Raw genomic sequence first — 57,671 nt, 5'->3', positions numbered from 1 at the left:
CCTAATGAATCTCTGAAAATTTCTACGATTCGGATTTCGATGTCGTGCATGACTTCGTCTGCCTCAGTTGCATCAAGAGAGCTTCTTAATGCCGCGAGATAGTCGCTGAGCTTTATATATGCGTGCTCCTCAATAACAAATGAGAAACCGGCTAATCCTATTGAGAGTGTTTTATTCATTGTTAATCTTTTGTAAGAACAGTCGTTTTACGGAGTCTGTTGGTTATTATTTTTAGTAATTTGGTTTACGGATTCTGTCAAATCTTGCCATGTATTCTGCAATTCTGCGAGAAACATTCTACCTTTTTCTGTTATTTGATAGTACTTTCTAGGTGGTCCACTTGTGCTTTCTTCCCATCGATAGGTGAGAAACTCACCATTTTTTAGTCGGGTAAGAAGGGGATAAAGTGTTCCCTCTACCACATCTAGTTTTCCTTTCTTAAGTTCGTCCATCAGGTCAGAAACATACATTTCCTTTTCGTGGATTAAACTAAGGATACAGAATTCTAGAATTCCCTTTCGCATTTGCGCTTTCGTATTCTCTGTATTCATTGATATTAAAGAACTTTTTGGTTATTTATTAATCGCGATAAAAGTTATACCTTCAACTTTATATGACAAAGATATATATTTTAATTGGTATTATGCAATACAAAGTAGTAAAATAATTTTAATTTAATTTATAACTAACTGATTTTCAATAATAAAAATTTTTAATGATTTTTTTTGATGTTTTAAAGTGTAACAAAAATTGGTTTCTATTACTTACTTAGTATACATTCAAAAAAAAATAAAAATCATGAATAGATTTACGTCTACATTGACCAAATTTGCTTCGCTAGTTCTTGTATTAATCGCGGTTTTAGGCTTTTCACAAAACCAAAATTCACTTCTTTGGAAGGTGAGCGGGAACGGATTGAAGAATCCTTCTTATGTTTTCGGAACCTATCATATGTTATGCTCAAAGGATTTTCAGATAAAAGATAAAGTGAAAAACGCCCTTAATTCTTCCGAACAATTTATGATGGAAGTAAATTTTTCCGATCCTGAAACGATGACCGTTATGCAATCTGCAATGATGGCAAAACAAAAGCTGAGCGACGTTCTTTCACCAAAAGAAGTGGAAGTGATGAAAGCAAATATCTCGAAGTTTGGTTATAGATTTGAAGATGTTGAAGGCATGTCCCCAATGGTAATCAACTCTTTGTTAATGGTGAAATATTTTGATTGTGCACCAACAGAATTGAAAATGATTGACCTTGAATTAATGAATCTAGCCGCTTCTGGTGACAAAATTATCGGTGGATTAGAATCTGCAAAAGAGCAAATGGAAATATTAGGAAAATTCCTGACACCAAGTGATTTGGTAAAAACGGTTTCAAAATTCGAAGAAGGAAAGGAGATGATGGTTAAACTTAAAAAAGCATATTTGGATGAAGATTTGGCTACGCTAGATGTATTAATGAAGGATCGTAAAGAGATGACACAAGAGCAAGAAGATCTTTTACTGAATAATCGAAATAAAAATTGGGCGAAAATGATGCCAGAACTAATGACTGATAATTCGACATTTTTTGCTGTGGGAGCGGGTCATTTACTAGGAAAAGAAGGGGTAATTATGCTTTTACAAAAGCAAGGATATACGGTAACTCCAGTTAATTAAATAGACTTTTAGATATAAAATTGAATAGGCGGCCTTTCGAAGAAAGGCCGCCTATTTTTTATTTTTTCGAATTGCAAAGCTGCATTTCTTGGTAAACAAATTCCGGATTTCTAAAGATGCTTCTTCTTTTAACTTCGTGGGTTTTAAAGAAGTTTTTACCTGCAATTTCGTTTATTTTACTCTCAAAACTACTGTGCGTCACAAAGAAACACATCGCCGAGTAATCTTGTTTTTCTTTACGGATTTCCATTTCTTTCATTCGAGCCAATTTAAACCATTGGTTGCGCTCTTCATTCCGCACTTGATCCCAAAATAGTAAATCTTTATGCTTATTAATATATGCAGTTGGGAAAATAACTTTCATGGGACTTTGAGCGATGCATTCACTAATCCACCGACTTGCAAAAAATCGAGGGTCAATTTTCGGATAGAACATAAGAACGCGAACTTTCGGACTAGCAACGCCCAAATAGGCTTTCAAACCAGCCATAGCCGCACTTCCCGTTGAAAGAATACGAACTTCTTCGTCTTGATACCCTTCTTTCTTCAAAACATCTTCAAGAAAATGTTGAGAAACCAATTGATTTTTCGGGTTTAAAATACTGTCTTTTGCGGGAAATAAAATTCGAGTTTTCCCAAATCCAACACGGTCTAAGGCAATAATTCGAAAGTTTTTATTGAAATCCTGATTTTTGAAATAGCGTAAAAAATGTCCCGAATTTTTTCCACTGTCATGAAGAAGAATCAGAAACGGCTTTTTGGCTTCATTTTGTACCTTCTTTTTGTTCGATAAATAGTAAATCTGATAACCATCCGAATTTACTGAATCGTATTCTGGTGGTGTCAAAGATTCTTCCGCAAAGATGCTGTTGATCTCGGGTTGCGAATACACTTTGTTGAAGAACGTATATTTTATCCACAGAAAAGCGAGCCATCCTACAAAGAAAATGAGAGTCCACACAAGTATCCGTTTCAGCATAATTAATTTTTAATAAAGATATAAAATTGGTTTCAATGAATTTCGGCTTTGAAATGATTTATTTCATTGAAATTTTTCTTTTAGTTGGTGGTTTTTAGTGAATTGAATTTTAAATTCGTTCCAATTGATCGGCGTCAATCGTTGTTTTGAAATTTCCATAATTCACAATCACTTTATTTTTTTTCACTTCTTCAATCGTCCCAACGCTGCTTCCGCCCGCAATTCTCACGCGTTGACCAGGTTTCAGCCAAAGTGTGCGTTCTTCTTGACGTTTGGTTTCTATTTTTTCGTTCGTTTCTGCAATCTTTTCTTGGATATTTTCCTTTTTCAATTGTTGCGTAATCTTTCGTTTGATAACTTGCAAACGCTTACTTTCGTCTTTGTCGGTATCCAATTTTCGGAATTTTTCTTGCTCCAAAATTTTTATAAAATCACGGACAACATCTTTCCGAGATTTTCCTTTAACATAACTGTCGATAAAGGCTTCAATCTTATTTCCGAATTGCAATTTACGATGCTCTTCTTCATACAGTTTTTGAAAGTTGAAAAGCTTTTGCTCTAATTGTTGATTCAATTTTTGAAGATTATCACGCTTATCTTCCACCGATTCTTTGGTTTCGGCAAGATTGGTTTTCAATTTTTCAACTTCAAATTTTTCTTGCTGAAGTTTAACAATCGTTTTATCCAAATTCACAACATCTTTTTCTACTTTTTGCTTCGCCGATTTAATGATGAATCTTGGAATTTTATTTTTCTCGGCAACTTCAAATGTAAATGAACTTCCAGCTTGCCCAACTTCTAATTTGTATAAAGGCTCCAAGGATTCTTCGTCGAACAACATCGCTGCATTCTCTGCTGCGGGAAGCTGTTCCACCACCAATTTAATATTAGTATAATGCGTTGTGATAATCGCAAAACTCTTTTTTCCGTAGAAAAATTCTAAGAAACTCTCAGCGAGCGCGCCACCTAATTCCGGATCCGATCCGGTTCCAAATTCATCAATTAACAAAAGGGTATTTTCGTTGGATTGACGAATGATACTGGACATTTTCTTCAATCGAGAAGAGTAGGTGGAAAGATGATTTTCAATGGATTGATTATCACCAATATCGGTCATGATTTGATCAAAGAAAAACATTTCCGATTTTGGATGGACAGGAACCAAAATTCCACTCTGAATCATCAATTGAAGCAATCCAACTGTTTTTAAAGTAATGGATTTTCCACCTGCATTCGGTCCCGAAATACAAATAATTCGGTTATGTTCGTTCAGCGAAAGCGTTTGCGAATAAATGGGTTTGTTCGCGGCTTTATTTTTCAACCAAAGCAATGGATGATACGCTTCTCGTAATCGTAAGGTTTGATGCTTATTTAATTTGGGTAAAATAGCATTGATTTTCTCCGAAAACTTGGCTTTCGCACGAACCAAATCCAAATCGAAAATATACGTTTGATAATCCGTTAATTCTGGTTGGAATTCTGAAATTTCAGCGGTTAATTTTCGTAGAATTCGATCGATTTCTTTCTTTTCTTCCTCCTGACTTTCGCGAAGTTTAAAATAATGTTTTACCACCGAATCTGGCTGAATGTACGTAATGGAACCTGTTTTCGAAATTCCTAAAACACGTCCTGAAACTCGCTTTTTAAAACCTGATTTTACAGCGAGAACACGTTGATCTTCAACAATACTTTCACGAATATCTTCAAGGAATTCAGAATAGGTGGTCAAAGATCGATTGAAATTCTCATCAATGGCTTTTCGCGCATGTTGAATTTCCGTTCGTAGAACTTTTAATTCTGGGGATGCATCGCTTTTAACTTCTTCAAAACGATTGAAAACACGATCAATCTTGTCTATGATTTCCTTTTTGTAAACCAAGTTTTTAACTTCAGAACTTAGCGTAGGAAAGGTTTCGTCTAAAGCAGGTAAAAATTTTTGCAACTTGCCGATTTGCTCGGTAAGACTTTTAATTTTGATGAACGCTTTATTTTCTAATCGAAAATTTTCGATGAGCATCAACTTCAATTCCTCTTCAATATCTTCATATTCATGGAAGGGAATCGCGTTCGAACTTTCAAAACTTGTCAGAAATTCCGACGTTTTTTTCAAGGTATATTCTGCGTCCTCAAAAGGCATGGGACGTAAATTCATAATTTGCTCTTCCGTTTTTGGCGAAAAAGCGTAGGGAGCAATTTCGGAAAGAAGTTCCGGAAATTCTAATTCAACAAAATCTGTTTTATCAATGTTCACAGCGCAAATGTACTGAGATAATTTTAAAAATCTAAGGCTTTTTCTGAATGCGAATTCTTACTTTTGGACGGAATTTATTTGATTGCATTTATGAATTGGAATGATGTTTTGGCTCCGATTAAGAACTCGGACTATTTTGAAAAGCTTTTGCAAAAAGTAAAAATTGAGTATACTACAACAAAGTGTTTTCCACCTAAAAATCAAATATTTAGAGCTTTAGAGTTGACGCCTTTCGAAGATGTTCAAGTTGTCATTATTGGTCAAGATCCGTATCATAATGATTTTCAAGCAAATGGTTTGTGTTTCTCGGTTTCGGACGCAGTGAAAGCACCGCCATCGTTGAAAAATATTTTTACCGAACTGAAAGAAGATCTCAATATCGATCGTAAAAGCAATGAACTGGATGATTGGGCGAAACAAGGCGTTTTGATGTTGAATGCAACATTAACGGTGAAAGCTCACGAACCGAATTCTCATAAAGATTTAGGCTGGGAAACGTTTACTGATTTCATTATTAAAGAGCTTTCGGCAAAAAAGGAAAATGTCGTTTTTGTTCTTTGGGGCGCTTTTGCACAGAAAAAAGAAGCGTTAATTGATCCGGAAAAACATTTCATCATTAAATCTGCGCATCCGTCGCCATTTTCTGTTTATCGTGGTTTTTACGGAAGCAAACCGTTTTCTAAAATTAACACGTATTTAAAATCAATCGGGAAAAAAGAAATTATTTGGTAGGATGAATGTCAGGCTTATTTCCGTTTTTTTCTAGTTTTAAACCAATTGTATAGCCTGATTTTGTAGTAGATTTATTAGATTTTTCGGGAAGAACTTGTTCCAAACTTATTGTATAGCCTTGATATTCATACGATTTTTGATATCCTTTACTTGGTAGATTTATAGACGCTAAATTTGCTTTTCGCGGTCGTGCAATAAAACCTGTAAATTCTAAATCAGCCACAGCAACGCCACTCCAAATACAATTAACTTCTTTCGGACAACGGCTATCTTCCGAAATCTGATGAAACGTAATATTCATTTTTTCATTCGGTAAGGAGAAGGTTTGTCCTTCTTTCAGTATGTACAATCCATCTTTTTTGACAATGGGAGAGTTTCCCACGGAGACTTCCGTATTAGTTGTTTCTATTTTATTTGGGTCTTTTGAATCTTCAACTTTTTGACTTTTACATGAAATGCCCAAAGTGAAAAGACTTAACGCTAGTATTGTTTGAATTTTCATTACCAAAGTGAATTAAAGGAATGAACAAGTACAACCAAAAACATAGCCAAACCTACCATAAAATTAAATCCAGTTCCGTAAATAAATCCAACAAATGCCCCTTTCATTGAGTTGAAAGCCTTTTTCTTATCTTTCATATCGTGCAATAATTCTCCAATGAAAACGCCTACAAGCATCCCGATAAGGAAGCCAAAAGGAATTGGAATAAAGAATAATCCAGCAAACGTTCCAACCACAGAGCCAATGCTTCCCCAACGAGTTCCGCCGAATTTTTTATTGGTTTTGGCTGGGATTACGTAATTGAGAACAACCGAAAGGAGCGTGAGCAATCCAAAAAGGATAATATAAACCATACTGAGATCCGAATCGGTCCCGAATTTGTAAATTAACAAGCCGCAGAAACTTAGCAATAAGCCTGGTAAAACGGGAAGTATGGTGCCAATCATGCCTAGAATTAATAAAACTAAGCTAATAAGTGTAATTAAAGTGTAATCCATAAAGTGGGTTTCTGGGATAAAAATAAAAATATATAATACTATACCAAAGCATTTTCTTAATTTTGTAACAATGAAGGAAGAACTGAAAGATACCAAGGATTTCTTGATGGACATTAGTGATGCAATTAATGATTTCTATGCATTGTATTTTAATGGAAGTACAGCATGGATTTTTCAAGTTGCTACCAAAATAATTGTCCTAATCGCTTTGTTTTTTCTGATTGATTTTTCGTTAAAATTTCTAGCCACTTTATTTTCGAAAACCTTTATTCGAAAAGCAAAAAGACCCTTTATTTATTCGCTTTTTGAGTCAAAATTTGTCAATTCTTTAATTCATATTGCAGCGTTATCTATTTGTAGTTTTGCCTTAGATTCTTTGTTTTATGAGGGAATGCACAAGATTACCAAAGGTGTTTTAGACAAAATTGTTGATATCGCTCAAGTGGTCGTGATTTTTGGTGCGGCTTTGCGTTTGTACCGAGCTTTGGAACTCTATTTCGTGAATATTGGCGACAATTACAAACTCATTGCTTTTCGTGCTATTTCTCAAACGTTGAAAATCTTTGGATTCGTGATTTTCTTTTTTATCGCGATCAAGATTATTTTCAGTATCAATGCAACAACTATTTTAGGGAGTTTAGGGGCGATAACGGCGGTTTTGGTTTTGGTCTTCCGAGATACGATTTTAGGATTTGTAACGGGAATTCATGTGGCGACTTCAAAAAACATGAAGGTAGGCGATTGGATCGGAATTCCAAAATACAATATCGAAGGAAATATTGCAAACATCGACCTTTTAACGACGAAAATTATCAATTTCGATAAAACGGTTTCTACGATTCCAACCTACGATTTGATGTCCACCGAAATCCGAAATTACCAAGTGATGACGGAAGGAAATCTTCGTAGAATTAAGCGTTCTATGATTTTCAATATTAAATCGTTTCACTTTTTAACGGACGAAGATATTCACAAATTGAAACGAATTAATTTGATTTCTGAGTATTTGGATACCAAAGAAAAAGAAATTAATGAAACGCGTGAATCTTTAGAAAATGCTGATTTGGTGCTTAATGGACAGCAATTAACCAATATCGGAGTTTTCAGAAAATACGTTGAAAATTATTTAAAACACAACCCGAATATCGAACAAAAGGAAATTATTTTGGTGCGTCAATTAGAAATTACAACGCAAGGAATGCCATTAGAAATCTATTGTTTTACCATTTTTTCGGGCTTGGCAGATTATGAGAGAGTTCAATCGGATATTTTCGACCATCTTTTGGTGGCAGCGCAAAACTTCGGATTGGAAATTATGCAAATTAATAAAATGTAAACATGACAAAGTTAAGTGTCAATATCAATAAAATAGCGACTTTACGTAATGCCCGAGGTGGCGATATGCCTAGTGTAACGCAAGTTGCAATCGATGCGCAGCGTTTTGGAGCGCAAGGAATTACCATTCATCCACGTTCTGATGAGCGTCATATTACGCGTAAGGATGTGTATGAGTTAAAACCTTTAGTAACAACGGAATACAATATTGAAGGAAATCCGTATCCTGATTTTATTGAAATGGTTTTGGATGTGAAACCGGAACAAGTGACGTTGGTTCCCGATGCTGAAGATGCCATTACATCAAACGCTGGCTGGGATTGTAAAACACATTTGGATAAGTTAACCGAGATTGTTTCGACTTTTAAAAATGCGGGAATTAGAACTTCTATTTTTCTTGATCCAAATCCTGAAATGGTGGAATGGGCAGCGAAAACAGGGACGGATCGTATTGAATTATACACGGAAGCTTTCGCAAAAGAATATCCAAACAATCCAGAAGCGGCGATTAAAGATTATTACGATACTGCCGTTAAGGCAACAGAATTTGGTTTAGGAATTAATGCTGGACACGATTTAAGTTTAGATAATTTAAAATATTTCGCAGATACCATTCCAAATCTTTTGGAAGTTTCAATTGGTCATGCTTTGATATCGGAAGCTTTGTACTTGGGGTTAGAAAATACCATTCAAGCATATCTGAAGCGATTGGCGAAGTGGTAATCGAAATTTAATTTAAAATCTAAAATTCAAAATTTACAATTGAATTAATAAAAATGGAAATTTTACATTCAAAAATATACGGTCAAGAAAGTTCGGGAACTCCATTGTTAGTATTTCACGGCTTGTTTGGGATGCTCGATAATTGGGGAAGTTTTGGGAAAGAAATGGGCGAGTTGTATCCTGTTCATTTGTTGGACTTGCGTAATCATGGTAAGAGTTTTCACTCGGATGTGATGTCGCATGATGCTTTAGCAGAGGATATTTTCAACTATATGGAATTTTACCAAATGGAAAAAGCTAATATTCTTGGGCATTCTTTGGGTGGAAAAGCGGTGATGCAATTTGCAATTTTACATCCTGAAAAAGTTGAAAAATTAATTGTGGTTGATATTTCCCCTAAAGCGTATCCACCGCATCATCAAGGGATAATTAAAGCTTTGGAAAGTGTTGATTTTTCTCAAATGAAATCACGCTCGGATGTGGAGGCGGTTTTAGAGCAATATATTCACGAAAAACCAGTAATTCAGTTCCTTGCAAAAAATTTGTATTGGACGGAAGACAAAACGTTGAACTGGAGATTTAATCTTCCAGTATTAAGCGAGCATTATTCAGAATTTGTAGCAAATGCAATTAAATTTGGTGTGTTTTCGGGACCAACCTTATTTGTTTCGGGTGCCAATTCCAATTATATTTTAACTCAAGATGAGTTTCAAATAAAGCAGCAATTTCCAAATTCGAAAATTGTGAAAATTTCAGGAGCTGGACATTGGGTTCAAGCCGATAATCCGGTCGATTTTGCTACTGTAGTCAAAGAATTTTTAGCGTAAATCAATTTTATCAAAAATTAGATTACGATTTGCTGATGAAATTCAGCGTTAAAGTTTCAAAAAGCCTTTCTTTAAGTTCGTTAAAGAAAGGTTTTTCGTTATATTTGCATCTATGATTTTAGTAACCGGAGCAACGGGAATCTTGGGGCGAGTACTTGCACTTTACTTGCTCAAAAATGGAAAAAATGTTAGGGGAACGAAGCGACCTTCAAGCAATCTTGAAGAAGTTCGTCATTCCTTTTCGTTTTATACCGACGATGCCGACGTTTGGTTTTCTAAAATAGAATGGGTGAATATCGATTTTGACGATCAATTTTCGATTCAAAATGCGCTTAAAGACGTTTCCGAGGTTTATCATTGTGCAGCGAAGGTCAGTTTCAATCCTTCGGACAGCAAAGATTTGTATCATACCAATATTTATGGAACAAAAAATCTGTTGTACGCTTGCGAAAACTCGTCTGTGACTAAGTTTTTGCATGTAAGTTCTATTGCGGTTTTGGATAATTTCAACGATCAAGGTTTTTTAGACGAGGATTCAGAATACAATTCCAAAATAGATCATTCGGCGTATGCGACGTCCAAACATTTTTCCGAAATGGAAGTGTGGCGCGCGAGTGCAGAAGGTTTGTCTACCATTATTATCAATCCTGGAATGATTATCGGAAGTGGAAATTGGAAGCAAAGCAGCGGCGAATTAATCGGCTCTTTTGTGAATACCAATTACACGTTTTCGGGTGGGACATCGTATGTTGATGTTCGCGATGTTGCGAAAATTGCAATTGAATTGATGGAGCAAAATGCGTTTGGAGAACGATTTATTTTAATCGCTGAAGCGAAACCGTATCGCGAAGTGGGAAATCAAATCAGAGCACTTTTGAAAAAGAAACCTTTGAAAGTGATTTCCGATTCTTTGTTGAATATTGCTTTGATTTTAAATCCTTTAGGAATTCTAATTCCAAAACTGAAAATGATTAATAAAGTCAATATCCAAGCGATAACCACCAATTCTAAAATCTCAAATTCAAAAATTAAAGAAAAATTAGACTATGATTTTATTTCGGTAAAAAACAGTTTGGCTTTTCATGTTGAAAATTATAAAAAGGACCATAAATAATCCTCCTAATGAATATTACTTCGTTTGTACCAACTAATGCGGCTAAGTTTCCGCTAAATCACGCTTTAGGATTCAAAAAAAAGGACGAGTGGAAGGCGATTAGCTGGAAATTGTTGAAAACGTTGGTTTTCAAAACGGCCAACGCACTTCAAAAAGCGGGAATTAAAAAAGACGATCGAGTAGCGATATATTCGGATAATTCTGCGGAATGGATTACGTTCGACCTCGCTATTATGGCTTTGGGAGCAATTACAGTTCCTATTTATTCCACCAATTCGAAAGAGCAAACTGATTATATATTACGCGATTCCGAAGCGAAAATTATCTTAACCGGAAATCAAGAAAACTACGATATTTCGTATGAATTAATTCAAGATTCACCTTTTTTATCCAAGATTATCGTTGCTAAAAAAGCGGTTTGGATTAAAAAAGATCGTTCGGAATATTTAGAAGATTTTATTGCGAAGGAAAAAGAAGATTTTACCATTCAAGAAGTAGATGATGAGCATCTTGCAACGTTGATTTATACTTCGGGAACCACGGGAATTCCGAAAGGCGTGATGATTACGCACGGGAATTTTTCTAAAGTTTTCCAAGCGCATTACGATTTTTTCAAATTTAAAAACCCGCAAGGAGAACATTCCTTAGCTTTTTTACCACTAACACACGTTTTTGAGCGTAGTTGGACGCTTTTGGCGCTGAATATGGGAACGAAAGTTTCGTTTTTAGAAAATCCAAAACTGATAGCAAACGCTTTGGTAGAAGTGAAACCAACGATGATGTGTACCGTTCCTCGTTTTTATCAGAAAATATACAACGGAATTCATGATTTGGTGAAAAACGGATCTTCTACGAAGCAAAAGATTTTCAATTGGGCGTTGGAAACCGGAACCGAAGTTGCGAATTATACCCGCGAAGGAAGATCCGTTCCTTTCGGATTGTCTTTCAAAATGGGAATCGCCAACAAATTGGTTTTCAATAAAATTAAAAATAAATTGGGCGGAAAACTTTGGTTTTCACCTTGTGGAGGCGCTTCATTGTCCGAAAATATTTCAAAATTTTTCGATGCGATGGGCTTACATATTACGGTTGGCTATGGTTTAACAGAAACGACGGCTACGGTAACGTGTTTTCCTTTAACGAATTACAATTATGCAAGTGCGGGGCAACCAATCGGTGATACGCAAGTGCAAATTGGTGAGAACGACGAGATTTTGGTGAAGGGAAGTGGCGTTATGAAAGGCTACTATAATAAACCAGAAGAAACGGTGAAGGTTTTTACAGAAGATGGTTGGTTCAAAACGGGTGATGCGGGTAGAATTGATGAGCAAGGGAATTTGTATATTGTAGATCGTATCAAGGATTTGATGAAAACGTCCAATGGAAAATACATCGCTCCACAACCGATTGAGAACCTTTTTGCAAATTTGAATTTGATTGATCAAATCATGTTGGTTGCCGAAGGAAGACCTTTTGTTTCAGCCGTTATTGCGCCGAATTTTGAAGCGTTGGAAGAAACTTTGAAGAAGAATTCAATTCCAGTTGGGACGAATGAAGAAATGGTGCAAAACCCAGCAGTGAAAGAATTGTTTACAAATGCAATTAATGAATTGCAGAAAGACTTACCAGGATTTGAGAAAGTGAAGAAATTTGTTTTGCTTCCAAATCCATTTGATGTTCAAACGGGTGAGATTACGCCTAGTTTAAAGGTGAAACGAAATATTGTATCAGCAAAATACGCTGATGTTATCGAAGAAATGTACGCCCAAAAAGGCCAAGATTAAATATAAAACCGAATTTTAATACCGATGGAAACTCAGTTTTTAGGAAACACAATATATCAAACGTCTAATCAAGAAGTTCAGGCTTCGTGTCCTTCCAATATTGCATTAATCAAGTATTGGGGGAAATACGAAAACCAAATTCCTGCAAATCCAAGTATCAGTTATACGTTGGATCATTGCCGTACGAATACGACGATGCAATTTGTCGCGGGGGAAACTTTTGGTGTCAAAACATTTCTTGCGGGCAATGAAGAAGTGAAATTTGCTGAAAAAATTGAGCAATATTTCCGGAAAATTGAGCAGTATTTGCCTTGGATTTTACAAGGAAAATACAAAATTCATACTGAAAATACGTTTCCGCATAGTTCGGGAATTGCAAGTTCGGCGTCAGGTTTTGGAGCAATTGCTAAATGTTTGATGACGCTAGATCAATTTTTTTCTGAAGAGAAAGATGCTGATTTTATTGTTAAAAAGGAGAGTTTTTTAGCACGTTTGGGAAGCGGTTCAGCTTGCCGAAGTTTGTATCCAGGCTTGGTGGTTTGGGGAAAAACGGATGTGGTTGCGGATAGTTCAGATTTGTATGCGGTTCCATATTCTAACGACGAAATTCATCCCGTTTTTAAGAACTTCAACGATTGGGTTTTGTTGATTCATGAAGGACAAAAGTCGGTTTCGTCAACTGTTGGTCATGGTTTGATGAATACCAATCCGTATGCAGAAAGGCGTTTTCAAGAAGCGCATGAGAATTTTGTGATTCTAAAAGAAATTCTGAAAACGGGTGATATGAAAGGCTTTATCAAGTTGGTAGAGCACGAAGCATTGACTTTGCACGCGATGATGATGATGAGTGATCCTGCTTTTATTTTGATGAAAACGGGAACGTTAGAAGTCATCAATAAAATCTGGGAATTCCGTAGAGTAACAGATTTGCCATTGTTTTTTACGTTGGATGCCGGTGCAAACGTTCATTTGTTATTTCCAAACGATCTCGAAACGGATAAAATCAAAAACTTTATCACAACCGATTTGGTACCACTTACTCAAAAAGGTGGTGTGGTAAAGGATGTTATGCGTTTCTAAACGATGAAAATGAAAATCCATCATATTGCGATTATTTGCTCTGATTATGAGGCTTCGAAGCATTTTTATACCCAAATTTTAGGTTTGAAAATACTTCGAGAAGTGTATCGAGAAGAACGACAATCGTATAAATTGGATTTAGGAATTGACGATTCGTATGTTATTGAATTGTTTTCTTTTCCAAATCCACCAAAACGCCCGTCACAACCTGAATCATGTGGTTTGCGACACTTGGCTTTTGCTGTTGAAAATGTGGAAACCAAGCGAAATGAATTGATTGAAAAAGGCTTGATTTGTGAAGAAATTCGAATTGATGAGTTTACGGATAGAAAGTTCTTTTTCACGCAAGATCCCGATCATTTGCCGCTGGAATTCTACGAAGCTGAATTTTAGTCGAAATCTTTAATTTTGTAAAAATCACCATCATGAAAAAACTCGTTTTCCTTTTTGTTTTGATTTCAGGTTTTGCTTTTGCGCAAAAATCGGCTGAAGATGCAGTTAAATCAACGATTAATCGTTTTTTTGATGCGATGCGAAATTCCAATTCAGCTGAACTTCAATCAACTCTTTCCAAAACGGCGGTTTTGCAAACCATTAACAAAAATGGAGAAGGCATTTCGGAAGATATTCAAGCGTTTGCACAATCTCTTTCGAAAGCTCAGAAAGGAGATTTAGACGAGAAAATCGAGTTTAAATCCATTCAAATAGATCAAAATTTGGCCTCGGTTTGGACGCCTTATCAATTCTTTTATAAAGGAAAATTTTCCCATTGCGGTGTGAATAGTTTCCAACTCGTCAAGGAAAATGACGAATGGAAAATTCAATACATTATTGATACAAGAAGAAAAGAGAATTGCGGTGAAGTGAAGCCTGCAAAGTAAAAAGTAAAATCGAATAAATAAAAAGTAAAAATGAAAATAGGAATTCTTGGAGGCGGCCAATTGGGGCGAATGTTTATTCAGGAAGCATTGAAATACGATGACGAGTTTCATGTTTTAGATCCCAATCCAGAATGTTCTTGTGCGCACATTTCGCATTACGTTCAGGGAGATTTCAATAATTATGATGATGTTTTGGCTTTTGGAAAAGACAAAGATGTCGTGACGATTGAGATTGAACACGTCAATGTGAAAGCCCTTGAAGAACTCGAAAAAGAAGGCGTAAAAGTGGTTCCGAATTCTCAAATTATTAAAATCATTCAGCAGAAAATTTTGCAGAAAGAGTTTTATAAATTCAATGCGATTCCGTCGCCATTTTTTGAAGTAATGTGGGATGCGAATGAGCCGGTGATGTTTCCAATTCCGTTTGTTCAGAAGATGAATACGGGCGGTTACGATGGGAAAGGTGTTCAAGTAATTAAATCGGAACACGATTATGCGAATCTTTGGAAACAAGCTTCGGTTTTAGAAGAGTTGGTGGAGATTGATAAGGAACTTTCTGTTATTGTTGCACTGAATGAAAGAGGCGAAAGCCGGACATTTCCGATTACGGAAATGGTTGCCGATCCAAAATTGAATTTATTGGATTTTAATATTTGTCCAGCCGATATTTCTCAAGATACAATCAACCAAGTAGAAGCGATTACGCAAACTTTTGTTGAAAATGTAAATTCGCCAGGCTTATTTGCAATCGAACTTTTCTTAGATAAAAATGAAAAAGTTTGGGTGAACGAAACGGCGCCAAGATTACATAATTCAGGGCATCAAAGCCAAGAAGGAAACTCAAATTCTCAGTTTGAACAATTTTATCGTGTCGTTTGCAACTTGCCGTTGGCGGATACCGAAGCGTGTGGATTTTCTGGTATGTTGAATTTGGTTGGGGAAGATGGTTTTTCAGGCGATGTTCACTACGAAGGATTAGAAGAAGTGATGCAACTTCCGCAAACGTATGTGCATTTATACGGAAAAAAAGATACCAAACCAGGGCGTAAAATGGGACACATTAATGTTTTGGCCGATTCTCGCGAAGCCTTGATGGAAAAGCTGATTATGATTAAAAATATAGTTCGAGTAATCTCGAAATAAACAAATAAAAATGACCAAGCAAAGCTTGGTCATTTCTTTTATCAAATAGCAAAAGCTTATTTTACTTTCGCTTTTTCTAAAGTTTTGTTGTATGCATCTTTAGCGTCTTCAGTCGCCTTTTTCGTTGCATCTTTAGCATCTGCAGCTGTTTTGTCAATAGCTTCTTTTGCATCAGCACCTGCTTTTTTCAAGTCTTGTTTTGCATCAGCAGCTGTCGCGTTGATTGCTTCTTTAGCATCACCAGCAGCTGTAGTAACTGCAGCTTTTGCACTGTTCCATGCTGTATTTGCATCATCTAAAGCCTTTTGAGCAGCAGCTTGAGCTTCTTTGTCACCACTTTTAATAGCAGCATCTAATTTAGCTTGAGCTTCGTCAACTTTTGCCTTAGCATCTACTTCAGAAAGTGTTGTTGTTTCAGTTGTTGTTGTCGTTACTGTTCCGATAGAATCTCCATCTACCAATTCAGAACTTACTGTTGTTGTTTCTTTTTTACAAGATACAACTAGAAGAGCGGCTGCAGCAGCCATTACAAAAATTTTTTTCATTGTTTTTTAATTTGTTTTGAGATTTTAATAACGCAAATTTAGCGCATTTCATATATCGAAGGTACAGATTTTTTCGAATTCTGTTACATAATATTAACGTTTCAGCATCCCTTTTCGATAATTCATGATGAAAACACCAGAAATAATTAAAATAGTTGCCACGACGAATTTGATGCTAATTTCTTCATCTAAGATCAGCCAACCTAAGAAAATAGCGATAATGGTATTCACATATGAAAGCATAGAAACCTGCGTTGGCATTAGCTTTTGAAGGATATAGTGATACGCAAAAAACGTTGTAACCGAACCAAAAACAGCGAGGTAAAGAACAGCTCCCATACTTTTGAAACTCCACGTTTGAACGTCAATTGATTTTGAGAAAGCAAATGCAAAGATTAACTGAACAACGCCTGCGAGTGCAAATTGATAGAAAAGATTTAATATTAGATTTTGGCCACTTTTCGAACTTACTTTTTTCGCAAAAACGGTTCCGATAGCCCAACTTAAAATCGCGAGAAAAAGAATGATAATTCCTTGTAAATATTGAGGTTCTAGCAAATCTTCCAAGCCATCCCAGAAGATAAAAGCAACGCCCGAAAAACCTAATAGAATTCCAACAAAAGCTTTGAAAGAAAATTTTTGCAAGCCAACGACTAAACTCACAATGAAAATCATCACCGGAGATAAAGCCGAAATTAAGGATGTTAAACTTGACGATAGATTTTGCTCCGCAACGGTGGTTAAACCATTAGCACCAACGAGCATCAACAAAGATAAAGTAGCTTGAATTCTAAAGTTTTTCCAACCAATCCAAGCGAATTCTTTTCTGAAAAGTAGGATAGGGAGAACGATTAACGCGGCTAAAAACTGACGAAGTCCAGCGACGAACCAAGGTGGGATGGTTTCAACCCCAATTTTGATTCCTAAAAAAGTAGTGCCCCAGACCAAAGCCACGCACAAAATGGCGAGAACCAGTTTTGTATTCAACCTCCAAACATTTAAGGTGCAAAGATACCTCAAAATTCGGTTGATTTCGCCTTTTATTTTTATCTTTGATGGCATCTAATTTTACGAATTTATGGTAGGAATTATTATGGGAAGCCAAAGCGATTTGGCGATCATGCAACAAGCAGCCGATTTTTTAAAGAGTTTAGAAATTCCGTACGAATTGACGGTGGTTTCGGCGCATAGAACTCCAGAAAGAATGTTTGATTACGCTCAAAAAGCGAAATCTCGCGGCCTAAAAGTGATTATTGCTGGGGCAGGAGGCGCAGCTCATCTTCCTGGAATGGTGGCAAGTTGTACAACGTTACCTGTAATTGGTGTTCCTATTTTGTCCAGTAATTCCATCGATGGTTGGGATTCGGTATTGTCTATTTTGCAAATGCCTTCTGGGATTCCCGTTGCTACAGTTGCTTTGAATGGTGCAACCAATGCTGGAATTTTAGCAGCGAAAATTTTAGGTACTGGTGATGAAGCGATTTCTACAAAATTAGATGCGTATCAAAATTCATTGAAAGATAAAGTTTTGGGAACGGTTGATAATATTAAGAAAATCCATCCGAACCAATACGATTAAGATAGTTGGATTGTCCAAAAACAAAAAGAATCAACGAAAGTTGATTCTTTTTTTATTTTAAATTAGTGAAAAAGCCAAAGCAAAGCATCGGGGAGTTGTTGCGCCCAAAAACCTTCGGAATGGGTTCCTTTTTCATCGATCTTTACATTTAGATTTTGGTTTGAAAGTCCTTTGGCTTTTAGAATTTCCACAATTTCGTTGATGTCGTTCACCATTTCTTTGGATTCGTTTTGTCCGGCTACGAAATATATTTTGGTGTTCTTCAAACTTGAAGAGTTCTTTTGAACATACGTTTTTAAGTCGGCTTCTGAAAACCACAATGCTGGACTGAAAACGCCAAGTTTTCCAAATTTTTCTGGATATTTTACGCCAGTATAAAGTGAAATTAAACCTCCCATTGAACTTCCAATCAAAGCGGTGTTTTGGGCGCCATTTTTTGTTTTGAAATACGTGTCAATATAAGGTTTCAGGGTTTGCGCAAGGAAATCAGCAAAAGCATCGCCGTGTCCGCCGCCGTATTGCTCATTTTTCCAAGGCGAATATTCATTCAGGCGCTCGCTACCACCGTTATCAATTCCAACGACAATCGCATTGATTTTATTCAATGTTTTTAGAGAATCCATCGTTTCATCTACTCTCCATTCACCTGAATACGACGTTGCTTCATCAAATAAATTCTGTCCATCGGCCATGAAAATCACGGGATATCGAGCTTCGGACGTGTGATATTCTTCTGGAAGGTAAATCCAAACTTTACGAGTGGTTTTAAGCTGAGGAATGTCAAAACTTTCACTTAAGATTTTAACATTCTTCGATGTTGTACTTTTCTTGATGATCTTTTTCTGCCACGATTCAACTACAATCTCTAAACTTTTTGGAGTCGCTGAATTGATTTCTATTTTCCGATTTCCGATAGAATTTCCATTTGGATCCCCTTCCGCAACATCCCAACTTCCTTGGGTTATTTTATATTCCACAGTCGATTCTTTTGGCGAAATTGCAAGTGTGAAACTTCCATCTCTTTGCTTCTTGAAAGCGTAATTTTCGTCTTTAGGATTCCAACCATTTAGATTAGAAGCCATATATAAAGTAGCGTCAAGCGGAGTGTCTTGAGGTGTATTGGATACACGAATGGTGATTTGCGCAAATGTAAAACTCATGGCAAAAAATAAGATTAAGTAGCTGATTTTTCTGAAAAACATAAACAAAAATAGCGAAAACTCCTTTGCTTTTACATTCAAAATATGAGAAATAAACAAAAGCATTTTCTTTCGCTATTTTCCATTTAAAATTTGATGCAGAAAGGCGTATCTTTGCCCAGCAAATTAAGTATAAGAATGAATCCATTTATTGAAGAACTAAAATGGCGCGGGTTATTCGCCGATATGATGCCAGGAACAGACGAACTTTTGAATAAAGAAATGACAACAGCGTATATTGGTTTCGACCCAACGGCTGATTCTTTACACATCGGAAGTTTGATTCCTATTAAGATTTTGGCTCATTTCCAAATGCACGGACACAAGCCAATGGCTTTGGTGGGCGGTGCAACTGGATTTATCGGTGATCCTTCAGGAAAATCTTCAGAACGTAATTTGTTGAATGAAGAAACGCTAAATCATTATGTGAATTGTCTTCAAAACCAATTGGCTCGTTTCTTAGATTTTGAAGGTGAAGGCCCTAACAAAGCCGAATTGGTGAATAATTACGATTGGATGAAAGATGTTTCTTTCTTAGATTTCGCAAGAAATGTTGGGAAATACATCACCGTAAATTATATGATGGCGAAAGACTCCGTTAAGAAGCGTTTTTCGGGTGAAGATGGAGTTGATGGAATGAGCTTTACCGAATTTACGTATCAACTTTTGCAAGGTTATGACTACGCACATTTGTATAAAACACGTAATGTGAAGTTGCAAATGGGAGGTTCGGATCAATGGGGAAATATCACCACAGGTACGGAATTGATTAGAAAAACCGTTCAAGGTGAAGCATTTGCATTAACGGTTCCTTTGATTACAAAAGCGGATGGTTCCAAATTCGGGAAGTCGGAAAGTGGTGAAAATTATTGGTTAGATGCGAAAAGAACATCCCCGTACAAATTCTATCAATTTTGGTTGAACTCTACGGACGCTGATGCAGAGCGATTCATTAAATTCTACACATTCTTGTCGAAAGAAGATATTGAACAACGTGTTGCCGAGCATCAATTGGCGCCTCATGAACGTACTCTTCAGAAGAAATTAGCAGAAGAAGTAACGGTTTGGGTTCACGGTCGTGAAGAATATGAAAAAGCGGTAAAAGCTTCTGAAATCTTGTTCGGAAAGTCAACAGCAGAAGATTTAGTGTCTTTGGATGAAGAGCTTTTCTTAGAAATTTTTGATGGCGTTCCACAAAAAGAAGTTGCTAAAGCGGATCTTTTAAATTCAGGAATTGTTGATTTGTTATCTGAGAAATCAGGTTTCTTGAAATCCAAATCAGAAGCAACTCGAGAATTGAAAGGAAATGCAATTTCAGTCAATAAAGAAAAAGTAACGGAAGCCTATGAAGTTGCTGAAAAAGACCTAATTGACGGAAAATTCTTGTTGCTACAAAAAGGTAAAAAATCGTATTTCATCGTAAAAGCAATTTAGTTTTTAGAAAATTCGATTCTAATATAATCTAAGCTTCTCATTTTGGGAAGCTTTTTTCATGAAAAAAAGTATCTTCGCTCGATAAACACAAGTATGCATCCATTTTCTATAGAATTTCATTTTAGCGACCTACTTATTTTCAAGATACTAGCGGCAATTTTGGCTTTGTTCGTCGTGGCTGCGTGGTTTTATTACAACAAACATGTGCAAATTATAAAGCGCATTATCGTTGGGATTATCGGCGGTGTCGCTTCGTATTTCGTTGTGATGCTGTTTTTTGGCGTAATACAATCGTTTTACACAACCGTTTCGGATAACCTTAGTTCAGACGTAACTCGAGCAACCATTGAAAAATACGATGTATCGACAAGTTCGTATCGCAGTTCAAAATCAAGGATGGGGAGTTCCAAAAAGCTTCGTAATACCTTCTATAAACCACTTTTAAAAGTGGAAGTAAATGGAAAAGTAGAGCGGGGATTTGGTGATGTTTCCTTTAGTAAAAACAATTTGCTTCCCGTAGGAACTCAAGTTGATATTATTAAAGACGGCAAAGAATTTAGAATGATTTCACCTTTAAAAACATTCGCTTTTGTCATGAATGTCGTGGTACTTATTTTTCTATTGATGTTCTATTTTTTGTTTTTCACCTATGCAAAATACGGCAGTTTTGAAGGCGTATTTCCAATTCTGGGATTGGTTTTTATTTTTGCACTCTTTCCGATTGCGTTTTGTGTTCTGATTTTTATTTTCCTCAGTTTCGGATACGAATATTTTATACTTCATGAACGAAATATAAGTCTAAAAGCCGCTATTTTTTTTACGGCAATGGGCGTTTTCTTACTTTTATGTTTGTACGGTTACATCAAACATTTCTTTGAAGATGATAAAAAAGGAAAGAAAAAGAGAATGAGAAATCGAACGAAGAAAGTCAAGAAATTTAAAACAGATTCTTGAGTTTTTGTTGAATTTCAACTTTAAATTTAGTTGAATTCTAATTTTCCGAAACGCTTTTTTTGATTCGATACTAACTAAAAAAGTATCTTTGTGGTATGGATTTACAATACCTTGTTCGCGAGCCGGAAACAATTACATCCGATACCCGCATTTTATTTTTACTTCACGGTTTTGGCAGCAACGAAGAAGATTTGTTTTCGTTTGTTCCCACTTTGCCCGAAGATTGGATTGTAGTGAGTTTTCGTGCACCTCGAAAGTCCGATTACGAAGGCTATGCGTGGTATGATATCGACTTTATGAACGAAGAAAAATTCGTTGATGTTCCGCAAGCAGTAGAATCGTTAAATGGGATTTTGAAGTCCATTCAAGAGGTAAAAGCTCGTTACGGATTAAATGAGTCCAAAGTCCATTTGGGTGGATTTAGTCAAGGTGGCGTTTTGTCGTATGCTTTGGCGCTTACGTATCCCGAATTGTTTGATAAAGTCGCTTGTATGAGCGCTTATCCCGAGAAAAAGCTTTTGGTGAATATGGTTCAGGATAATAAAAAATTGCATCATCTTCGCTTTTTTATTTCGCATGGAACAGAAGACGCTGTGGTTCCTCTAGATTGGGGTAGAAAAGCGGCTGAATTGCTTTATGATTTAGGATGTTTTTTCTCGTTTAGAGAATACATGAATGGTCATGGTGTCAACCAGAAAAATTACATCGATTTAATGGAATTTTACAAAAGCTAAGTCAATTTTTCACATTTGCACAGTCTTTGCTCACTAGATTTCATCGATTTTCTATGAATACCAATCAACTTCAAAACCTGATACAAGCGGCTCTTGATAAAGATCAGAAAGCCCAAACGCAATTGATTAACCTCTTTTGGGTGGATATTTTTTCCTTTGTGATGAAAAAAGTGGAGGATAAGAATGAGGCCGATGAAATTACAGTCGTTGTTTTTTCCAAAGTTTTATCCAAACTCGATTTATACGATCCCAATCAGTCGTTTCGAAATTGGATTTTAGCCATTGCGCAAAATACCATTATTGATGCGTGGCGTAAGAAATCGCGTGATCAAGAAGATGCTGATGATTTGGAAGATTTTGAAGGTCAATTTGCTATGTCGCCCGAAGAATTATTGATTTCTGTGGAAGAGCAAAAGCAACTCAACGCTATTGTTGAATCCATGGACGAGAATTATAAAGAGATTATTCGACTTCGTTTTTTTGATGAATTAAGTATTAAAGAAATTTCAGAAAAGCTTCAATTGTCCGAGTCTAACACGAAAGTGCGTATCATGAGAGCGAAAAAAGTATTGGCTCAATTGCTTCGAGACCATCAGTTTACAATCGAATAACGAAATCGATTTTGTAGATCGGTTTCATAGCCGATATTTTGTGAAATAATACGTAATTTTACAGGAATTAAGTTTGAGAGAACATGGATAGCTCAGTACAAGAAAATTTAGGACAAGATACCATCACGAACAAACCAAAATGGATTCGCGTAAAACTTCCTACAGGAAAGAATTATCGTGAACTTCGTTCGTTGGTAGATAAATATAAACTCAACACCATTTGTCAGAGTGGAAGTTGCCCAAATATGGGTGAATGTTGGGGCGAAGGGACGGCAACGTTCATGATTTTAGGAAACATCTGTACACGTAGTTGTGGTTTTTGTGGCGTAAAAACAGGAAAACCTTTGGATGTAAACTGGGATGAGCCCGAAAAAGTGGCACGTTCAATTAAATTAATGAAAATCAAACATGCGGTGCTTACTTCGGTAGATCGTGATGATTTGAAAGATATGGGTTCAATTCTTTGGGCAGAGACGGTGAATGCTGTTCGTCGTATTTCCCCAGGAACAACGATGGAAACGTTGATTCCAGATTTTCAAGGAATTACAAAACATATCGATCGTTTGGTTGAAGTAGCTCCAGAAGTGATTTCGCATAATATGGAAACCGTAAAACGATTAACTCGTGAAGTTCGTATTCAAGCGAAATACGAGCGTAGTTTGGAAGTTCTTCGTTATTTGAAAGAAGCGGGACAAATACGTACGAAAACAGGTTTAATGCTTGGTTTGGGCGAAGAAAGAGACGAAATTTTCGAAACGATTCAAGATATCAGCAATGCGAATGTGGATGTAATTACAATTGGGCAGTATTTGCAGCCAACCCGTAATCACCTTCCGGTAAAGCGTTTTGTTACCCCTGAAGAGTTCAAAGAATATGAAGATTTTGCTCGAGGATTAGGCTTCCGACATGTAGAAAGTTCACCGCTAGTACGTTCTTCATACCATGCAGAAAAACATATTCATTAAAATAGCATCGCATCTTTTTTAGATGCGATTTTTTTTAGAAATTTACACAACGAAATCATTACATGAAAGCAGTATTACTTTGTATCGGTGACGAAATCCTTTCTGGAAATACGCTCGATACCAATTCTAATTTTATATCAAATCAATTAAAAGAAATCGGGATTCCTGTGGTTCAGATTTTAACGATTTCAGATCAAGAATCTGAAATTAAAAAAGCCTTGAAAATTGCGTTTGAAAATGCACAAATCGTGATTTCTACAGGTGGTTTAGGTCCAACTCGAGATGACAAAACGATTAATGCGTTAGCTGATTTTTTTGAAGATACGATTGTTCGTGATGCGGATACGCTTATCTATCTAAAAGGATATTTAGAGAGAAGAGGAAGAGGTGATTTGTTTGAAATCAATCAATCTCAAGCAGACGTTTTGTCAACTGCAAAAGTGATTTTAAATCCAAATGGAACAGCTCCGTGTCAAATGGTAGAACGTGAAAATCAAGTTTTTTTCTGCCTTCCAGGAGTTCCTTCCGAAGTAAAACCATTAATAAAAGATCGTATTTTGCCGATTCTAAAAGACAAATTTGCATTGCAATCCATTGTTTCTAGAAGCGTTTCGGTGGTGGGAATTGCAGAAAGTAAATTGGCTCAACAAATAGAATCGTGGGAACTCAAGTTACCAGAATTTATTCAATTATCGTATTTGCCCTTAGGTTCTCGAATTCAACTGAAACTTTCGGCGTTGGGAGATTCTAAAACCGAATTGGAAGAACGTTTGCAGCAAGAGATCGATGCTTTGCAATTGATTATTGGCGATCACATTATTTCAACTTCAGGATACAAAATTCAAGAAATTCTAAAAGATGTTCTACTTAAGAATAAAATGAAAATTTCGGTTGCTGAAAGCTGTACAGGAGGTGGAATTGCTCGTTTGCTTACTTCAGTTCCTGGAAGTTCGGCGTATTTTGCTGGCGGAGTTGTAGTATACCAAACAAATCAAAAAACAACCGTTCTTGAAGTTGATGCGCAACTTATTCAAGAGAAAGGCGTTGTGAGCGAGGAAGTTGCAACGGCGATGACTAAAGGGGTTCAAGATTTATTTCAAACCGAAATTGCCGTGTCAACAACAGGCGTAGCTGGTCCCGGAACCGATGAATTTGATTCGGAAATTGGTCGCGTGTATTATTCGGTTAGAATTAACGATCAAGAAGAAGTTCACACCTTGTTTTTGCCGCATATGGAGCGAGAAGATTTTATGGATTTTGTGTCACAAAAAGTTTTGCAATCCGTTGTGGAAAGGTTTTTGCTTAAGTAAGTTTATAAAAAAATAGAGTTTATAGGTAATATATTTCTTTTTTAAATTGTTTAACAAGTAAGATAAAAATGGTCAATATGAAAAATTTATGGTCAAGTTTAGTTTTGGTGGCTGGCGTTTCGCTTTTTTCAGCTCAACAAACGCGTAATGTAGGAGAATTCAATAGTTTGAAGGTGTACGACCGAATTCCTGTAGAATTGGTACAATCTAGTAAAGCAAAAGTTGAAGTTTTAGGAAGCAACGAAACGGATGTCGAAGTTGTCAATAAAAATGGCGAGTTGAAAATCCGAATGACAGCGTCTAAAATCTTACAAGGATCGGATACTAAAGTGGTTGTTTACTATGAAAATCTAAACGATATCCAAGCAAGTCAAGGTGCTATGATTTCTTCTAATGATAAAGTAAAATCCAGCATGTTGAAATTAACGGCAAACGAAGGTTCTAAAATTAATCTGGAAGTGAACGCTGATCGTTTGAATGCGAAAGGAAATTCGGGCGGTGAAATTTTGGTTAGTGGAAAATCTAAAAGCCAAGATATCGTCATGAATTCTGGCGCTAAGTTTAATGGAAGTCAATTGCAATCATCTAATGCAACGGTTGCATCCAATGCAGGCGGTGAAGTTCAAGTATATGCTTCAGAATCGATTTCGGCAACGACGAGAGCCGGTGGTAGAATTGATGTTTACGGAGATCCAGACGATAGAAATGTGAAAAAAGTGGTGGGTGGAACCATCAATTTTAAATAAGAATTAAATTCAAGTATAAAAGCATCTTTCTCAAGGAAGATGCTTTTTTGTTGATATTATTTCAGTTTTTGGGACTTTCTGAAGAAAAATATTCAGTATATTTAGGCTCCAAAATTAGTTATTAATGAAAAGAGTTACCTTTAATACTTTGGCCGTTGCCAGTGTATTCTTCTTGCATTCATGCGGCACCACGCAGAAAGCAACCCAATCAAATGAAAAAGAAGTGGAAGTGCAAATAATCGAAGATAAGCCTCAAATTAAAGATGAAGGTCTAGATATTTTCTACATGGATAAGTCCGTTCGTCCACAAGACGATTTGTACAATTTTGTGAATGGTGGCTGGATGAAAACCGCTACAATTCCTTCGGATAAAGCAAATTGGGGATCTTTCAATCAATTGAGAGAAACCACCGATTTAAATTCATTGACGATTTTAAATAAAATTTTAGCATCATCGTATCCAAAAGGTTCCGATGGAAGTAAAATTCAGAATGTTTACAACTCGTTTATGGACGTTTCCAAGCGTAATGCGGATGGAATTGCTCCAATTAAAGGAAGTTTGAGCGAGGTTGATAAAATCAAAGATTTGAAATCATTCCAAGCGTATATTAACAAAGCAACATTAACGGGTGATAATCCTTTTTATGGTTGGGGCGTTAGTGCGCACATGAAAGATTCTAAGAATAATGCTGTGTACATGGGCGGTCCAAGCCTTGGAGTTGGAAAAGATTATTATCAAAAAGACACGCCAGAAAACGCAAAAGTTCTTGAAGAATATACGAAATATGTAAGCAATTTGCTTTCTATTATTGGCTATAAAAACTCGGATGCCGTTGCTAAAAACATCGTGGCTTTCGAAAAATCAATGGCGAATACGTTGTTGACGAATGTTGAAGGACGTGATGCGAATTTGCGTTACAACCCAAAAACAATGGCTGACTTGAAAAAAGTATCTAAAAATGTGGATTTACCAGCGTATTTGAAAAACGTGGGTGTTAATACGGATTTAGTTATTGCTTCTGAAAATAAGTATATTACGAATCTGGATCAGTTTATTAATACGAAGAATTTACCTTTAATCAAGGATTATTTGAAGTATAAAGTAATCGCTTCGAATGCTACTACTTTGGATGAAAAACTAGATCAATTAAGTTTTGATTTTTATTCAAAATACCTTCAAGGTCAGCAAGAACAACGCTCTATGGATAAAAGAGGTTTAGAATTGGTAAATCGTGTGATGGGTGAGGCTTTCGGAAAATATTATGTTGAAGAATATTTCCCTGCAGAAGCGAAAAAAGAAATGGAAACTTTGGTTTCGTATGTTTTGAAATCGTTTGATATGCACATTAAAAACCTTTCTTGGATGTCTGATGCGACCAAAGTAAAAGCATTGGATAAATTAAATAAATTCACAGTTAAAATTGCGTATCCAGACAAGTGGAAAGATTATTCTAAATTAGATATTGTAGCTCCCGCAGATGGTGGAACGTTGTATTCGAATAGACAGAATTTATCGAAATGGGGTTATCAGAAATCTTTAGAAAAAGTTGGTAAACCTGTAGACAATTCAGAATGGGGTATGACGCCTCAAACGGTGAATGCGTATTACCGTTCTTCAGCCAACGAAATCGTATTCCCAGCAGCGATTTTACAAGCTCCGTTCTTTAACTTTAAAGCAGATCCTGCGGTTAATTTTGGTGGAATTGGCGCCGTAATCGGTCACGAAATCTCTCACGGCTTCGATGATAGTGGTTCGCGTTTCGATGGTGATGGTAATTTAAATAACTGGTGGACAGAATCGGATCGTACGAATTTTGATATCAAAGTAGGGCAGTTGGCGGCTCAGTATGATGCGTATGAAGTAGCGCCAAACATCCATGTAAACGGGAAATTTACGTCTGGAGAAAACATTGGTGACCTTGGTGGTGCCGCTGTTGCTTTTGATGCGATGAAAATGTACTTGAAAGACAAAGGGAATCCAGGTTTAATCTCGGGTTATACGCAAGATCAGCGTTTCTTTATGAGTTGGGCAACGATTTGGAGAACGTTGGCAACGGAAAAGTATAAGATTAACCAAGTGAAAACCGATCCGCACTCTCCGGGATTGTTTAGAGCCATTGGACCAATCATCAATATTGATGCGTTCCACGAAGCATTCCAAACAAAACCAGGTGATAAAATGTATAAAGCGCCAAACGATCGAATTCGTATGTGGTAAGCAAATAAATACCAAGAAAATCATCCATGAAAATGGGTGATTTTTTTTATTTTTAAACTTTAAATGAAACCAATGGAAATCAAGATTCAACGAAATATTCACGTTCGTTCGCCCAAAACACGAACTTTAGTTGCGGATGCATTTTATCCCGAATCCAAAGAGAAGTTACCTTTAGTGGTCTTTATTCACGGTTACAAAGGATATAAAGATTGGGGCGCCTGGGATTTGGTTGCTAAATCCTTTGCCGAAGCTGGTTTTTATTTTGTGAAATTCAATTTTTCACACAACGGAATGAGTTTGGAGAATCAAACGGATTTTGATGATTTAGAAGCGTTTGCGGAGAATAATTATTCCAAAGAAATGGCTGATGTAAAAGCAATTCTAGCGTATTTCATGCAACAATCTGAAGTTAACGCCTCCGAAATTAATTTAATTGGACATAGTCGTGGTGGTGGAATTGCAATTATTGAAGCGTTCGAAAATGAATCTATCCATCATTTAATTACCTGGGGCGGGGTGGAAACCTTAGATCGTTTTCCGAAGGATGATGCTTTTAAAGAATGGGAAGAGAGTGGAGTTTATTCGGTTGTTAATGGACGAACTGGACAAAAAATGCCGCATCATTTTCAGTGGTATGAAGATTTTAGTGAAAACCGTTCGCGCTTTGATGTGGAGTCGTCTTTTGAATTACTTAAGGCATTACCGTTGATTATACATGGTACAAATGACGAAGCCGTTTCGGTTCAAGCGGCGCATACTTTAGATCAATGGAATCCCAAATCGGAGTTGTTTTTAATTGAAAATGCAAACCATACTTTTGGTGCGAAAGAACCATGGGATGAAAATTTTTTGCCAGAACACTTGAAAATTGCCGTTGAAAAATCGATTGAATTTTTGAAATCATAAACTTATATAAAAATGAGCAATACTTGTAGTATAGTTTGAATAGTATCGCATTGATTATCAAATTATTAAAAATGAAATTTTTACTATATTCTCAAATAATTCCGATTTTTTCTAATTTTGAACTATTTCGTCGAAATTTTAATTGAATTTTACAATTGTTTTATTTGAAGTTAATTCTAAAATAATATATGTTATACATTGATAATGAGATTTTAATAAATTTTATTTATAAAATACTTTAACTTATTTAAAACTTACTTATTTTCAATTTTGTTCCCTTCCAAATCAGATTTAAACTGCGTAATCACTTGGATCAATTCATCGAATGTATATGCGGAATTTTCTTCCAACAATTCAAATTCTTGATTGTTAATTCGTAGAACTTTGAATCGTTGCTTGATATACGTTCGAGAATTTTGAGAGTGAACTTCTCGTTCCTTAGTCAACGAATTCAATTCATAAATATCGTTCCATTGAAATTTATGTACACCCAAAACTAATATATCATTAGCGGAAAGTTCTAACAAAGATTTAGATAGAATTTGACGACGTTTTAAAAGGAAATAAAGCGTTATTCCTAAAAAATAAACCAAAGTCCCGATTTGCAACAGAAGTTGTGTTTTTGGATGGATTTCGCCTTTGTCTTTCATGCTATAACCCAGCAACGCCAAACTAATTGGAATTCCTGCAACCAGTAAAACCAAATAATTCTGAAATAGTTTTTGTAACGAATATCGAATGACGACTTTTTCCATAGTCTAAAAATAAAAATTCCCGATGAACTCGGGAATTTTTATTGATTTTATTTAATGATTTTCATCTCATCGAGAAGCCAACGAGAATCGGCATATTTATCAATAATAAACAAAATGTATTTACTGTCAACCATAATGTTTCGGCTGAATCTTGGGTCGAAGTTGATGTCACTCATCGTTCCTTCCCACTGTCTGTCGAAGTTTAATCCGATTAGGTTTCCGTACGCATCCAAAGCCGGACTTCCAGAGTTTCCTCCTGTTGTGTGGTTCGTCGCTGTGAAATTCACAGGAATTTCTCCAGATTTGTCTTTATAGATTCCGTAATTCTTCGTGTTGTACAAGTTGATTAACTTTTTCGGAACATCAAATTCATAATCTCCAGGAATGTATTTCTCCATTACACCTGACAAATTCGTTTGATAACCGTAAGAAACCGCATCACGAGGATTAGAACCTTTCACTTTTCCGTACGTTACTCTCAACGTCGAATTCGCATCCGGGAAAAATTGTCTTTCTTTATCGGTTTCCATTTGTTGCGCCATATACGTTTTTTGCAACGCATCAATCTGATCTTGATACGATGTTACTTTTCCAAGAGTTTTGTCTGTATAGGTCGCTCTAATGTCTTTCCAAAGGTTTACCAATGGGTCTTTTTCAATTGCAGCAAGTAACGCAGGCTGATTTTCAAAAACTTTATCCAAATTAGTTGACGTATTCGCGCCATTTAAAGTTCCTCTTCCTGTAATGAATGAGTTTTTAGACCAATTTTCTAGAACAGTAGCTGTTTTCGCAAGATCTTTATATTGCGCAAATCCAGATGGTAAAAACGCTGCGTCCGATTTGTTCGCGTATAATGACAATACTTGAGCCGTTACTTTTGCATCCAAATCACCTTCGTAATCTTTGTAGATTCCACGAAGTCTATTCTTTAAAGTTTCGATCGCTTTTGGAGTTTGAGTTCCTTTTTTCGCAGCTTCAGCAAAAGTTAAATATAAGTTTGCTAAAGCAAATGTTTCCGAATTTCTTGGAAGTTCCGAGTAATACGCTCTGTTCAAAGCATAAGGCGCTTGAGCTGTATACAACGAATTTAGTTGATCCAAAGTTGCTTTAACTTGTGGATTTTTGCTGCTTAATTTTTGTTCGTATTCTTTTTTCTTACCAACAGCGTTAGATTTCTTCAAACCTTCAACTTCACCAATCCATTTCTTCCAAGAGTTGGCAATTCCCGCATATTTTGACGCATATTTAATACGTGTCGCATTGTCGGTTCTCATTTTTTCATCTAAAACTTTCAACGTAACGTCACGAACAGAAATCATTGCCGGATCAATTTCATTCATGATTTTTTCAACTGCGATTGATGGAAGATATTCCTGAGTTCTTCCTGGAAATCCGAATACAAACGTGAAATCGTCCTCTTTTTTATCTTTGATGGAGATAGGAAGATAATGTTTTGGCGTAAATGGAACGTTGTCTTTAGAATATTCAGCCGGTTTGTTGTCTTTTCCAGCGTAAATTCTGAAAACCGCGAAATCTCCTGTATGTCTTGGCCAAACCCAGTTATCGCTATCCGAACCAAATTTCCCAATGGATTGTGGCGGAGCACCTACCAAACGAACATCTTTGTACGTATCAATCACATAAGCGTAATACTTATTCCCGTAATACATTGGTCTAACAACGATTTTTTGATACGTTTCAATGTTTTGAGCTTTTTTGTAAGCCTCCGTATTTTCGTTGATTTTTGCAGCTAATTCTTTTCCAGTCAGGTTTTGAGTTCCGGCAAGAATTTGTGAAGTCACTTCTTTGATATCAGCGATGAAGTCTACCGTAACTCCAGGATTTGGAAGTTCTTCACCGTTATTTTTTGCCCAAAATCCGTTTGTTAACAAGTCATTTTCAACAGTTGAATGAGATTGAATATTATCATAACCACAATGGTGATTGGTTAATAGTAACCCTTTTGGCGAGATCACCTCAGCTGTACAACCACCATCGAATTGAACCACGGCATCTTTAATACTTGGTTTTTCGGTATTGTAGATATCTTTTGCGGAGATTTTCATCCCCAATTGCTTCATTTCTTTTTCATTAAGTTCCGTAGGAATCCACATTCCTCCGTATTGTTGCGCCATCCCGAAAGAAAAACTTAAGAAAGCCGCCGCAATAAAGACTTGTTTTCTGATCATAATTAAAAAATTTGCCTAAAATTAAGAATAATTGCCCAAATAAGACGGCTGAAAAATGAGGTTTAACGTTTTAAATTAGCATTTCAAAAATTGAAATTACACGCACCTATTTTAACTCGAATGAAAATGCTGTATATCTCTTTCAGAATTTTGTAAAATGAAACATCGTAAAATGACCTAATTTAGTAACAATCAATAAAAGTAAGATTATGGACACGGAAAGATTACACAAGAATGAATATGATACGTACACCATTATGACCAATTTTGCGACGTATGATGATGCGGTAGCCTATGCGAATGAAAACCAAGGAGAATTGATTGAAGTTGGTTTTACAGATGGTTCAGACGCGATGATGGAGAACAACGATGCACATTTAATTGAAAATAAAAAAGCCTTTCGCGTGTCAATTGGACCAGAATATACCGTTCTATATTCCGATTCTGACGGTTTTCAGGAAATGGCAGAAACGATTCTAGAAGAAATGAAGAAGAAAGAAAATGATGTGGCACCAGAAGATTGGATGGCCGACCAAAACATTGCTTCCGGCGATCGAATTATCATTTTGAAAGATGGAGAAATTAATACAGTAACTACTCGCGAACGAATTAAATATTTGATGCGAGGAAATTTATACGAGCTTGGCGTAAAAATCAGCCATTAATTTGAACGAGATTATCCGAAGCGAGCCTAGACAAAGTCTAGGCTCGCTTTTTTATTGTCTATTCTTTACTGAAGTAAATCCAAAAACTGCTGCTCATCCAATACAATGATGGTTCCTATGTCTTGCGCTTTTTTTAGTTTGCTTCCAGCCTTTTCACCAACTACCAAATAGTTCAAGTTTTTAGAAACCGCTGAAATATTTTTTCCGCCGTGTTTTTCTACCATTTCTTCGGCTTGATCTCGAGTGAAAAGCGATAATTTCCCCGTAAATAGGAAGGTTTTATTTTCTAAAACGGTACTTAAAACTTCATTGGTGTTTTCGCCACGTTCCAGTTGTACGCCGTAATTTTTTAAGCGTGAGATAAAAAGTTGATTTTCTTCATTTTGAAAATAAGCGACAATGCTCAACGCAATTTTTTCACCAATATCTTCCACTTGAACAAGTTCTTCAACCGTTGCAGAAGCCAATTCATCAATCGTTCCAAAATTTTTAACCAACTTTTTGGCTACCGTTTCACCAACATGTTTGATTCCGATTCCGTATAAAACCTTTTCAAATGGAATTTCTTTGGATTTTTCAATTCCATCCAAGATATTTTGAGCCGATTTTTCTGCCATTCGATCCAATGGAAGAAGTTGCTCTTTTGTTAAAGCATAAAAATCAGCCGCATTTTCAATTAATTGTACTTTGTAAAGCTGTTCAATCGTTTCGCCACCGAGATTTTCAATATTCAATGCTTTTCGCGAAACGTAATGAATCATTTTTCCAACCACTTGCGGCGGACAATGTGCTTCATTAGGACAAAAATGAATCGCTTGATCTTCAACTTTCACCAATTCAGTTCCGCATTCAGGACAATGGGTAATGTATTTTAAAATTTCACTTTCTGGTGTACGTTTTTCTGTATTTACACCCACAATTTTTGGAATAATTTCGCCGCCTTTTTCAACATAAACGAAATCGTTTTCATGTAAATCCAACTTTCGGATAATATCTTCGTTGTGCAGTGACGCACGTTTTACAATCGTTCCAGCCAATAAAACAGGCTTTAGATTGGCTACAGGAGTTACCGCCCCAGTTCTTCCAACTTGATAGGAAACAGATTGCAATTCGGTTTCTACTTTCTCAGCCTTGAATTTATAGGCCATTGCCCAACGAGGTGACTTTGCGGTATACCCTAATTGCCGTTGTTGCTTTAGCGAATTTACCTTAACTACCATTCCATCAATTTCAAAAGGTAATTGATGGCGATGTTCGTCCCAATACGAGATGAAATCTTTAACTTCTTGAAGCGTTGTACATAATTTCGCTTGATCTTCGGAAACTTTAAAGCCCCAAGATTTGGCTTTTGCTAAAGTCTCCCAATGTGTTTCTGCAGGAAATTCTGAAGCGATGTATTGATATAAAACCGCTGACAAACTACGTTTTCGCACCTCAGCAGAATCTTGCATTTTCAAACTTCCACTTGCGGTATTTCTTGGATTCATGAACGGATCGAGACCTTCCTCTTCACGACTTGCATTGATTTTGTCGAAGTTTTTTCGCGTTAAATAAATTTCACCACGAATGAAAAATTTTTTTGGGAAATCTCCTTTCAATTTCAATGGAACATCCGAAATGGTTCGTACATTATTGGTGATTTCATCGCCTTGAAAACCATCGCCACGTGTGACTGCTTGCGAGATTTGACCATTTTCATATAAAATGGAAATCGAGGCTCCGTCGTATTTCAATTCACAAACGAATTCTACAGGTTCTTCGATGGTTTTACTAATTCGTTTTTCCCAATCTTCTAAATCATCAAAATCATACGAATTGTCTAACGAGTACATTCTGAACTCATGCGAAATGGTTTGGAAATTTTTCGTAATTCCACCACCAACACGCAATGTAGGCGAATTGGGATCATGAAATTCAGGATGTTGAGTTTCCAACTCTTGCAATTCTTTTAGCAAAGCATCAAATTCAAAATCCGATATACTCGGTTCATCCAAGATGTAGTAGTTGTAATTATGCTGATGAAGTTCTTCGCGAAGCGCTTCTATTTTTTGCTGAATCGATTCCGTCATGGATCATATTTTGAACAAAAATACTTATATAATTCAATTAGAAAAAATAGAAGTTTTAATTTATTTGAACGAATTAATAAATCGTAACATATTTTAAATTCCTGAACCATAAATCATTAAATTAGGTGTTTACGTTGGCTTAAAATTCGGTTGATTATTTCGTAAACTTTTCTTAAAATTCTGTTAAATAGCCGATGGGCAGGGCTGGATACTTTTGCACAAAAATAGATTATCAATGCAAAAGAAAACTCAGCAAATTATTACTTTGGCTATTTTAGGTTGCATCAGTTTTGCTCCTTTACAGGCTCAAACGAATAAAGTTGCTAAGGACAGTGTACGGAGTATAGACGAAGTCGTGGTTACTGCTTTAGGAATTAAAAGACAAGACAAATCTTTGGGATATTCCACCGAAAAGGTGAATGCCGAAACTTTTGAGCAAGCACAGAATAACAACTGGGCGCAAGCTTTAGAAGGAAAGGTGGCCGGTTTGAAAATTCAAACCGCTGGCGCTGGGCCACTTGGATCGTCACGAATTACGTTGAGAGGCGATGTTTCCATGAATATGGATAACAATGGCGCATTAATCGTGGTGGACGGAATTCCATTGAGTAATTCGACAACAGGAACGGGAACAGCAGCATATGGAGCAGGTTCTGGAGGAGATTTACCCGTTGATTTTGGAAATGGATTGAACAGTATTAATCCAGATGATATTGAGTCGGTAACAATTTTGAAAGGTGCTACCGCAGCGGCTTTGTACGGTTCTCGAGGTGCAAATGGTGCGTTGATGATTACGACGAAGTCAGGGAAATCCAAAAATGGAAAATTAGTCGTAAGTTTTAGCTCGTCGGCAAGTTATGATACGGTTTTGAAATGGCCAGATTATCAATACGAATACGGACAAGGAACGTTAACAAAGAATAAAGCGGGCGAATTTTATTATTCATACGGCGCTTCGGCGGATGGCGTAAGTACGGGTGGAACGAGTAGTGCTTTTGGACCTAGATTCAATGGACAATCTTTCTTTCAATACGATCCTAATGTTGAAGGGCAAAGTTTAACTAGACAAGCGTGGCAGCCTCACAAACGAAATATTAAGGATTTCTGGCAAACGGGAACCACCTATTCTAATACCATTGCGGTAGAAAGTTCGAATGAAACCACCGCTTTTCGATCTTCATTGAATTACACCAACAACAATTGGATGATGCCAAACACAGGTTTCGACCGATTGAATTTTGCATTATCTGTGGATCATAAATTGAGCGCTCGCTTACGAATGTCGGCGAAATTTAGTTTCAACAAAACGAAAAGTGATAATCTTCCTGCGACGGGATACAACAATCAATCGATTTCCTACTTTATGATTTTCCAAAATCCAAATGTGGATTTGTCTTGGTATCGTCCAATTTGGAAAAAAGGAAAAGATCAAACAGAACAAATTCACCCATTCAGTTCGTTTATTGACAATCCGTATCTAATTGCATACGAAATGCTCAATGGAGTTGACAAAAATTTTATCACAGGAAATGTTTCTGCAAATTATCGTTTTAGCGATCAGTTTGAAGTGATGTTACGATCTGGAGTTGAGGTGACCAATGAAGAAAGAACAACAAAACGCCCTTGGAACTCGGCAAACTACCTTCAAGGCTATTACAGAGAGCAGTTTATTAAGAATCAGGAATACAATAATGATTTTTTAGCGACGTATAAAAATGAAATCGGAAAATTCGGGTTTTCAGCATCAGCGGGAGCAAGTATGCGTTACAACGAATATCGAATGAACGATTATCGTGCAACAGGATTGAAAATTCCTGGGACGTATGAAATGACCAATGCCATTTCCTATAATTCTCGTTATGCACAGCCAAATGACAAACTTGTTCAAAGTATGTATGGTTTGGTTTCTATGAATTACAATCAAGTATTTTTCGTGGATGTAACGGCAAGAAACGACTGGAGTAGTACGCTACCCAAAGAAAGCCGCTCGTATTTTTATCCATCGGTTTCTTCGTCTTTGATTTTATCTGAAGCTTTTGGGTTGAAATCCAGTACGTTGAATTTCTGGAAAATTAGAGGTTCTTGGGCGAAGGTAGGGAACGACACGCGACCGTATAAATTAGAAAAATACTACAATGCAAGTGATTTTCAAGGAAGTGTAGAGATTCCCTCTATTTTTCCAAATCCGAATTTGAAACCGGAAATGAATACCAATATTGAAGCAGGAATGGATTTCAGTTTTCTACGAAATCGTTTGTCTTACAACGTTACTTTATACCAGAACAACACGAAAAATCAAATTATTGATGTTCCCGCTTTAATAGAAACGGGATATTCTAGAAGGACGATTAACGCGGGTGAAGTTCGAAATCGTGGTGTGGAGATGACTTTAAACGGAACACCAATTAAGAATCAAAACTTCAGTTGGAATGTTTCTGCAAACTGGTCGTTGAACCGAAACAAAATTTTATCGCTTCCAGACGAATTCCAGGGAGAACCATACACCATGGCGAGCGTTGGTGGCGTTGTTTTCTTTAACGCCGTTGTTGGTGGTTCTTTGGGAGATATGTACGGGTACAAATTGGCTCGAAACGAACAAGGTCAAGTTATTTATGGATCTGATGGACTTACCGCAAAACCTACTGAGGTGGAATACGTTGGAAATGCCTATGCAAAGTGGAGAGCGGGCTTGCAAAATGAATTTAGATACAAGAACATCAGTATCAGTTTCTCATTTGATGGGCAATACAAAGGAATGGCATATTCACAATCGCACCACAAAATGTCCGAACAAGGAAAGTTAACGCACACCTTAGTTGGTCGAGACAATCCAAACGGAACTATTGTAGGTGATGGTGTGGTTCAGAATCCGGATGGAAGCTATTCTCCAAACTCGAAACCCATTGCTTTGAATACCTATTACGGAGATTATTATCGTAGAGCAAATGTGGAAACCAACTCGTTTGACACCAGTTTTATTAAACTTCGAGATGCTCGTATAACGTACAACTTTCCAAAAAATTTAATCAGCGATATGAAAATGACGGATTTATCGATTTCACTTTTCGGAAAAAACTTATGGATGTGGACGAAGTTTCCATTATTCGATCCAGAAGTGGCAACCTTGGATGACGCGACTATTACGCCTGGAATCGAGATTGGACAGCTACCATCGGCAAGAACCGTGGGAATTCAGTTGAATGCTAAATTTTAAAAAACCTTGTAAAAAAGGATGATCAAAACAAACCTTATGAAACATATAAAAAACATTATTGGCTTGCTTTTAGGAACGTTATTGTTGCTTTCGTGCGACCGAACTTTCGAAGAAATTAATACCGATACCAGCAAAATCATTGAGCCTACGGCGGGAAGTATGTTGATTCCCATTCAATACGGGCTTGCTTCTAACGGATATATGCGTGCAAACGATTTCACGTTTGACATTATGCAAATTATGATTGATTTTCCTAATGTAGGAAATACCTTGAGCCGCTATTACATGACTGAAAATACCGGAAATGGCTATTGGAATACATCGTACAAATGGTTGAAGCAAATTCAAGAAATGAATACGTTGGCGGTTGCTCAAGGTGATAAAAACTACGAGGCAATTTCTTTGGTGTTGAATGCGTGGACTTATGCGAATTTAACAGATACATTTGGTGATATTCCATTTTCGGAAGCTTCCAGAATTGACGAAGGAATTTCGAAACCTAAATTCGATAAGCAAAAAGAGATTTACATCAAATTATTAGACGACTTGAAAAAAGCCAATACTCTTTTCGACACGCAAACCAAATTAACGGAAGGTGATTTGTATTTCGCTGCAAACACGGATGCTAACGGAATTATGAAGTGGAAGAAATTCACCAACTCACTTTCTTTACGTTTATTGACGCGTATTTTGAAAAAAAATGGTGAGATCAATGTTCATGAAAGAATCCAGGAGATTATCAAAGATCCAGCAACATATCCATTGATGCAAAATAACACGGAAAGCGCGGTGATGGCTCTTTCTGGCGTGGCGCCGTTGGTTTCTCCAATTTCCAGACCTCAGGATTTTACAACATTCCGTGCTGCAGGCGAGTTCTTTGTGAACACCTTGGCGGATAATAAAGATCCGCGAATGGCAACGTTTTTAACTCAAGCGAAAGATTTGAACAATAAAAATATTGGCTTCAAAGGAGCTCCAGCAGGATATAAGCAAGATATGGTTTTTGATTATCAACCTTCCAATTTCAATCAAAACCTATCTAAAGCACCGATGAAAATTATCATGATGCCGTATGCCGAAGTTCAAATGATTTTGGCGGAACTTTCCTTCAAAGGAATTATTTCAGGCGATCCCAAAACGTATTATCAAAACGGTATTAAAGCAAGTATTGAAGAATGGGGCGGCGTAGTTCCAGCGGATTATTTCACCAATCCAAAAGTCGCTTACAACGGTACTTTTGAGCAGATTATGCTTCAGAAATATGTGACTTTGTATTTTGTGGATCAGCAGCAATGGTATGAAAAACGTAGAACCAGTTTTCCAAAACTTCCAAATAACGGTGGTTTACTGAATGACGGAAAACTTCCGCAAAGATTGATGTATCCGGCGCAAACTAAAATTTTGAACACGGAAAATTATAACGCTGCCGTTCAGTCCATGGGAGCGGATGATATCAATACATTAACGTGGTGGAATCAATAAAATTAATTTTTTCTCAAGTTAATCCCGATATTTAATCCAAAATTTAGAAAAATGAAAAAATTAGTAAGTATCGCATTGGTAGGAATTGGAATTTCAAGTTTTGGACAAACTCAAATTATCGCGCATCGTGGCTATTGGAAAACGGAACCAAAAACGGCTCAAAACTCCATTGAATCGCTGAAAAATGCACAGAAGTTGAAAGTTTACGGAAGCGAATTTGATGTTCGAATGACCAAAGACGGAGTTTTGGTGGTGAATCACGATGAGGATGTAAACAAGGTGGTGATTGCAGAAACGTCTTTTAAAGAACTGAAATCTCAAAAATTAAGCAACGGCGAAAAGATTGCGACGCTTGAAAAATATCTAAAACAGGGTAAGAAAGATTCTTCTGTAAAGCTGATTGTTGAAATTAAACCAGCGAAAACACCCGAATTGGAAAACGAAATTGTCGCAAAAACCATTGAACTCATTGAAAAGAAGAATCTGGAAGGTCAAAGCGAGTTTATTTCGTTCAGTTTGAATGTTTGTAAAGAAATCAAAAAGAGAAAGCCTAATTATAAAGTTCAGTATTTGAATGGAGAGCTTTCGCCTCAAGAAATTAAGAACCTTGGAATCGATGGAGTCGATTATCATTACTCGGTTTTCTTGGAGAAAAACCCAACGTGGATTTCCGAAGCAAAGGAATTGGGTGTAATTACTAACACATGGACCGTTAACAGTCCCGAAGTATTTGAAAAATTAAAAACAATGGGCGTCGATTTTGTCACGACGGACGAGCCCGACCAGTATCTGAAAAAATAAAATGAAAAAATATCTTTTTACCTTATCTTTAGTATCCATCGCGCTTTCGGCGCAACAAAAAGCAACAGGATTTGTTTTTGAAGATGCCAATAAAAACGGAATCAAAGACAAAAAAGAACGCGGAATTCCCAATGTTGGGGTTTCAAATGGCGTTGAAGTCGTAAAAACCGACACTCAGGGAAAATACAGCCTTCCAATAAGTGATGATCAGGCGATTTTTGTGATTAAGCCTTCAGGTTATCAAACGAAAATAAAAGAAAATCAACTCCCGGCGTATTATTATTTGCATAAACCAAACGGTTCACCGGCAGATTTTAAATATAAAGGTGTAGCTCCAACAGGCGCTTTGCCGAAGGAAATTAATTTTCCATTGACCGCTCAAAATGAGCAATCGGATTTTCAAATTTTGGTTTTTGGCGATCCTCAAGCGTACAACTTGAAAGAGATGGATTATTTCAAAAGAGGAATTATTGATGAGGTTAAAAAGAATAAAAAACAAGCCGTTTTCGGGATTAGCTTAGGAGATTTGGTTGGCGACGATTTGTCGCTGCAACCGCATTACATCAACGCGGTAAAAGAATTGGGATTGCCGTGGTACAACGTGATGGGCAATCACGATATGAATTACGATGCTAAAGAAGATCAATTTTCAGACGAAACTTTTGAATTGAATTTCGGACCAGCAAATTATGCTTTTAATTACGGAAAGGTCCATTTCATTTTACTTGATGATATTTTGTATCCCGATCCACGAGATGGAAAAAGCTATTGGGGAGGATTTCGAAAAGAGCAGTTGGATTTTGTTGAAAATGATTTAAAGTTGTTGAATCCAGATCAATTGGTTGTTTTGGCGTTTCATATCCAGTTGAAACCAGAAAATGCAGCCGATGATCATTTTAGAATGGGAGATCGTAATCGTTTATTTGATTTGTTGAAGCCTTTCAAAAACGTTTTGATGATGTCTGCGCATACGCATAAACAGAGTCAACTTTTCTACGGAAAACAAGAAGGTTGGGAAGGGATTCAACCATTGCATGAGTACAATGTAGGAACGACTTCGGGAGATTGGTATTCGGGAAAAGCGGATGAAATCGGAGTTCCACAATCAACGATGCGTGATGGAACCTACAGAGGCTATTCTTTTGTTAATTTTAGTGGAAATCAATACAAAATTCAATACAAAGCAGCTGGAAAGCCAGAGGATTTTCAAATCAATCTTCAACTTCCAAAAACGGTTCCTTTCAAGAAAAATACATCAGCGAGAATGGTGGCTAATTTCTTTATGGGAGATTCGGAAACCGTTTTAGAATATCGAATTGACCAAGGTTCTTGGAAGAAAATGCAATACCAAGAAGTGATTGATCCAGCGTATTTCGGAACACTAATAGAATGGGATCAAAGTCCGGAATTATTTGATGGAAGACGCCCGAATTATCCTGAAAACTCACGTCATATTTGGACGGCTACTTTTCCTAAAGATTTAGCTTTGGGTGCGCATCAAGTGGAGGTTCGTGTGACGGATCGATATGGATACAAACATGCAGCAAAAGGAAGTTTTGAGGTTCAAGAAACCGAAATGATTCCGTAACAATACTTTTTCTTTTCATTTTTTAAAAGTCAGCTTTCTAAGAAAGTTGACTTTTAGCTTTTTTGAAGGTTAACTTCGTTGTATAAAGAATGACAATCGGGATTTTAAAACGATATTCTCACACCGACCTAGGAGTTTGAAGCGTCAAAAAGTTTCTTGGAATTTTCGTTAAAAACTTCTACTGTTCGAAGCGAAGCAAGTTTTAGAAGTTTTAGAAAATGGATAGAAACTTTAGCTTCAAAATCCAAGTCTTGAACTTTTGGTTCTTTTAGTTCAAGCTAAAAGAACATAAAAAAGAGAGATTCCTCATTTTACTTCGTTCCATTCGGAATGATACGAAATAAGTAACCGTCGTCAGTTCGAGTAGATTTTGAAAAAATCGTATTGAGAACAGAATTTAAAAAAAACTTCTCGATACAAAATCCTTCAGATTTTTACTCGAAGTGACGATCGTGAATTAAACTTTAAACCTAATACTTTGAACAAAAAAAGAGATTGACTTCGTCGAACCACTACGTTGGGTTTCCTCACTTTACTTCGTTGCATTCGGAATGACAGTTTTGTGATGAGGCTGTTATTTCACTTCGCTCCATCAGATATGATACTAAATAAGTAATGGTCGTCAGTTCGAGTAGATTTTGAAAAAATCGTATCGAGAACAGAATGTAAAAAACTTCTCGATACAAAATCTTTCAGATTTTTACTCGAAGTGCCGATCGTGAATTAAATATTAAACCTAAAACTTTGAACAATAAAAAAGACCTTCGAAAAGGTCTTTTTTATATTTAATAATTCAAAAGTTCTTGAATTTTTGCACTTACTTTTTCCGGTGTTGGAAGCACTTCTTCTTCCAATTTAAAATGAATCGGAATGGCTGGAACATTGAGTGATCCCATTGCTTCAACAGGCGCATCCAAATAGCGGAAACATTCTTTGGAAATTCGATGTGCTAAAGCTTCAGCAAATGAATTTTGAATTGGTTCTTCTGTTAAAACAAGACATTTGCTGTGCAGTTTTACTTTATCAAAAATATACTCTTCATCCAAAGGAACCAAGGTTCTGATGTCGACAATTTCGACTTTTCCTGGATGGTTTTTAGCAGCTGCTTTTGCCCAGTAAACGCCCATTCCATACGTGATTATCACGAGTGAATTTCCTTTCGAAACTTCTTGTTCATCAGCTTCAACAACCGAAGTTGCTTTTCCAAATGGCAAAATATAATCTTCAGCAGGTTCAATGGTTTTAGCGTCTTCCGTTCCTGGAACTTTAGACCAGTACAAGCCTTTGTGCTCCAACATAATGCATGGATTTGGATCGTAATACGCTGCTTTAAACAAACCTTTGAAATCGGCGGCATTACTTGGATACGCGATTTTAATTCCTTTAATATTCGCTAAAATACTTTCTACACTTCCGCTATGATACGGTCCACCGCCGCCATACGCTCCAATTGGAACTCGAATTATATTGGAAATCGGGAACTTGCCATGCGAAAGGTAGCATGACTTGGATATTTCGGTAATAAGTTGATTTAAACCTGGATAAATATAATCAGCGAACTGAACTTCAACAATAGGTTTTAAGCCCATAGCGCTCATTCCAATCGTTGATCCAATAATGTAAGCTTCTTGAATGGGAGTATTGAAAACACGTTTGTCACCAAATTTTTGTCCTAAAGTCACCGTTTCTCTAAAAACACCACCAATACGTTCACCAACATCTTGACCGTACAAAACGGCTTCTGGATGCTTGTACATAAGTTCTTGCAATGCGTGGATTCCCGCATCAACCATGACAATTTTTTCCTTGCTGCCTTCAGGAACACGAATTCCGGACTCTTCTGTAATTGGATTGTCTGCAAAAACTGGTCCTGATGCCGATGTTATTGGCGGTTCTGGCGCGTTCAATGCTTTTTGAAATTCAGCCGTTACTTTTTCTAATGCTTTTTCTTCGATGGAATTGAGTTCGTCTTCAGCGAAACCTTCACTCAATAAATACTTTCGAAGGATTACACCGGGATCTTGAACGCGATGCTTTTCCAAATCTGCTTCTGTACGATAAAACTCGCGACGAACTCCAGATGTATGATGCCCAATAAGAACTGTTTTCGCACAAACAACCATTGGTTTTCTTTGCTCACGAACGAATTCTATGGCTTCTTGCATTCCTAAAAAGGATTCTACGAAATCGGTTCCGTCCAATCGCATGCGGTTCATGCCGATAAAACCTTCCACAAATTCGTAGGCATCGGCGGTTCGCGCTTCTTCTTTGGTTACGGAAATTCCCCAACCGTTATCTTGAACTAAAAATAAGACCGGTAATTGATGCAAAGCCGCAAATTGAAAAGCCTCACTCACTTCGCCTTCGGTTACCGAATTATCTCCTAAACTACATACTGCAATGGGTTTTCCATCAAATTGACGAAGGTTAAAATCTTCAATATAGCGGATTGCTTGCGCGATTCCCGTTGTTGGAATCGTTTGCATTCCTGTTGCAGCACTTTGGTGAATCATATTCGGTTTGTCGTCTCCCAAATACGATGGATGCGAATAATATGAACGTCCAGCCGAAAAAGGATCATCGGCTTTCGCTAATAATTGAAGCATCAGTTCGTACGGCTCAAAACCGATTCCTAAAAGTAAACTTTCGTCCCGATAATAGGGCGAAACCCAATCCTCCGTCGTTAACTGAAACGCCGTTGCAAGTTGGATTGCTTCGTGTCCGCGTGACGTACTATGTACATAAGGGCATTGTTTGCGGTTGTTTTCGTAGGTGTCGGCCATCGCTTTGGCTTCCATCATCAAACGAAATGCTTTAAGCAGAATATCTTTAGAAATTTTGTTTTTAATCTGAGCTTTCATACTTCTCAAAGATAAACTTTTTCATTGATTTGTTCAATTCGATAAAAAATGACCTTTGTTTCCTTGAATCCACCTAGCAAAAAAGGAAATTTTTAAGGTTTTGAATGAACTTTAATTTTGATTTTTTTGATTTTGAATTTGGTTGGTTTTGCTGATTTTACTTGAGTTGTGATTGATAAACTGGATGGTGAAAATAGTTATCAACAATTTGCCCTAATTTTTGAACTTATTTAAAAATATAAAACGACCTAAATCCTTTGTTTAATTGTGTTTAATGATGTTTTTGATTGGTTTTTGATGGAGTAGATGTACTGAATTAATCCCTTGCTGTCAACTTTTATTTCCAGAAAAATTGTGATATTTTTACAAAAAATAATGTCGATGTATTTAGTTTTTGATACCGAAACTACAGGGTTACCGAAAAATTATAACGCTCCTCTTTCCGATTCCGATAACTGGCCAAGAATGGTTCAGTTGGCTTGGCAAATTCATGATGAGAACGGAAATTTAGTAGAAAATCAAGACTTTATCATTAAGCCAGAAGGCTACGATATTCCCTTTAATGTTGCCCGAATTCACGGGATTACAACTAAAATTGCCGAAGAACAAGGCCACGATTTAACGGAGGTTTTAAAACTCTTCCAAGAAGCGGTGGCAAAATGCCGTTTTGGTGTTGGCCAAAATATTGAATTCGACTACAATATTATCGGTGCCGAAAACTACAGAAAAGAAGTAGAAAGTACGTTGCAAGAGCTTCCTAAGGTGGATACCATGCACTTAGGAACGGAGTATACGGCGATTCCGCAAGGGAATTCGGGAAGGTTTAAGTCGCCTAAATTAGGTGAGATTTACAAAAAGCTCTACGGAACCGATTTTGCCGAGGCGCACAATGCTGCGGCCGACGTAAATGCAACGGCTCAGGTTTTCTTTGAAATGGTGCGTATTGGCGTTATCAATGCGTCCGATATTGGTGTTGAACCCGAAGTTGTTCAAAATTTTAGAAAAGTTCAACAAGAGCCTATTCAGCCTTTTGGGATTGTCATTCGAACGCAGGTTGCCAATTTCAACAAAAAGAAAAATGTTGATTTTGGAAACGCTGATGATATTGAGTTGGGCGCTTATTTCAACTTTCATAATCATACGATTTATTCGTCATTGCAAGCTTCATCTCACTTAAGTGATTTGGTGAATCAAGCTTTGGAGAATGATTTTCCAGCCGTTGGAATGGTCGATTTTGGAAATTTGATGGGCGCTTTTAAATTCATTAGTGAAGTTGAAAAAGCCAACGGCAATCTGAAAAAACAGTACGAAGAAGCGAAAGAAGCCGATCCCGACAATACCGAACTTCAACAGAAGAAATTGATGCCCGTTTTGGGTTGCGAATTTTATATTTCGGATCGCCCCGAGCAGAAACAATTTACGAAAGATGATCCCGATCGCAGAACTCAAATGGTCCTTTTAGCGAAGAATTTTAATGGTTACAAAAACTTGGCAAAGCTTTCAAGTATGGGCTATGTTAACGGTTTTTACTTTGGTGTTCCGCGTATTTCGAAAAAGCAAATTGAAGCCTATAAAGAAGATTTAATCGCGGTTACGGGAAGTATTCATGCCGATATTCCGAATACGATTTTAGAATTTGGGGAAACCAAAGGGGAAGAGCTTTTCCTTTGGTGGAAAGAGACTTTTCAAGATGATTTTTATGTTCAGATTCAGAATCATGATATAGATGAAGAGGAATATGTTAATGGCGTTTTATTAGGTTTTGCCGACAAACATAATGTTAAGATTTTAGCCCAAAACGAAACCTATTATACCAATGCAGATGGGGCAAAAACCCAGGATATTTTATTCTGTATTAAAGATGGTGAAAAGCTATCATCGCCCATCGGAAAAGGATTTGGAAAACGTAAAGGACTTCCAAGTCGATCCTATCATTTTAAAAATGCAGAGGAATTAAAACAGACTTTTAGAAGCTATCCGGATGCGTTTGAAGCGTATGAAGAGTTTTTCGCCAAGTTTGAATCCTATCCTTTAAAACGAGACGTTCTCTTGCCGAAATTTGATATTCCTGAAGAGTTTCTTCATGCGGAAGACGAGGTAGATGGTGGAAAACGAGGGGAGAACGCTTTCCTTCGTCATTTGACGTATGAAGGAGCGGCAAAAAGATATGAAACGATTACCGATGAAATTCGGGAACGATTGGATTTCGAATTGGAGATTATTGCCAATACAGGCTATCCTGGTTACTTTTTGATTGTTCAGGATTTCTGTAATGAAGCCCGTAAAATGGGCGTTTGGGTTGGCCCCGGTCGTGGTTCGGCGGCGGGTTCTGCCGTGGCTTATTGTATCGGAATTACCAATGTTGATCCGATTAAATACGATCTCCTTTTTGAGCGTTTCCTAAATCCAGAAAGGGTTTCCATGCCCGATATTGATATTGACTTTGATGATGAAGGTCGAGAGCGAATTATCAAATGGGTTGTTGAGAAATACGGTAAAACCAATGTAGCTCAGATTATCACCTATTCCGTTTTGGGAGGGAAATCAGCGATTACGGATGCAGGTCGAGTTTTAGATTTGCCAATACCGGATACCAAAAACATTGCGAAATTAATTCCGCCCGCACCGGGAATGAATATCGGAAAAGCCTTTAGCAAATACGAAAAACTTCCACCAGAGGATAAAATGTTGGTGGATGAAATGAAGGCGATTTTAAAGAATGAAAGCGATCCTCGAAATGAGGTGTTGTCGGCGGCTCAAAAGATGGAAGGCTGTATCCGAAATACGGGTATTCACGCCTGTGGAGTGATTATTACACCGGAAGATATTTCCAATTTGGTTCCGATTACCATTGCAGCGAAAGATGCAGATATTTTGGTGTCGCAATTTGACAACTCCGTTGCAGAAAGTGCCGGTTTATTGAAAATGGACTTTTTGGGATTGCGAACTTTGTCCATTATTAAAGATGCGATAAAATTGGTGAAAGAGCGGCACGGAATTGATATTGATCCCGATGAAATTCCGTTGACGGATGAAAAAACCTATCAATTATTCCAAGAAGGGCGCACTGTTGGGATTTTCCAGTATGAAAGTCCCGGAATGCAAAAATACATGCGTGAGCTGAAACCCACTGTTTTTGCCGATTTAATTGCCATGAATGCCTTGTACCGTCCAGGTCCAATCAAATACATTCCAAACTTTATTAATCGAAAGCATGGAATTGAAGACATTGTCTATGATTTACCGGAATGTCAAGAATATTTGGAAGAAACCTACGGGATTACCGTGTATCAGGAGCAGGTAATGCTTTTGTCTCAGAAGTTGGCGAATTTCACCAAAGGTGAGGCCGATACTTTGAGAAAGGCGATGGGTAAGAAACAAATTGATGTTTTGAACAAAATGTACCCGAAATTTATAGAGGGTGGAAAAAAGAATAATCTAAACGAAACCAGTTTAGAAAAAATATGGAATGACTGGAAAGCCTTTGCAGAATACGCTTTCAACAAATCTCACTCCACTTGTTATGCATATATCGCGTATCAGACGGCGTATTTAAAAGCCAATTATCCTGCAGAATATATGGCGAGTGTGATGACGCACAACTTAAATAACACCAAGCAAATTACTCTATTCATGGAGGATTGCAAGAATATGGGTGTGGATGTTTTAGGACCTGATGTTAATGAAAGTCAGTATGAGTTCTCGGTTAACGAAAAAGGTCAAGTTCGTTTTGGTTTGGGAGCCATTAAAGGTATTGGTGAAGGACCAAGTGAGGCGATTGTAGCGACAAGTAATGAGCAACGTTTTGTGTCGGTTTTTGACTTTTTTGAGCGTTTGCCATCTGCACAAGTTAACAAAAGAGTAGTAGAAAGTTTGGTGGTTGCTGGTGCCTTTGATGAATTGGATGTGTATCACCGAGCACAGTATTTTGATTATGATAATCAAGGAAGAACCAATGTAGAACGGCTTTTACGATACGGCCAGAGTTTCCAAGATTCGAAAAATCAAATGGATAATTCCCTTTTTGCAGATTTTGCCGATGAGGTGAAAATTGAACAACCGAAGATTTTACCTTCTGCAGAATGGCCAAACATGCATAAACTCAACAAAGAAAAGGAGATTATTGGTTTCTATCTTTCGGCGCATCCGTTGGATGAATTTCAGTTTCAATATCAGTTTATTCAAGGGGTTTTAAGTCGAAAAGAGATTTTGGACCAGAAGAAAGATGATGAAGAAATGATTTCCAAAACCGAGTTGATTTTAGATCAAGAACGCGAAGCAGAAGAAACGGGTGATGAAACTGATGTAGTGGATTTGGAAGTGACCGAAGATGGCGAAGTCGTGATGGAAGAAGAAGTGAAAAATGTGGAAGCCAAAGGCCATTTTAAATTCTTGAATTTAGATGAAATCGATGCGTACCGTGATCAGAATTTCGGAAGTGAACAAACGCGAATGTTTGAAGAGGGGAAGGGAAGTAAGCTTAGAACGGATTTCAACAATGCGATCAAAGAAAATACGGTTGCCGGTTTGGTGACGGAATTTACAGTTCGTGATGGTCGAAATAGTGGTGAGAAAATCGCTTTTCTAACGTTGGAAGATTACACAGGAAGTTACTCGTTCCGTTTAGGAGACCGCGATTATATGAAGTTGAAAGATAAAATTGACATTCAGCGTTTCTTGATTTTCAAAGTGAAGTTTTCTGTAGCTCGAGACAACCGCGTTTTCTTGAATGTTGTGGATGTTTACGAGTTGAAAGAAGCGTTTGAGCGATTTGCAAGCACGATGACCGTGGTGATGGATATTCGGGATATTCGTCCAGACGATATCGGATTTATTCGTTCGGTCATTCAAGATCATAGCGGTGAGCAAAAACTCCATTTCTTCTTGAAAAATGCCGAAGATAATTCCCATGTTGAATTAAATTCCATGCGAACGCAAGTCAGCATTAGTGGAGAGTTAATGCATTTATTTGCCGAAAATAACAAGTATCAGATTTTCCTGAATTAATTAGGAATTAGTACATTTGAATAATAATTGAGATGGCCAATCCATCCACCAAAATTTATGACTACACAAGATAAACTAGCCAAGCTGCGCGAGGTGATGCAGCAAAATCAAGTTGATGCCTTTATTGTTTATTCCGCAGACCCGCATATGAGCGAGTATTTGCCTAAAGAATGGCAAGAGCGAAAGTGGATTTCTGGTTTTACAGGTTCCGCAGGTTTTGCCGTAATTTCGAAAACGGAAGCTGGTGTTTGGACGGATGGTCGTTATTTTGTTCAAGCTGCTGCCGAGTTGAAAGATTCTTCAGTAACCTTGATGAAAGAAGGGGTAGAAGGAACTCCTGATTTTATCGATTGGATTAAATCTCAAGTTTCTAACGGTGGAAAAGTCGCTGTAAATGCGTTGGCTACGTCTAATTCAAACTGGGAAGCCGTAGAAAGTCAATTAAAAACATCAGGAATTACGTTGGTTGACTTGCCTTTGTTGGATCAAATTTGGACCAATCGTGCGGAACCTTCTAAAAACGAAGTTTTTGTTCATCCTTTGGAAAGAGCAGGGAAGTCGGTTACCGATAAATTAAGCGCTATTCGTGAGAAAATGGATAAAATAGGCGCAACGGCTCACGTTATTTCTAGTTTGGATGATGTGGCTTGGACACTGAATCTTCGTGGAAGCGATGTGGAAGCCAATCCGGTTTTTCTAGGTTATATTTATGTGACTTTGAATGATGCCATTCTTTTCGTTGATTTAGATAAATTGAATGAAGATGCACGCCGCCAAATGGATGCATCGCATGTGAAAATGGCACCTTACGCTGATTTTTATACCTTCTTGAAAGATGTGAAAAACGAAAAGGTTCTCCTTTCACCGACGACAAATCAAGCAATCTACAATACATTAGCTGCTCAAAATGCGTTTGTAAAAGCGGCGGTTCCTGGAAATCTAATGAAAGCTCAGAAAAACGAAGCTGAATTAGAAGGATTCCGAACGGTGATGGAACGTGATGGTGTTGGAATGGTGAAATTTCTGTATTGGTTGACTCATAACGTTGGTAAAGAACCGATGACAGAATATTCAATAGGTCAGAAATTGAAAGGTTTCCGTGCGGAGTTGGATAATTTTGTAGGCGAAAGTTTCGGCAATATCGTAGGTTATGAAGGAAATGCGGCGTTGCCACACTATTCTGCAAAAGCTGAAGGAAGTTCTGATGTAACCAACAAAGGAGTTCTTTTGGTGGATTCAGGGGGTCAATATTTAGAAGGAACTACGGATATCACAAGAACTTTAGCTGTTGGTGAGGTTTCGGAAGAGTTTATTCATAATTCGACTCGTGTTTTGCAAGGGATGATTCGTCTTTCGATGGTGAAATTTGCTAAAGGAACGCGTGGAAATCAATTGGATGCGATTGCTCGTTTACCGTTGTGGATGGAAGGAAAAGATTACAATCACGGAACGGGACATGGTGTTGGAAGTTTCATGAATGTGCATGAAGGTCCACAAAGTTTCAGAAAAGATTTGAATCCTACGGAATTGCTTCCAGGAATGGTTTTATCTAATGAGCCAGGATTGTATATCGAAGGAAATTATGGAATTCGACACGAGAATTTAATGGCAGTAAAAGTTGCTGAAACCAATGATTTTGGAACGTTCTATGATTTTGAAACGTTGACGTTCTGTCCGTTCTTTAAAAATACCATCAAGAAAGAATTGCTTTCACAAGACGAAATCGATTGGTTGAATACTTATCATAAACAATGTGAAGAGAAAATCGGAAAACATCTTGAAGGCGATGTGAAAACTTGGTTTTTAGACCTTGTTTCGCCGCTTTAATAGAAAATAAATACCATAAACGTTGCTAGGATTTCAATCTTAGCAACGTTTTTTTTGTGATGAATTCAAAATTTGTTCAAATTTGTATCTTTACTAAAATGCAATTATGGACGAGGCGATACGATCATTAGTTTGGGATTGGGAAGACTTACTGAAAGTTGTTTTCTCTCTTTTAGCAGGATTTGTTTTGGGAATGGAAAGAGAATGGAAGGATAAATCTGCAGGTTTTAAAACCATATCAATTATTTGTTTAGGAAGTACATTGTTCACGGTTTTGTCCTACAAAATGGGTATGGGAGAATCGGAAGACGCAACCCGAATTGCTTCGTATGTGGTTTCTGGAATTGGTTTTTTGGGAGCCGGAGTTATTTTTAAAGAAGGGAACAACGTTAATGGTTTAACCACTGCAAGTATTATTTGGATTTCTGCAGCTATCGGTATGTCCATTGGTTTTGGGCAGTATATAACAGCCGGGATTTTTTTATTAGCTTGTTTTGGAATTATCGCTTCAGGATCCCTTTTCAATCGATATGTTGCTCGGAATGTTGCGAAAACACTTGAAATTCATATTCAATCCCAGAATATAGCTTTAAAGAAAGAAATTATTAATGATTTAAAACAGATTTGCAAGACGGTAAAGATGAAGCAATCGCAGTTTCAAGATGCAAGTTTGACTCTTTCCTTTGATATTGTGATTCATAAAAGTAGTTTGGATGAGTTGGATTACTATCTGACGCATCAGCGACATGTGGATTCATTTTCGTATTGATTTATATAGATGCTAGATTCTAGAGCCGAGAATCAAGATTAAGGTTTTAGGCTACTTTTATAAGGTAGAAAATTTGCTGACTTTAAGGTTTTGATAGTTGAGATTGAATGAAGTCAAAAGCCAAATCTTTCCCAGCAAGAATATCGGAATCGGTGTAATTAATTTTCTTATCGATATGAACACCCAATTTTTGAGTTTGTTTCCCATTGGGATAAAAGATTCCATTTCCTGTAAATTCCAAGGTGTAGCCACCTGGTAATTTCATTTTTTTGATATCTCCATCTGCTCCCGCGGTTTGTTCACCGATCGTGGTTGCTTGAGGAAAAGTATATTGAAGATTCATTGTGTTCCATTCACTAGCGCTTAAAGTTTCTTGATTAACGATGATAAAAACTATTCCTGTATAGGGTTTCGTATTCATTCGTTCCACTTCTGGGAAATAGGTTTTGGAATCGGATACATATTTAAAAGTCCCAATAGAATTGAGGTTTTGCTGATAATATTTTCCGAAATAGTTTTCTTTAGGTGAGAAATACGAATAGATGTAATGGTAAACAAATCCGCCCCAATCTGGATAGTCGCGCATATCAAAAACCAAAGCTTTTTTAGAAGCGGCAGTATCTAAAATTTCCTTCATCTTTTTATCAATTTCTTGATCGTCCACTTCTTCTATCATTCCAAATGTTTGATCGATACGGAAATACACAATGTCTTGATTCTTCAATTGATGAGAACGCTTCGCTTGAATTTTTGATTTTAAGTAGGTGGAAACTGCTTCTAAATCTGATTTTTCTTTCGGATTTAGCATTTCAACACTAGTTGTGAAAAAGCTTTTGGTGTTTCTCTTTTGTACTTTTAGTGTTTTCGTTTGCAAGTCGTCACTCCAAATCAAATTCATCTGATAATCAGACAAACGGTGACGCAAGCCTTCGCTATTTGAAGTCGAAAGAAGATTAGACTTCTCAGAAAGAATTTGAGAAATTTTTTTTCCATTAATACTGCAAATTCGATCCCCGATGTTCAAATTTGCATTCTTAAAACGACTTGAATCAATAATTTTCGTTATCAACATATAATCGTCGACAATTTGATAATCAAATGGGGCAAAATAACGCGTATGAAAGATATCGGCTTTGTATTTTAATTGATTGTAGAAACGAAAAGCATGCGTGTCCTCCAATAAGGAGACGGTTTTTGCTAAAATTTCTTCAAAATCCTTTTTTGACTTGGCAATAAGACTTTGCTGTAGATAGTTTTCAAATTTTATTTCGGCATCTTTAGCCATCAGATATTGATGCGGATACAAATAGTCGATTACACCCCATATTTTTGCCATGGCCAGCAAACGAAGTTCACGGCTCAAGTTATCTTGATCTGCAAGGAGATATTCTTTTTCATTGGGTAGATCTGACGTAAATCCGTCTTGCGGAACAAAGTGATGTGGCTCTTTTGTCCACCTGTTCGTGAAAATGTTTTCCAGACGTTTTTTATTTTCTTTAGAAAGTGTTTTCGACTTTAGAAACCAATTAAAGTTTTGATTTTTGTCGAGAATATCCTTGAAAGTTTCAGGATTTGAGTCCAACGTTTTTGAGTTGGATAATTCCTTTGTTAGATTTGAAACGACCGTGTTGAAATCGTCATGATCTTTTGGAATATGAGCCAGAAAAAGAGAATCGGCATCTTTCTTTCCACTCGCCAAATCGGGATGGTAGTATTTTATGAAATTCCAGACTTTGACGTAGTTGAGCAGCTCTTTCTGTGCGGAAAGATGAAGTGAAACAAGAAAAGTTAGTAGGATCGTTAAACGAAACATAAATGACTTTTTGGATAAAAATAGGGAAAAAAATAGAAAAGGGGGACGAGGTTTAACAGCCAATATAAATGATAAACTCTTTTGAAGTTTTGATTTTGATTAAAAAGCTGACCTTTTTTAAGAGCAACTATTTTGTTGATCAATCTTCAGTAACAACTCTTTCGCGGTCGCTCTGCTCCTCAATTCCATCTTGTATCATTTCTTCGGCTTCGTTTTCTTCTTCTTTTGTAGCGGTTTCCACTTGATCTTCTTGATGTTCTAGTTCAGCATCAATAAAAAATTCGCAATAAACTGGTAGATGATCAGATCCAAAATTTTCTAAGGTTTTTAACTGAGTAACAAACACATCTGTAGAATGAAACATTAGATCAATCGGAAATCGCAAAAATTTATACTTCGCATGAAAAGTCGAAACAAATCCATGGCCAATTCTGGGGTCGATTAACTCACTCGTTTTCCGAAATAGAATAGATGATTTGCTCCAAGCAACATTGTTGAAATCTCCAACAACAATAGTAGGATGGTGAAGTTCTTTAACTCTTTTCGCAACAGATAGTAAGTCGCCATCCCGTTCTTTAGATGTTTTCTCTTCTGTGGGACTTGGCGGCGGTGGATGAACTCCAAAAAAGACGAATTTATGGCCTTGCTGAGATTTTATTACGGCTTCGATACTCGGAATGTCGTCGGCAACAAAATAATGGGTCTGGCTTTCTGTTATTTCCAGTTTCGAATATAAATGAATACCGTAGGTGTTTTCTAAACCAACTTTGTGTTGGTATGGATATTCAACTTCTAATTTTTCTAAGGCTTTTTCCCAATCACCATTACTTTCCATCGTTAAAAAAACATCGGGTTGATATTTTTTGATCAATTGGATAAACTGTTCGTAATCGGTATTAAATTGATAGACATTTGCTGAAATGAAACTCAGTTTTTTACTTGAGGTATATTGAGGCTTACTTTATTTAACAGGATAAAAATGCGTGTATTTAAACAAAATAAAACCGTGATAAACAATACTTCCAAGTAAAAGCGATTGTAAAATCCAGAATGTTGTATTTTTTTGTGGAAGAAGAAAACCTACTAAAAAGAGAACTATAGCAATATAAAATACCTGGATTTTTCCAAAGTCCGTACTCCTAAAAACCCAATAGGAAGAGGGAATTTTGGGTAATATACTTGCAATAAGTACTAAAATACTGATACTAATATAAACTCCGAACATCCATGTAACTTTAAGAATCGAAAATACTAAAATAGATTTTTCCAAAGATTATATTATTTTTTGAGAATTTACTAGTTTTTGTTTACTTATTCATTTTCTGCTTTGTTTTGAACTTCGTTCGTTGTTCTGTTTTTAATTTAAACTTGTTGGGATGGGAGTAAGGTGGAAAATCCCTCTAAGTGATTCTGGTTTGCCTATGTTAATAATTGTAACATCCAAACTCGTTCCTCGTTTACTAGAAATCTTTTTTTGCGATGAGCGAAGATGGGAATAGAAAGATTCAACCTAAAGCACGTTCTTAGCTCTTAAAAACTTGTACAAAAAAGCCGTAAATTTGCAGCATGAATCAAGACACTATATGCGCATTAGCAACGGCAAACGGAGTAGGCGCCATTGGGATTATCAGAGTTTCGGGCGAAAAATCTTTTGAAATCGTGAATAAAGTTTTTGAAGGGAAAAACCTTGAAAAAGCGAAGTCGCATACGGTGCATTATGGGTTTATTGTGGATGGGAAGAAAGAGGAAAGAGAAAAGAGGAAAGAAGAAGGTGGCAACAACATAGAGGTTATTGATGAGGTGATGGTTTCGGTGTTTCATCCGCCGAAGACTTTTACGACGGAGAACTCTGTGGAGATTTCGTTTCATGGTTCTCCCCATATTGGTGCTAAGATTCTGGAAGTTTTGATTAAAAACGGAGCTCGAATGGCGAAAGCGGGCGAGTTTACAATGCGTGCTTTTATGAATGGCCGTATTGACCTTTCGCAAGCTGAATCGATTGCCGACCTAATTGCTGCCGAAAATGAAGCCTCTCGAAAAGTAGCATTAAACCAATTGAAAGGTGGTATTTCGCAAGAGATTTCGGTGTTGCGAGGTGATTTACTGAATTTCACTTCACTCATTGAATTGGAATTGGATTTTGCTGAGGAAGATGTGGAATTTGCTGATAGAACCGCTTTAGTAGCTCTAATTAAGCGAATACAAGCAAAACTAAAATCTTTAATCGATAGTTTCCAATATGGGAATGCCATTAAAAACGGAACTGCTGTTGCGATTATTGGGAAACCCAACGCCGGGAAATCGACTTTACTCAATACCTTACTAAAAGAAGAGCGTGCGATTGTGAGTAATATTGCAGGAACGACGCGTGATACCATCGAGGAAATTTTACATATTAAAGGTCATGCTTTCCGATTGATTGATACCGCAGGATTGCGCGATACGGAAGATGAAATTGAAGCAATCGGTGTGCAGAAAGCCCGTGAAAAAGTTAGTCAAGCCGAGATATTGGTGTATCTAGCCGCCGCTAATTCAGTAGATTTCACAGAGGATATTCGCATGATTCAGTCGTTGGTTCGTGAGGATTTGGAATTGATAATCTGCTTAACCAAGATCGATGAAGTCGTTCCAACTGCTTTCGATACGATTGAAAATCAGTTCCGTGATGCTTTGGATACACCGTTTGATTTTATTAAGATTTCGGCTATCGAGAACCGCAATATTCAGGAGTTAAAGAATGAGCTTTCTTCCTATGTTGAAAATTTAAAAGCTCAAGAAGGTGGCGTAGTGATTACTAATCAAAGGCATTTTGAAGCTTTGCAAAAGTCGTTGTATTCGGTAACACAAGTTGAAGAGGCTGTTTCGCATAACATCACCACCGAACTCTTAGCTTACGAATTGCGCAACGCTTTGGAACATCTTGGGGAGATATCGGGTGAGTTTACAAATGATGAGGTTTTGGGGAATATCTTCTCTAAGTTTTGCATTGGGAAATAAATTTGTTTTCCTTTAGTTTCTTTTCTATTCTTTTATTTGATTTTCAATAATTTATGATAATTTTATTTTCGTTTATTATTCTTTATTTGTAGTTTTGTTACCAATTAAGTACTACTTCAATTTCTAAATTGATACAAAGTGGTACAAAAAAGTACAAGCCGCAAAATATGAAAATTTCCATTAATCAAAGAAAACTTAAAGATGGTAAGATTAGTCTTTCCATTGAATATTATCGTGGATCTGAAACTAGTTCTGAAGGAAAAAGAAGACACCTACGTAATTTTGAAAAGTTAGACACTTATTTATTTCCAGAACCTAAAACTCCGAACGAGAAGAAACATAATAAAGAAGGTTTAGCCTTCGCGGAAAATGTTTTAGCAATTCGAAAAGCAGAGTACGCTCAAGGGAAATATGACATTAAAAATACCTCAAAGTCTAAGCGCACATTCCTTGCTTTTTTTCAAGAGCTAACAGAAGAAAAGCAAAAACAAGATTCTTCTACTAATTACGGTAACTGGTTCTCAACTTTACAGCACCTGAAAAGAATTCTCTCTAAGAATCTAACTTTTGACGATATTGATGAAAACCTTATTAAAAAAGTACGCACCTATTTTGAAAATGAGGCTTTGACCAAAAGTAATTTACCACTATCTCAGAATTCAAAATATTCGTATTTCAATAAATTTAAAGCCTCTCTTCGTAGGGCTTTTGATGAAGGTTATACTACAATCAATTTTGCTACAAAGACCAAATCCTTTGATCAGGCGGAAAGCCAAAGAGAGTATTTGACTTTTGATGAAGTTCAAGCATTAGCAAAAACAGAATGCAAATATGACGTCTTGAAAAGAGCTTTTCTTTTCTCATGTTTGTCAGGCTTGAGATGGAGTGATATAAATACCTTAATATGGTCTGAAGTAAGGGTT

At 36.9% G+C, this 57,671-nt stretch carries 46 protein-coding genes (1 of these 46 running past the window's edge); 31 read left to right on the top strand and 15 right to left on the bottom strand.

Annotation, left to right across the window (positions count from 1 at the left end; all coding sequences use genetic code 11):
• A protein-coding gene (locus AC5XHR_RS12205) for a PspC domain-containing protein (RefSeq protein WP_495951076.1) crosses the window boundary here: on the bottom strand, positions 1-179 show its 5' portion. The gene continues 1,558 nt to the left of window position 1, outside the view; the window shows 179 of its 1,737 coding nt (coding positions 1-179); it begins with the start codon at positions 177-179; its stop codon lies off the left edge, out of view.
• A 27-nt stretch (positions 180-206) separates the two neighbouring features.
• Positions 207-551, bottom strand: coding sequence for a PadR family transcriptional regulator (locus AC5XHR_RS12200; protein ID WP_495951075.1), 345 nt, complete (start codon positions 549-551; stop codon positions 207-209).
• 247 nt (positions 552-798) lie between these two features.
• On the opposite strand from AC5XHR_RS12200, the gene AC5XHR_RS12195 reads away from it, so the two are divergent.
• Complete coding sequence (locus AC5XHR_RS12195) at positions 799-1,662, top strand: TraB/GumN family protein (protein WP_495951074.1); 864 nt, start codon at positions 799-801, stop codon at positions 1,660-1,662.
• Positions 1,663-1,720: 58 nt separating this feature from the next.
• Here AC5XHR_RS12195 and AC5XHR_RS12190 read toward each other — a convergent pair whose 3' ends face one another.
• Both AC5XHR_RS12190 and AC5XHR_RS12185 read right to left on the bottom strand, forming a co-directional pair.
• On the bottom strand, positions 1,721-2,623 hold the full coding sequence (locus AC5XHR_RS12190; RefSeq protein ID WP_495951073.1) for an alpha/beta fold hydrolase: 903 nt from the start codon (positions 2,621-2,623) through the stop codon (positions 1,721-1,723).
• 127 nt (positions 2,624-2,750) lie between these two features.
• Positions 2,751-4,892, bottom strand: a complete 2,142-nt coding sequence (locus AC5XHR_RS12185; protein WP_495951072.1) for an endonuclease MutS2 — start codon at positions 4,890-4,892, stop codon at positions 2,751-2,753.
• A 90-nt stretch (positions 4,893-4,982) separates the two neighbouring features.
• On the opposite strand from AC5XHR_RS12185, the gene AC5XHR_RS12180 reads away from it, so the two are divergent.
• On the top strand, positions 4,983-5,624 hold the full coding sequence (locus AC5XHR_RS12180) for a uracil-DNA glycosylase (protein WP_495951124.1): 642 nt from the start codon (positions 4,983-4,985) through the stop codon (positions 5,622-5,624).
• Here the strand turns inward: AC5XHR_RS12180 and AC5XHR_RS12175 are convergent.
• Positions 5,614-6,126 (bottom strand): hypothetical protein, encoded by a 513-nt coding sequence (locus AC5XHR_RS12175; protein WP_495951071.1) that lies wholly within the window; start codon positions 6,124-6,126, stop codon positions 5,614-5,616. The genes AC5XHR_RS12180 and AC5XHR_RS12175 overlap by 11 nt on opposite strands.
• Complete coding sequence (locus tag AC5XHR_RS12170) at positions 6,126-6,623, bottom strand: DUF456 domain-containing protein (RefSeq protein WP_495951070.1); 498 nt, start codon at positions 6,621-6,623, stop codon at positions 6,126-6,128. Before AC5XHR_RS12170 ends, AC5XHR_RS12175 begins: the two co-directional genes overlap by 1 nt.
• Before the next feature lie 70 nt (positions 6,624-6,693).
• Here AC5XHR_RS12170 and AC5XHR_RS12165 point away from each other — a divergent pair, with 70 nt between their 5' ends.
• From AC5XHR_RS12165 to AC5XHR_RS12125, 9 genes are all read left to right on the top strand, one after another.
• Positions 6,694-7,959, top strand: coding sequence for a mechanosensitive ion channel family protein (locus tag AC5XHR_RS12165; protein WP_495951069.1), 1,266 nt, complete (start codon positions 6,694-6,696; stop codon positions 7,957-7,959).
• Between the two features lie 2 nt (positions 7,960-7,961).
• Positions 7,962-8,681 carry a pyridoxine 5'-phosphate synthase gene (locus AC5XHR_RS12160; protein ID WP_495951068.1) on the top strand — a complete coding sequence of 240 codons (720 nt, stop codon included), beginning with the start codon at positions 7,962-7,964 and terminating at the stop codon, positions 8,679-8,681.
• A 53-nt stretch (positions 8,682-8,734) separates the two neighbouring features.
• The gene (locus AC5XHR_RS12155) at positions 8,735-9,508 is read left to right on the top strand and encodes an alpha/beta fold hydrolase (RefSeq protein ID WP_495951067.1); all 774 of its coding nucleotides are present in this window, start codon (positions 8,735-8,737) and stop codon (positions 9,506-9,508) included.
• A 112-nt stretch (positions 9,509-9,620) separates the two neighbouring features.
• On the top strand, positions 9,621-10,622 hold the full coding sequence (locus tag AC5XHR_RS12150; protein ID WP_495951066.1) for an NAD-dependent epimerase/dehydratase family protein: 1,002 nt from the start codon (positions 9,621-9,623) through the stop codon (positions 10,620-10,622).
• 8 nt (positions 10,623-10,630) lie between these two features.
• Positions 10,631-12,406, top strand: a complete 1,776-nt coding sequence (locus AC5XHR_RS12145) for an AMP-dependent synthetase/ligase (protein ID WP_495951065.1) — start codon at positions 10,631-10,633, stop codon at positions 12,404-12,406.
• A gap of 24 nt (positions 12,407-12,430) precedes the next feature.
• Positions 12,431-13,486 (top strand): diphosphomevalonate decarboxylase, encoded by a 1,056-nt coding sequence (locus AC5XHR_RS12140; protein WP_495951064.1) that lies wholly within the window; start codon positions 12,431-12,433, stop codon positions 13,484-13,486.
• Positions 13,487-13,495: 9 nt separating this feature from the next.
• Complete coding sequence (gene gloA2 / locus AC5XHR_RS12135; RefSeq protein ID WP_495951063.1) at positions 13,496-13,879, top strand: SMU1112c/YaeR family gloxylase I-like metalloprotein; 384 nt, start codon at positions 13,496-13,498, stop codon at positions 13,877-13,879.
• Positions 13,880-13,911: 32 nt separating this feature from the next.
• Positions 13,912-14,367: a nuclear transport factor 2 family protein gene (locus tag AC5XHR_RS12130; protein WP_495951062.1), complete on the top strand. Its 456-nt coding sequence runs from the start codon at positions 13,912-13,914 to the stop codon at positions 14,365-14,367.
• Between the two features lie 30 nt (positions 14,368-14,397).
• Complete coding sequence (locus tag AC5XHR_RS12125; RefSeq protein WP_495951061.1) at positions 14,398-15,510, top strand: 5-(carboxyamino)imidazole ribonucleotide synthase; 1,113 nt, start codon at positions 14,398-14,400, stop codon at positions 15,508-15,510.
• 56 nt (positions 15,511-15,566) lie between these two features.
• Here the strand turns inward: AC5XHR_RS12125 and AC5XHR_RS12120 are convergent, their stop codons facing one another.
• Both AC5XHR_RS12120 and AC5XHR_RS12115 read right to left on the bottom strand, forming a co-directional pair.
• Positions 15,567-16,055 carry a hypothetical protein gene (locus AC5XHR_RS12120; protein ID WP_495951060.1) on the bottom strand — a complete coding sequence of 163 codons (489 nt, stop codon included), beginning with the start codon at positions 16,053-16,055 and terminating at the stop codon, positions 15,567-15,569.
• Positions 16,056-16,148: 93 nt separating this feature from the next.
• Positions 16,149-17,042 carry a DMT family transporter gene (locus AC5XHR_RS12115; protein WP_495951059.1) on the bottom strand — a complete coding sequence of 298 codons (894 nt, stop codon included), beginning with the start codon at positions 17,040-17,042 and terminating at the stop codon, positions 16,149-16,151.
• Positions 17,043-17,133: 91 nt separating this feature from the next.
• On the opposite strand from AC5XHR_RS12115, the gene purE reads away from it, so the two are divergent.
• The gene (gene purE, locus AC5XHR_RS12110) at positions 17,134-17,634 is read left to right on the top strand and encodes a 5-(carboxyamino)imidazole ribonucleotide mutase (protein WP_495951058.1); all 501 of its coding nucleotides are present in this window, start codon (positions 17,134-17,136) and stop codon (positions 17,632-17,634) included.
• Positions 17,635-17,696: 62 nt separating this feature from the next.
• On the opposite strand, the gene AC5XHR_RS12105 is transcribed toward purE, so the two are convergent.
• Positions 17,697-18,794: an alpha/beta hydrolase gene (locus tag AC5XHR_RS12105; protein WP_495951057.1), complete on the bottom strand. Its 1,098-nt coding sequence runs from the start codon at positions 18,792-18,794 to the stop codon at positions 17,697-17,699.
• 177 nt (positions 18,795-18,971) lie between these two features.
• Between AC5XHR_RS12105 and tyrS the strand changes: the two genes are divergently transcribed.
• From tyrS to AC5XHR_RS12060, 9 genes are all read left to right on the top strand, one after another.
• Complete coding sequence (tyrS, locus tag AC5XHR_RS12100) at positions 18,972-20,267, top strand: tyrosine--tRNA ligase (RefSeq protein ID WP_495951056.1); 1,296 nt, start codon at positions 18,972-18,974, stop codon at positions 20,265-20,267.
• 93 nt (positions 20,268-20,360) lie between these two features.
• Positions 20,361-21,221 carry a hypothetical protein gene (locus AC5XHR_RS12095; protein WP_495951055.1) on the top strand — a complete coding sequence of 287 codons (861 nt, stop codon included), beginning with the start codon at positions 20,361-20,363 and terminating at the stop codon, positions 21,219-21,221.
• 95 nt (positions 21,222-21,316) lie between these two features.
• Positions 21,317-21,955, top strand: a complete 639-nt coding sequence (locus AC5XHR_RS12090; RefSeq protein WP_495951054.1) for an alpha/beta hydrolase — start codon at positions 21,317-21,319, stop codon at positions 21,953-21,955.
• A gap of 53 nt (positions 21,956-22,008) precedes the next feature.
• Positions 22,009-22,566 (top strand): RNA polymerase sigma factor, encoded by a 558-nt coding sequence (locus AC5XHR_RS12085; RefSeq protein WP_495951053.1) that lies wholly within the window; start codon positions 22,009-22,011, stop codon positions 22,564-22,566.
• A gap of 83 nt (positions 22,567-22,649) precedes the next feature.
• On the top strand, positions 22,650-23,531 hold the full coding sequence (gene lipA / locus AC5XHR_RS12080; protein WP_495951052.1) for a lipoyl synthase: 882 nt from the start codon (positions 22,650-22,652) through the stop codon (positions 23,529-23,531).
• A gap of 62 nt (positions 23,532-23,593) precedes the next feature.
• On the top strand, positions 23,594-24,841 hold the full coding sequence (locus AC5XHR_RS12075) for a CinA family nicotinamide mononucleotide deamidase-related protein (RefSeq protein WP_495951051.1): 1,248 nt from the start codon (positions 23,594-23,596) through the stop codon (positions 24,839-24,841).
• A 77-nt stretch (positions 24,842-24,918) separates the two neighbouring features.
• Positions 24,919-25,587: a head GIN domain-containing protein gene (locus AC5XHR_RS12070; protein WP_495951050.1), complete on the top strand. Its 669-nt coding sequence runs from the start codon at positions 24,919-24,921 to the stop codon at positions 25,585-25,587.
• A 124-nt stretch (positions 25,588-25,711) separates the two neighbouring features.
• Entirely contained in the window at positions 25,712-27,805 is a 2,094-nt protein-coding gene (locus AC5XHR_RS12065; protein WP_495951049.1) for a M13 family metallopeptidase, read from the top strand.
• A 72-nt stretch (positions 27,806-27,877) separates the two neighbouring features.
• Positions 27,878-28,711, top strand: coding sequence for an alpha/beta hydrolase family protein (locus AC5XHR_RS12060; RefSeq protein WP_495951048.1), 834 nt, complete (start codon positions 27,878-27,880; stop codon positions 28,709-28,711).
• Between the two features lie 254 nt (positions 28,712-28,965).
• Here the strand turns inward: AC5XHR_RS12060 and AC5XHR_RS12055 are convergent, their stop codons facing one another.
• Positions 28,966-29,466 carry a hypothetical protein gene (locus tag AC5XHR_RS12055; RefSeq protein ID WP_495951047.1) on the bottom strand — a complete coding sequence of 167 codons (501 nt, stop codon included), beginning with the start codon at positions 29,464-29,466 and terminating at the stop codon, positions 28,966-28,968.
• Positions 29,467-29,513: 47 nt separating this feature from the next.
• Positions 29,514-31,655 carry a S46 family peptidase gene (locus AC5XHR_RS12050; RefSeq protein ID WP_495951046.1) on the bottom strand — a complete coding sequence of 714 codons (2,142 nt, stop codon included), beginning with the start codon at positions 31,653-31,655 and terminating at the stop codon, positions 29,514-29,516.
• Positions 31,656-31,864: 209 nt separating this feature from the next.
• Between AC5XHR_RS12050 and AC5XHR_RS12045 the strand changes: the two genes are divergently transcribed.
• Positions 31,865-32,320, top strand: a complete 456-nt coding sequence (locus AC5XHR_RS12045; RefSeq protein ID WP_495951045.1) for an energy-coupling factor ABC transporter ATP-binding protein — start codon at positions 31,865-31,867, stop codon at positions 32,318-32,320.
• Positions 32,321-32,385: 65 nt separating this feature from the next.
• Here the strand turns inward: AC5XHR_RS12045 and ligA are convergent, their stop codons facing one another.
• Positions 32,386-34,389, bottom strand: coding sequence for an NAD-dependent DNA ligase LigA (gene ligA, locus AC5XHR_RS12040; protein ID WP_495951044.1), 2,004 nt, complete (start codon positions 34,387-34,389; stop codon positions 32,386-32,388).
• Between the two features lie 235 nt (positions 34,390-34,624).
• Here ligA and AC5XHR_RS12035 point away from each other — a divergent pair, with 235 nt between their 5' ends.
• From AC5XHR_RS12035 to AC5XHR_RS12020, 4 genes are read left to right on the top strand one after another with little or no spacing between them, the layout of a single operon-like run.
• Positions 34,625-37,603, top strand: coding sequence for a SusC/RagA family TonB-linked outer membrane protein (locus tag AC5XHR_RS12035; protein WP_495951043.1), 2,979 nt, complete (start codon positions 34,625-34,627; stop codon positions 37,601-37,603).
• 36 nt (positions 37,604-37,639) lie between these two features.
• The gene (locus tag AC5XHR_RS12030) at positions 37,640-39,085 is read left to right on the top strand and encodes a SusD/RagB family nutrient-binding outer membrane lipoprotein (protein ID WP_495951042.1); all 1,446 of its coding nucleotides are present in this window, start codon (positions 37,640-37,642) and stop codon (positions 39,083-39,085) included.
• Between the two features lie 51 nt (positions 39,086-39,136).
• A complete protein-coding gene (locus tag AC5XHR_RS12025; RefSeq protein WP_495951041.1) occupies positions 39,137-39,886 on the top strand; it encodes a glycerophosphodiester phosphodiesterase in 750 nt (249 codons plus the stop codon).
• A gap of 1 nt (position 39,887) precedes the next feature.
• A complete protein-coding gene (locus tag AC5XHR_RS12020) occupies positions 39,888-41,474 on the top strand; it encodes a calcineurin-like phosphoesterase C-terminal domain-containing protein (protein WP_495951040.1) in 1,587 nt (528 codons plus the stop codon).
• Between the two features lie 785 nt (positions 41,475-42,259).
• Here the strand turns inward: AC5XHR_RS12020 and AC5XHR_RS12015 are convergent.
• Positions 42,260-44,335, bottom strand: coding sequence for an alpha-ketoacid dehydrogenase subunit alpha/beta (locus tag AC5XHR_RS12015; RefSeq protein ID WP_495951039.1), 2,076 nt, complete (start codon positions 44,333-44,335; stop codon positions 42,260-42,262).
• A gap of 381 nt (positions 44,336-44,716) precedes the next feature.
• Here AC5XHR_RS12015 and dnaE point away from each other — a divergent pair, with 381 nt between their 5' ends.
• The 3 genes from dnaE to AC5XHR_RS12000 all read left to right on the top strand — a co-directional run bounded on the left by dnaE (position 44,717) and on the right by AC5XHR_RS12000 (position 51,938).
• Positions 44,717-49,342 (top strand): DNA polymerase III subunit alpha, encoded by a 4,626-nt coding sequence (gene dnaE / locus AC5XHR_RS12010; protein WP_495951038.1) that lies wholly within the window; start codon positions 44,717-44,719, stop codon positions 49,340-49,342.
• A gap of 57 nt (positions 49,343-49,399) precedes the next feature.
• Entirely contained in the window at positions 49,400-51,169 is a 1,770-nt protein-coding gene (locus AC5XHR_RS12005; RefSeq protein ID WP_495951037.1) for an aminopeptidase P family protein, read from the top strand.
• Between the two features lie 106 nt (positions 51,170-51,275).
• Complete coding sequence (locus AC5XHR_RS12000; RefSeq protein ID WP_495951036.1) at positions 51,276-51,938, top strand: MgtC/SapB family protein; 663 nt, start codon at positions 51,276-51,278, stop codon at positions 51,936-51,938.
• An 82-nt stretch (positions 51,939-52,020) separates the two neighbouring features.
• On the opposite strand, the gene AC5XHR_RS11995 is transcribed toward AC5XHR_RS12000, so the two are convergent.
• Entirely contained in the window at positions 52,021-53,751 is a 1,731-nt protein-coding gene (locus tag AC5XHR_RS11995; RefSeq protein ID WP_495951035.1) for a S41 family peptidase, read from the bottom strand.
• A gap of 139 nt (positions 53,752-53,890) precedes the next feature.
• Positions 53,891-54,673 (bottom strand): endonuclease/exonuclease/phosphatase family protein, encoded by a 783-nt coding sequence (locus AC5XHR_RS11990; RefSeq protein ID WP_495951123.1) that lies wholly within the window; start codon positions 54,671-54,673, stop codon positions 53,891-53,893.
• A gap of 644 nt (positions 54,674-55,317) precedes the next feature.
• Between AC5XHR_RS11990 and mnmE the strand changes: the two genes are divergently transcribed.
• A complete protein-coding gene (gene mnmE, locus AC5XHR_RS11985; protein ID WP_495951034.1) occupies positions 55,318-56,748 on the top strand; it encodes a tRNA uridine-5-carboxymethylaminomethyl(34) synthesis GTPase MnmE in 1,431 nt (476 codons plus the stop codon).
• A gap of 167 nt (positions 56,749-56,915) precedes the next feature.
• Positions 56,916-57,671: phage integrase SAM-like domain-containing protein (locus AC5XHR_RS11980; RefSeq protein WP_495951033.1), on the top strand; the 756-nt coding region annotated here is incomplete at its 3' end.

This window comes from Kaistella sp. CFF1-2, assembly GCF_059509915.1.
This window is presented reverse-complemented; position numbering and strand designations above follow the sequence as displayed.

What these genes read in the sequence shown, in the direction of transcription:
- AC5XHR_RS12060 (WP_495951048.1), top strand. Translation starts at nt 27,878, where the DNA reads ATGGAAATCAAGATTCAACGAAATATTCACGTTCGTTCGCCCAAAACA.
- AC5XHR_RS12125 (WP_495951061.1), top strand. Translation starts at nt 14,398, where the DNA reads ATGAAAATAGGAATTCTTGGAGGCGGCCAATTGGGGCGAATGTTTATT.
- AC5XHR_RS12055 (WP_495951047.1), bottom strand. Translation starts at nt 29,466, where the DNA reads ATGGAAAAAGTCGTCATTCGATATTCGTTACAAAAACTATTTCAGAAT.
- AC5XHR_RS12140 (WP_495951064.1), top strand. Translation starts at nt 12,431, where the DNA reads ATGGAAACTCAGTTTTTAGGAAACACAATATATCAAACGTCTAATCAA.
- AC5XHR_RS12070 (WP_495951050.1), top strand. Translation starts at nt 24,919, where the DNA reads ATGAAAAATTTATGGTCAAGTTTAGTTTTGGTGGCTGGCGTTTCGCTT.
- AC5XHR_RS12045 (WP_495951045.1), top strand. Translation starts at nt 31,865, where the DNA reads ATGGACACGGAAAGATTACACAAGAATGAATATGATACGTACACCATT.
- AC5XHR_RS12050 (WP_495951046.1), bottom strand. Translation starts at nt 31,655, where the DNA reads ATGATCAGAAAACAAGTCTTTATTGCGGCGGCTTTCTTAAGTTTTTCT.
- AC5XHR_RS12195 (WP_495951074.1), top strand. Translation starts at nt 799, where the DNA reads ATGAATAGATTTACGTCTACATTGACCAAATTTGCTTCGCTAGTTCTT.
- AC5XHR_RS11995 (WP_495951035.1), bottom strand. Translation starts at nt 53,751, where the DNA reads ATGTTTCGTTTAACGATCCTACTAACTTTTCTTGTTTCACTTCATCTT.
- AC5XHR_RS12130 (WP_495951062.1), top strand. Translation starts at nt 13,912, where the DNA reads ATGAAAAAACTCGTTTTCCTTTTTGTTTTGATTTCAGGTTTTGCTTTT.
- ligA (WP_495951044.1), bottom strand. Translation starts at nt 34,389, where the DNA reads ATGACGGAATCGATTCAGCAAAAAATAGAAGCGCTTCGCGAAGAACTT.
- AC5XHR_RS12150 (WP_495951066.1), top strand. Translation starts at nt 9,621, where the DNA reads ATGATTTTAGTAACCGGAGCAACGGGAATCTTGGGGCGAGTACTTGCA.
- AC5XHR_RS12065 (WP_495951049.1), top strand. Translation starts at nt 25,712, where the DNA reads ATGAAAAGAGTTACCTTTAATACTTTGGCCGTTGCCAGTGTATTCTTC.
- AC5XHR_RS12180 (WP_495951124.1), top strand. Translation starts at nt 4,983, where the DNA reads ATGAATTGGAATGATGTTTTGGCTCCGATTAAGAACTCGGACTATTTT.
- purE (WP_495951058.1), top strand. Translation starts at nt 17,134, where the DNA reads ATGGTAGGAATTATTATGGGAAGCCAAAGCGATTTGGCGATCATGCAA.
- AC5XHR_RS12105 (WP_495951057.1), bottom strand. Translation starts at nt 18,794, where the DNA reads ATGAGTTTTACATTTGCGCAAATCACCATTCGTGTATCCAATACACCT.
- AC5XHR_RS12090 (WP_495951054.1), top strand. Translation starts at nt 21,317, where the DNA reads ATGGATTTACAATACCTTGTTCGCGAGCCGGAAACAATTACATCCGAT.
- AC5XHR_RS12025 (WP_495951041.1), top strand. Translation starts at nt 39,137, where the DNA reads ATGAAAAAATTAGTAAGTATCGCATTGGTAGGAATTGGAATTTCAAGT.
- AC5XHR_RS12155 (WP_495951067.1), top strand. Translation starts at nt 8,735, where the DNA reads ATGGAAATTTTACATTCAAAAATATACGGTCAAGAAAGTTCGGGAACT.
- lipA (WP_495951052.1), top strand. Translation starts at nt 22,650, where the DNA reads ATGGATAGCTCAGTACAAGAAAATTTAGGACAAGATACCATCACGAAC.
- AC5XHR_RS12035 (WP_495951043.1), top strand. Translation starts at nt 34,625, where the DNA reads ATGCAAAAGAAAACTCAGCAAATTATTACTTTGGCTATTTTAGGTTGC.
- AC5XHR_RS12175 (WP_495951071.1), bottom strand. Translation starts at nt 6,126, where the DNA reads ATGAAAATTCAAACAATACTAGCGTTAAGTCTTTTCACTTTGGGCATT.
- AC5XHR_RS12000 (WP_495951036.1), top strand. Translation starts at nt 51,276, where the DNA reads ATGGACGAGGCGATACGATCATTAGTTTGGGATTGGGAAGACTTACTG.
- AC5XHR_RS12120 (WP_495951060.1), bottom strand. Translation starts at nt 16,055, where the DNA reads ATGAAAAAAATTTTTGTAATGGCTGCTGCAGCCGCTCTTCTAGTTGTA.
- AC5XHR_RS12085 (WP_495951053.1), top strand. Translation starts at nt 22,009, where the DNA reads ATGAATACCAATCAACTTCAAAACCTGATACAAGCGGCTCTTGATAAA.
- AC5XHR_RS12165 (WP_495951069.1), top strand. Translation starts at nt 6,694, where the DNA reads ATGAAGGAAGAACTGAAAGATACCAAGGATTTCTTGATGGACATTAGT.
- AC5XHR_RS12005 (WP_495951037.1), top strand. Translation starts at nt 49,400, where the DNA reads ATGACTACACAAGATAAACTAGCCAAGCTGCGCGAGGTGATGCAGCAA.
- tyrS (WP_495951056.1), top strand. Translation starts at nt 18,972, where the DNA reads ATGAATCCATTTATTGAAGAACTAAAATGGCGCGGGTTATTCGCCGAT.
- AC5XHR_RS12160 (WP_495951068.1), top strand. Translation starts at nt 7,962, where the DNA reads ATGACAAAGTTAAGTGTCAATATCAATAAAATAGCGACTTTACGTAAT.
- AC5XHR_RS12095 (WP_495951055.1), top strand. Translation starts at nt 20,361, where the DNA reads ATGCATCCATTTTCTATAGAATTTCATTTTAGCGACCTACTTATTTTC.
- AC5XHR_RS12030 (WP_495951042.1), top strand. Translation starts at nt 37,640, where the DNA reads ATGAAACATATAAAAAACATTATTGGCTTGCTTTTAGGAACGTTATTG.
- AC5XHR_RS12075 (WP_495951051.1), top strand. Translation starts at nt 23,594, where the DNA reads ATGAAAGCAGTATTACTTTGTATCGGTGACGAAATCCTTTCTGGAAAT.
- AC5XHR_RS12200 (WP_495951075.1), bottom strand. Translation starts at nt 551, where the DNA reads ATGAATACAGAGAATACGAAAGCGCAAATGCGAAAGGGAATTCTAGAA.
- dnaE (WP_495951038.1), top strand. Translation starts at nt 44,717, where the DNA reads ATGTATTTAGTTTTTGATACCGAAACTACAGGGTTACCGAAAAATTAT.
- AC5XHR_RS12145 (WP_495951065.1), top strand. Translation starts at nt 10,631, where the DNA reads ATGAATATTACTTCGTTTGTACCAACTAATGCGGCTAAGTTTCCGCTA.
- mnmE (WP_495951034.1), top strand. Translation starts at nt 55,318, where the DNA reads ATGAATCAAGACACTATATGCGCATTAGCAACGGCAAACGGAGTAGGC.
- AC5XHR_RS12015 (WP_495951039.1), bottom strand. Translation starts at nt 44,335, where the DNA reads ATGAAAGCTCAGATTAAAAACAAAATTTCTAAAGATATTCTGCTTAAA.
- gloA2 (WP_495951063.1), top strand. Translation starts at nt 13,496, where the DNA reads ATGAAAATCCATCATATTGCGATTATTTGCTCTGATTATGAGGCTTCG.
- AC5XHR_RS12170 (WP_495951070.1), bottom strand. Translation starts at nt 6,623, where the DNA reads ATGGATTACACTTTAATTACACTTATTAGCTTAGTTTTATTAATTCTA.
- AC5XHR_RS12020 (WP_495951040.1), top strand. Translation starts at nt 39,888, where the DNA reads ATGAAAAAATATCTTTTTACCTTATCTTTAGTATCCATCGCGCTTTCG.